The sequence below is a fragment of the Plesiomonas sp. ZOR0011 genome (assembly GCF_000800945.1).
Classification (GTDB): Bacteria; Pseudomonadota; Gammaproteobacteria; order Enterobacterales; family CAMTGL01; genus Plesiomonas; species Plesiomonas shigelloides.
In genome coordinates this window covers 1-57671 of sequence record NZ_JRKB01000069.1, presented here as the reverse complement: position 1 = coordinate 57671, position 57671 = coordinate 1, and the positions used below count along the sequence as shown (strand labels likewise).

The window sequence follows — 57671 nt, the reverse complement described above, 5'->3', positions numbered from 1 at the left end:
TCGTGCAGGCGTTTGCTGATCACCGCCAGCAACGGCCACAACAACACCAATACCCACGCATCACGCAGCAACGGATAAGCCGATAACAGCGCCGTGCCCAGCATCAGTAGCAGCAGACAGACTGCAATACCCAGCCAGAATCCTCGACGATCCAGTCGTCCCTGAAATGAAAACAACCACGTGCTTATCGGCATAACTCACCTTTGTATCCAGTCACTCTATCAGGCCGCACATTATCCTGCTTCCAACGGAACTTCCCAGCAGTAAAAGTGCAAGGCGTGCGAAAGTACACAACTTTAGCGCCTACCACGTGCCACATTCACGCCTCTGATAGCTCACGCGAAGCTACAAGGTCAACGCATACAGCAGGCGATTATCCAGAGGTTGGTAACCTAAAGACTGATACAGTTGCCGCGCCGGATGATTGGCAAACTCGGTGTCCAACACCAACGCGCCAGCGTTAGTGTATTCGGCAAACTCGCGCGCTTTTTCCATCAGCGCCCGCCCGACCCCTTGTTCGCGAAATGCGTCATCCACGTACAAATCGTTGACCAGCCACGTGCGCTGCACATCAATGGAAGAGAGCAGCGGATACAACTGCACAAAACCCAGCAGCTGCGACTCCTCTTGGACCGCGACAAAAATGATGCTCTCATCAAAGCGGATGCGATTTTTCAAAAAGACCTGCGAACGCTTCAGATCCGGCTTCCCGCCAAACAGCACTCGATAACGCTCAAACGCCTCGGCCAGTAGCTCCAAATTCCAGATTTCGGCTTTAAACAGACGCATGCCCTCTCCTTAGGCCTTTTCAATCCTCTGTTTCAACGTTAGCCTACTCGGGTTAAAAAATCGACAGCGTGCCGTGGCTTTGTCCCACTCTCGCCCAACTATTACGCATACTTGCAGTCAGGATCACCGCCAGCCAGCCTGAGTGGTGCGCAGCAAAAGCCTGATACGCGATTGCGTATGGTGCTGAGTTACTGGCTTTCGTAAATAGGCAACAAAAAATGCCGATGGAAGCACAAATCTATGATGATTCTCTGATAAATCGATTCAGATAACTGTTATATTTTTTCGGATATGTTTAACAGATCAGCGGCGGTAGCCCAGTGCGGCTATTCAGATCGCTCTATATTGACTGGAGAGTAAAGCATGCGTCGTCCATTAGTTATGGGTAACTGGAAGCTGAACGGCAACAAAGCCATGGTACAAGAGCTGATTGCTGGCCTGAAAGCCGAATTGAACGGTGTGGACGGTTGTAGCGTGGCGATTGCGCCACCAGTGATGTATCTGGCCGAAGCGCAAACTGCGCTGCAAGGCTCTGCCATTGCTCTGGGTAGCCAGAACGTTGACGTAAACCTGTCTGGCGCGTTCACCGGCGACATCTCTGCTGACATGCTGAAAGAGTTTGGTGCTGAGTACATCATCATCGGTCACTCCGAGCGTCGTACTTATCACAAAGAAAGCGATGCGTTCATTGCGCAAAAATTTGGCGTACTGAAAGCTGCCGGTCTGATCCCAGTACTGTGCATCGGTGAAACCGAAGCCGAAAACGAAGCTGGCCAAACTGAAGCGGTGTGCGCTAAGCAGCTGGACGCCGTACTGAACACCTTGGGCGCCGAAGCGTTCATGGGCGCAGTGATTGCCTACGAGCCAGTATGGGCAATCGGTACTGGCAAGTCTGCCACTCCAGCACAAGCGCAAGCCGTGCACGCGTTCATCCGTGGCCACGTGGCTAAGCATGACGCCAAAGTTGCTGAGCAAGTGATCATCCAGTACGGCGGCTCCGTAAACGCTGCTAACGCCGCTGAGCTGTTCACCCAGCCAGACATCGATGGCGCGCTGGTTGGCGGTGCTTCTCTGAAAGCGGATGCCTTTGCGGTGATCGTTAAAGCGGCAGCGCAAGCCAAAGCCTAATTTTCCGCGTCGCATTCACTGATGTCGCATTGATGTCACATTGATATCGATGCCACATTGATACGGCGACGCCAGCGAGCTCCTCGCAGCATTCAAAAATCCCGGCTCTCAAGACCGGGATTTTTTATATCCATACCGGCTCAGTATCGGCTACCGCACGCTTTTTTCCACACTACTCGCTCCACTTGCCTATCCACTGCCTACCCCACTTTGCCGTGTGCTAGCCACAGAATTCTGGCCATAAAAAAACGGCCACCGTAGTGACCGCTTTTTAAGATGCGCTTCGCCATACCGATAAGCTATGGGCAATACGCCTCAGAGCACGGGTTGCGTATCAGAACAGTTTTTTCGCTGTCGCCAGCCAATCGGCTTTGAATGGACGCTTCATGTTCTCGATAGCATCGATGATGTCATGATGCACCATCTTCTCGTTCTGAATACCGACACAGCGGCCACCGTAACCTTCCAGCAGCAGCTCAACTGCGTAAGCGCCCATACGGGAAGCCAGAATACGGTCATATGCTACCGGCGCACCGCCACGCTGAATGTGGCCCAAAATAGTAGCGCGGGTTTCACGACCGGTTTCTTTCTCGATGAACTTAGCCAGCTCGTTCACATCACAGATGTGCTCGGTGATCGCCACGATCGCGTGCTTCTTACCTTTGCTGATCCCGGCCATGATCTCTTCCACCAGCTCTTGGCGGTTGAATTCCACTTCCGGCAGCACGATAAACTCACAGCCACCGGCAATCGCTGCAGCCAGTGTCAGGTCACCACAGTGGCGGCCCATCACTTCTACGATAGAGATACGCTGGTGCGAAGATGAGGTATCACGCAGACGGTCAATCGCTTCCAGCACGGTTTCCAGTGCGGTGAAATAACCGATGGTGTAGTCAGTACCGGCCACATCATTATCAATCGTACCCGGCAGACCGATGCATGGGAAACCCATTTCCGTCAGCTTCTTAGCCCCCATGTAGGAGCCGTCACCGCCGATCACTACCAGAGCATCGATGTCATGACTGCGCAGATTGGCCACCGCCTGTTCCCGCACTTTTTCATCACGAAATTCTGGGAAACGCGCTGAACCGAGGAAAGTACCACCACGGTTGATGACATCGGACACGCTCTGACGATCCAGTTTACGGATACGGTTCTGGTGCAGACCCAGATAACCATCCATCACACCGTAAACTTCCAGCCCTTCACTCAATGCTGCCCGAACCACACCGCGAATGGCAGCGTTCATTCCCGGTGCGTCACCACCACTGGTCAATACGCCAATCTTTTTAATCATGACAACCCTCTGACTTTCGGAAGTTAGTTACTGCTCAGACTGCCCACCCGGATCCACATCCCCCAATGTTCTGATCCGAATGCCATTGCAGCTAAACTCCGGCATCTTACCCCAAGTTATGCGGACATAAGATGACAGGAAAAAATAAGTACGTGATGAGTATTACAATTTTGAAAAAAAACTAAATTGATACGCATCACAGTAACTCATCACACCCACTGCAAGGGCAAAATCGATCGGCTTACTCCTTTCAGCATGAAGGATTGTGATAAAAGTTTACGAGATTTGGCTCACAGCACTGTTTTTCATTTCCAATGGCACCGCCGATACCGGATCTTGGTGAATGATCACATCCGCCCCCGGGAACAACGCCATCAGATCGTGCTCTACCCCATCGGCAATCCGATGAGCATCGACCAACGGCAGGTTATCGTCTAATTCTAGATGCAGCTGGATAAAGCGGGTAGGCCCGGCGCGACGAGTACGCAGTTGATGCACACCACGCACGCCCGGCGTTGAGCGCACGCGCTCTAAAATCTGGGCGCGCTCTTCTTCCGGCAGCGCCTGATCCAGCAACGATTGCACCGCATGGTAGCCCATCACCACCGCACTGATCAGGATGTAGCAACCAATACCGACGGCAAACAGCGCATCCGCCATACCGATGCCCCACCAGCTCAGGCCGATGGCCAGCAAAATCGCCCCGTTCATCAGCAAGTCACTTTGATAGTGCAACATGTCGGCTTTGATGGCCTGACTGCCGGTACGGCGTACCACCTGACGTTGGAACGCCAGCAGCGCCAAAGTCACCAGCAGCGCAAACACGGTGACGCCCATTCCTAATCCAGGATCGGTCATCGGCTGCGGGTTAATCAAACGCTCGCCACCTTGCAGCAACAGGAAAAAGGCTGAGCCGGAGATAAACATGCTCTGAGCCAACGCCGCTAATGACTCGGCTTTGCCGTGACCGAAACGGTGCTCTTCATCCGCCGGTTGCAGTGAGTAGCGGATCACCAGCAAATTGGTTAGTGAGGCAGCAATATCCAGCAGCGAATCCACCACCGAAGCCAACAGACTGACAGCGCCGGTCTTCCACCAGGCCACGATTTTGACCAGTAGCAGCAAGGTCGCCACCGACGTTGAACACAACGCCGCCAGTTTGACCCAGTGCCCGTATTCCTTGTTCATTTGAATGTACTCCGCCTTCATTTGTATGGACGATTGGCACTGCTCAGTATACCGGTTTCAACGCCGCTCTGCGTCGCACAATGAAAAACCCCGGCCTGCACAGTAATGCAGACCGGGGTGAGACAGGCTATTTTGTTGTTATAAAATCAGTTGCTGGCGGGGGTCGCCGGAGCAACCGCTGGAGCTGGTGTCGCTACAGGCTGACGCGCCGCAAAACGCTGGTCAACTTTGGCTTTCTGCTCTGGTGTCAGCAGGTTGTACATTTGGTTGTGCACCTTGGCACGCTGTACTTGCTGCTCGATACGCTGAGTATTCATTTTTTCAAACATGGTGCGCGCCGCAGCTTCATCAAATTTTGGCGCGGTCATGATAGCGTGCATCTGGGTACGCATTTGCGCGTCCATCATTGGCTGGCGATCCAGCTGAGTGCACAGCTCGGTAAACTGTTTTTGTTGCGCTTCGGTCAGGTTCAGACCTTTAGTGGCGAAACCGGCACAACGCATGCCGCGGCCTTGACCGTTGTGATGCTTTTGCATCATGCCGCCGTCCATCATACCTTTGCCCATCATCATGGTGTCATTTTGACCACCTTGTGCAAATGCCATGGTGGAAGTCAGAGCCACAACAGATGCGATCATCACTTTGTTCAGTACACGCATGGTTATCTCCTCAAAAAAACAGTGCGATATATGTCGAGTGCAGCGCCAAGCGCGTTACTCTCTGGTGCAATGTGTCTATGGATTTAAGTGTACGCCGTCTCCTGCAAAGTGCTGTCAGTAGATGTAAAGCTGTGTAAAGGCTAATAGCCCTGCTGCGTGGGATCCCTTACCTTATAAAGCATAACTGATGGAGACTGTTCCCATGACCCGATTACTGTTGGTAGATGACGATCTGGAGCTCACTGATCTGTTGTCCGAATTGCTGGATATGGAAGGCTTTAGCGTCACGGTCGCCCATGATGGCGATCAGGCTCTGGCGATGCTCGATGCCTCTATCGATATGATTTTGCTGGATGTGATGATGCCCAAACGCAATGGGCTGGAAACCCTAAAAGCCTTGCGCCTAGAGCACAATACTCCGGTGTTGATGCTGACCGCGCGCGGCAGCGAGCTGGATCGCGTGCTGGGCCTCGAGCTTGGCGCCGATGACTATCTGCCCAAGCCGTTTAACGATCGCGAACTGGTAGCGCGCATTCGCGCTATCTTGCGCCGTACCAGCCGTCCGGTCGAAGAAAAGACCAGCGATACCCTCCACTTTGACCAATTGGAGCTTTATCCTGGGCGGCAAGAAGCGCGCTTTGCGGGCACCTTACTGGAGCTGACCGGCACCGAATTTAGCCTGCTACAACAACTGGTACAGCATCCGGGCGAGATCTTATCGCGCGAGAGCCTGAGCCTCGACATCCTCGGCAAACGCCTGTCACCGTTTGACCGCTCGATCGACATGCACATGTCTAATCTGCGCAAAAAGCTGCCCGACCGCCAAGACGGTCTGCCGTGGTTTAAGACCCTGCGCGGGCGCGGTTATCTGCTGGTGGCCGCCTCATGAATGCGCGTCGCCTGTGCGCCTCCACATTCGGGCTGTGTAACAGCTTGACCGCACGCATCTTCGCCATCTTCTGGTTTACACTGGCACTGGTGCTGTTGGTGGTGCTGATGTTGCCACGTTGGGACAGCCGTAACGCCTCGGCACTGTCAGAGCGCGAGCAGCTGAACTACCAGCGCTTTGTGACCCAAATTGCCGAGCGCCTGCAAGCGCTACCGAGCGACAGCCAAGATCAGCAGATTCGCCAAGCGCTACGCAACAGCGATCACAGCCGACTGCGCATCACCCTACAACGCGCCGATGGGCTACTGCTCAACACCAACCATATGGGCGTGCGCGAGATGAATAACTTCATCGCCCTGTCCGAAGAGCTGCAAGCGCCGCGCAAGAAACTGTATAACCAACGGATGGTGATTGGCCCGTTTCTGATCCAAGTCCACGGTGAGCCATTCCGGCTGTTTTTGTCTCACCCTGCCAGTAGCAAGGCCGGTTTTCTCAATTACCTGCTCGATCACCCGCTGACGTTGCTCGGGGTGACCATGCTGATCAGTACGCCATTTTTACTCTGGCTCGCTTGGAGTCTGGCTCGGCCAGCACGGCGTTTACAGCAAGCGGCCAACAAAGTGGCGCGCGGTGAGCTAACCCCTGACCCGCAGCTTGAGCGCGGCGCCAAAGAGTTTCGTGCTACTGGCCGCAGCTTCAATCAGATGATTTCGGCCTTGGAGCAGATGGTGGGTAATCAGCAACGTTTGCTATCGGATATCTCTCATGAGCTGCGCACGCCACTGACGCGCCTGCAATTGGCCACCGCGCTGGTGCGCCGTCGACAAGGGGAAAGTCACGAACTGGCGCGTATCGAAACCGAAGCCCAGCGCCTCGATGCCATGATTGGCGAGCTGTTGGCCTTATCGCGTTTGCAGCTCAATAGCCATTTGGAGCGCGAAACCGTGCCGGCCGATGAGCTGTGGCTGCCGGTGTTAGATGATGCCATTTTCGAAGCCGAACAAAGCGGTAAACAGCTGACCATCAGCGCCGCTCCGGGTCCTTGGCTGCTGTCTGGCAATCGTGCATTACTGGAAAGCGCGCTGGAAAACGTCATTCGTAATGCCCTGCGCTATGCGCACCATGACATCCATGTCAGCTTCTGCCGTACCGCCTTGCCCGACGGCGGCCATGAGCTCTGTATCACACTGGATGACGATGGCCCGGGCGTACCAGAAAGCGAGCGCGAGAAAATTTTCCGCCCGTTTTATCGCACCGATGAAGCGCGGGCGCGCACCTCCGGCGGTACCGGACTTGGCTTGGCGATTGTCGATAATGCCCTGCGTCAGCATCAAGGCCATATCGAAGCGGCCACCAGCCCGCTGGGCGGATTGCGTCTGATCCTGCGCTTGCCGCTGCTTGCCTAAACCGCCGCGCACATCTCGCGGCCCTCACACACCAAAGCGCTGACCGGGATACCGCCAGTCAGTGCTTATTTCCACCACAACGTAGCTTCACAACGCCGCCGGTTGTACCCCATCACCGCAATCGGGTATCCTGCTGCTCATTCGTTTATCCGCCGGCCTTCGCGCCCACGCTGACATACCACTATCATGCTGAATATTGTTCTGTACCAGCCGGAAATTCCGCCTAATACCGGCAACATCATCCGCCTGTGTGCCAACACCGGCTATCGCCTGCATCTGATTGAACCGCTCGGTTTTGTGTGGGATGACAAGCGCCTGCGCCGCGCCGGCTTGGATTATCACGAGTTCACCGAAATCCAGCGTCACCATGACTACGCCGCCTTTTTGGCCAGCGAACAACCGACGCGTCTGTTTGCCCTGACCACCAAAGGCACCCCTGCACACAGCGACATCCAGTACCAAGCCGGTGACTATCTGCTGTTCGGTCCCGAGACGCGCGGTCTACCGCCGGAAATTCTCGATGCAATGCCGCCCGAGCAGAAGATCCGCTTACCGATGTGTCCAGAAAGTCGCAGCATGAACCTGTCCAACACCGTTGCGGTGGTGGTGTTCGAGTCGTGGCGACAGCTTGGTTATCCCGGCGCCAAGCGATAAACAACAACGCCCTGCGGCCAACCGGCGACAGGGCGTTATCCAAAGGCAAGACGGAAGATCATTCAGCGCCGCATTTTGGCGGTGCGTGATGAGTGGGTTCGCGATGAGTCATTCGTGGTTTGTGATGAGAGACGCGCAGCTCAGATCCCATCTCCGTGGGTAAATTGCTGAATCAAGCCACTGAAGTCCTGATCCATCTCAAGCGATGGTTTGTCACAACACGGACGCCCCACCACCCGCGCCGGCACCCCAGCCACCGTGGTATGCGGCGGTACCGGTTGCAAGACCACTGAACCGGCACCAATTTTAGCGCCGCAGCCCACTTCAATATTGCCCAGCACTTTCGCGCCGGCGCCAATCATCACCCCTTCGCGGATCTTCGGATGGCGATCGCCAGACTCTTTACCGGTACCGCCGAGGGTAACGTTCTGCAAAATCGACACATCATTTTCCACCACCGCGGTTTCCCCGATCACAATGCCGGTGGCGTGGTCGAGCATGATGCCGTGGCCGATGCGCGCCGCCGGATGGATATCCACCGCAAAGGCGACCGAAATCTGGTTTTGCAGATACACCGCCAGTGACGTGCGCCCCTGACGCCACAACCAGTTGGCCACTCGATAGCCTTGCAGCGCATGCACCCCTTTGAGGTACAGTAATGGCGTGGTACAGCTGCCGACCGCGGGGTCACGATCACGTACTGCCTTGATATCCAGCGCCGCGCTAACAATCAGCTGCGGATCGCTTTCATGGGCTTCTTCAACAATTTCACGCACCGAAATCGCCGGTACGGTGGCGGTGGCTAACTTGTTGGCCAAAATATAGCTGAGCGCACTGCCAAGGTGGCGGTGCTTTAAGATGGTGGCATGGAAAAAACTGGCCAGCATCGGCTCGCCGTCAACCAGACGACGCGCCTCTTGTTGGATTTCTTGCCACACCAACTCCAGTTCCGGTTCAGACATGCAAACCGACTCCAATAGATGATGTCATTAACCTTTATTCGCTCTTACTGGCGCGCGCCAGCAGAGCCACAGCCGCTTCACGAGCATCTTTGCCGCAATACAGCACCTGATAAATCTGCTCGGTGATCGGCATTTCCACCCCCAGACGCTGGGCCAGCACGTACACCTCTTTGGTGTTGCGATAACCTTCCACCACCTGCCCGATACTGGCCTGCGCCTGCGCCACATCATGCCCTTGGCCGAGCATCATGCCGAACCGGCGGTTACGCGATTGGTTATCGGTACAGGTCAGCACCAAATCGCCCAAGCCGGCCATCCCCATAAAGGTGGCCGCTTCGGCGCCCAGCGCCACGCCCAAACGGGTCATCTCCGCCAGACCACGGGTGATCAGCGCAGTACGCGCATTGGCCCCGAAGCCCATGCCATCCGACATCCCCGCGCCAATGGCAATCACGTTTTTCACCGCGCCGCCCAGTTGGACGCCGATGAAATCCGGGCTGTTATAGACACGGAAACTCTTGCCGCAGTGAAACAGTTGCTGCAAATCAGCGGAAAATTGCGGGTCGGAGGCCGACACCGAAATCGCCGTCGGCATGCCCACCGCCATCTCTTTGGCAAAGGTGGGGCCGGACAATACTGCCAGCGGAATTGCGTCACCCAAGACTTCGCGCGCCACATCCTGCAACAGACGACCGGTCTCAGCTTCTAAGCCTTTGGTCGCCCACACCAGACGGCTGTCTGGGCGCAAATACGGACGCAGTTGTTGCAACACCTCGCCAAAAACATGACTCGGTACCACCACCAAAATATCGCGGCTGGCGGTCACGGCTTTGGCCAGATCTGCTTCAATGTGCAGATCCGGCGGAAACGGGATCCCCGGCAAAAAGGCCGCATTCTCCCGCTCCGCCGCCAGACGTGCCATATGCTGCGGATCATGGCCCCACAACACCACGGGGTGCTGATTACGCGCGAGCGTCAGGGCTAAAGCCGTCCCGTAAGAGCCGGCACCGATCACTGTCATGGCTACATCTGGTTTCATTGTCTTTACTCTTGGTCTGAATTATTCAGCCGCTACGCTCTGGTCTTGCTGCGCCTGCTCTTGCAGGTAGTTCATGAACAGCGCATCAAAGTTTACCGGAGCCAGATTCAGCTGCGGGAATGTACCGCGGGCAACCAGGCTGGTTACACACTCACGGGCATACGGGAACAGAATGTTCGGGCAGTATGCACCCAGACAGTGTGCCATTTGCGCACCATCAAGACCAGCCACGGAAAAAATACCCGCCTGCTGCACTTCACACAGGAACGCCACTTGATCGCCTACGTTAGCGGTCACGGTCAGACGCAGAACCACTTCAAAAGCGTTGTCACCCAGATCAGTTGACGCAGTGTCCAGATCCAGTTTCACTTCTGGCTGCCACTCTTTTTGGAAAATCACTGGTGAGTTCGGCGCTTCGAAAGACACATCTTTGGTGTAAATGCGCTGGATTTGGAACAGGGTTTCGTTTGGATTTTGTTCAGACATGACTCTTACCTTTTGGTTTCTGGTTCCTTGAAAACGGAATATTCTTCCTGAAAAGGCAACCCTCAGGATACCCGAGCGTTGCCATGCGAATGCGTCAGTGGCTAGCCACTCATCAATGACACCACTTAAATTACGCAGAGCGCAGTGACTCAGATTAGTAATCCCAATCCGTGCGCAGTGCGTCAAAGTCGCGTTAGCGGGCCAGCAGCGGATCCAGGTTACCGGCAGCGTCCAGTGCATGCAGGTCATCACACCCACCGACATGTTGGCCGTCGATAAAAATCTGTGGAACCGTCGTACGGCCACTGCGTTCAATCATCACTGCGCGCGCCTGTGCATCGTTATCGATAGCTATCTCGTCAAAGGCTGCGCCCTTGCGGGTCAGCAGCGCCTTGGCACGGATACAAAAAGGACAGGTCGCTTTGGTGTAAATTTCAATTTGGGCCATCACACACCCCACCGGATTCACTGTTGTCCCACATCTTAGTGCCGTTGCCACAAGGGGGTTATCCCGCCGAGTACCACCGCACCAAGACCGAATTATTTGCCCTGCACCAATGGCAGATGCGCGCCGCTCCAGCCCGCAATGCCTTCACGCAGTACGTGTACTTGGGCAAAGCCTTGCTTGCTCAGATCTTCTGCCACAGTACGCGCGGTCATACCGGTTGCGCACACCACCACCACAGGCTGGGTTTTGTGCTTTTCCAGCTCGCCCAGATTGTTGGCTTTAATCGCGGATGGCAGCAGATTCAGGCTGTCTACGATATGGCCTTTGCGGAACTCATCCGGCGAACGGATATCAACCAGCACACCGTTGGCCTGGTTGATCAGACGGGTCGCCTCGCCGTTATCAATGCTCTTCACCGCAGAAAAACGGCTCTTGAAGGTCATTACGATCACGGCTACAAACAGGGCAATCCACGCCATGCTCAAAATGGTGTGACTTTGAATAAAAAGCATCACTTGTTGCTGCATAGAATTTCGCCATCAAAAAATCGGTGAAAGAAAGGTGATTGAGTATACCTGCGTGCCACACCAATTACAGCTTTAAGCCCCGCCTATCACAGTAATATGTGGAGTAACGCAAGCGATGGGTTACTCTATGATCAGAGATTATTGCAGGTAAGCAGGCAACCAGGGTGCTGTGAGTCACACATTCTGGCGCAATCATTAGCTGACACGAGTCAGTAATGTAGTAAAATTCCTCAACACTGCACTATCAATACACAGCTATTCTTTTATTATCGACGAGAGGTCTTACATGACTACCGCGAAGAAACCGATGGTTCTGGTCATCCTTGATGGCTATGGCTACCGCGAAGATAAGCAGGACAACGCCATTTTAAATGCTAACACCCCGGTCATGGACAAGCTGTGGGCCGAGTGTCCGCACAGCCTGATTTCCGGCTCCGGCCTGGATGTCGGCCTGCCTGACGGTCAGATGGGTAACTCTGAAGTCGGCCACGTTAACTTAGGTGCCGGCCGTATCGTGTATCAGGATCTGACCCGTTTGGATAAAGAAATCAAAGATGGTGATTTCTTCCACAATACCGTGCTGACTGGCGCTGTCGACACCGCAGTCGCTGCCGGTAAAGCCGTACACATCATGGGTCTGCTGTCACCGGGTGGTGTACACAGCCATGAAGATCACATACTGGCGATGATCGATCTGGCCGCCCAACGTGGCGCCGACAAGATTTACCTGCACGCCTTCTTAGACGGTCGTGACACCCCACCACGCAGCGCCGAAGACTCTCTGGCACGCGTGGCGCACCACTTTGCCGAGCTGGGTAAAGGCCGCATCGCCTCGATGGTTGGCCGTTACTACGCCATGGACCGCGACAACCGTTGGGATCGCGTACAACTGGCCTACGATCTGCTGACCCAAGCCAAAGCGGAATTCCACGCCAGCAACGTGCTGGACGGTCTAAACGCCGCTTATGCGCGCGAAGAGAACGATGAGTTCGTCAAACCAACCGTAATTCGCGCTGAAGGCGAAGCTGATGCTGCGATGCAAGATGGCGACGCACTGATTTTCATGAACTTCCGTGCCGACCGTGCCCGTCAGCTGACGCGTACTTTCATCAACGCGGATTTCACCGGCTTTGCCCGTGAGAAAGTGGTTAAATTCAGCAACTTCGTAATGCTGACCGAATATGCCGCTGACATCAAAACCGCCTGCGCCTATCCGCCAGAGAATCTGGAAAACACCCTGGGTGAGTGGCTGTCTAAGCATGACAAAACCCAGCTGCGGATCTCGGAAACCGAGAAATATGCGCACGTAACCTTCTTCTACAACGGAGGTGTGGAAGAGCCGTTCCCAGGCGAAGACCGCATTCTGATCCAATCGCCACAAGTGGCGACCTATGATCTGCAGCCGGAAATGAGCTCTGCCGAGCTGACCGAGAAGCTGGTCGGTGCAATCGAAAGCGGTAAGTACGACACCATCATCTGTAACTACCCGAACGGCGACATGGTCGGCCACACTGGTGTGTTCGATGCTGCCGTGAAGGCCGTTGAAGCGCTGGATCACTGCATCGAGCAAGTGGTGGCCGCCGTACGTAAAGTGGATGGTCAGCTGCTGATCACCGCCGACCACGGTAACGCCGAGCTGATGAAAGACCAGACTACCGGTCAGCCATTCACCGCGCACACCAACCTGCCAGTGCCACTGATTTATGTTGGCAAACCGGCTGAAGTGGTCGCCGGTGGCAAGCTGTCTGACCTGGCACCAACCATGCTGACCTTGATGGGCATGGAAATTCCAGCAGAGATGACTGGCAAGCCGCTGTTTATCGTGAAATAATTTTCACATGCTAAATACATACGGCTCACGTATCAGTCAATGGTGTACCGGTGCTCTTTGCACCGGTATGCTGCTGTGCGCGCCGTATGCCCCTGCAGCGCCCCAATCGGCGCTGCAGGGCGTGCAACAAGAAATTGCCCAGCAGGCCAATAAAGTGGCCGCGCAACAAGATCAGCGCCAGCAACTGCAACAGGCGCTACGTAAGCAAGATCAGTCCATCAGCTCCGCCAGCAAAGCACTGCGCCAAACCGAGCAGCGGCTAACTCGCTTAACCCGCGATCTCAAACGCCTGACCACCTCAATCAGCGAGTTGGAAAAGCAGCAACAACAGCATCAACAGCGTTTAGCGGCCCAATTAGATGCCGCCTATCGACAAGGTAAACAAGGCCAATTGCAGGCCATGTTGTCCTCGGATGATCCGGCCCGCGCCGAACGCATGCTGCATTACTACCGTGCCATCAATGAAGAACGCCAAGCCGTGATGAACGAGATCAGCGTGAATCAGCACGAGTTGCAGCAGCAAAAAGATGAGCTACAAGCTAAACAAAAAGAACAAGCCACGTTGCTGGGAAGTCAAAAACAGCAACAGGATAAATTGCAGCAAGCGCGCACCGAGCGGAAGAAAACCTTGAGTGCCTTAGAAGCCGACCTGCAACAAAACCAGCAAAAGCTGGCACAACTCAAACAGAACGAACAACGCCTGCGCGATCAAATCGCGCGCGCTGAGCGTGAAGCCAAAGCGCGCGCCGAACGTGAAGCACGCGAGCTAGCACGCAAACAAGCCGCAGAAGAAAAACGTACCGGTAAACCGTATGTGCCTAACGATCGCGAGCGGGCCTTGATGGCACAAAGCGGCGGTCTTGGCCGGCCGGCAGGTCAACATATCTGGCCGGTACGCGGCAGTATCCTGCATCGTTTCGGCGATAGCCAAGAAGGCGAACTGCGCTGGAAAGGGATGGTGATCGCCGCGCCGGAAGGCAGTGAAGTGCGCGCCATTGCCGACGGCAAAGTGCTCTTGGCCGACTGGCTGCAAGGCTACGGTCTGGTGATGGTAGTCGAGCACGGTAAAGGCGACATGAGCCTGTACGGCTACAACCAAACCGTGTTATTCCAGCCGGGCGATAACGTCAAAGCCGGTCAGCCGATTGCCTTAGTCGGTGACAGTGGCGGTCAGGGCAGCGCCGGTCTGTACTTTGAAATTCGCCGTCAAGGGCAAGCGGTCAACCCGCGCCCATGGCTGGGTGGCTAAGCGGCGTGTCCAGCCCGTCCTTGCTGCTATCCCGTCTTTCACTGGCTGCCACGGCCGTTCTCTCGGCGGCCAGACGTGGTTTATCCACTCGCTCTTGTCTCTCCACTAGCAACAGACTGACCTTGCAACCGAGTCGTCTTTTACGCTTGAATCTCATTCGTTTGAGTCTCACGTTGCTGGTTGGCAGCACACTGACAGGCTATGCCCATGCCGGCAAACTGGCGATTGTGATTGATGATGTCGGCTACCGCCCTGCCGATCAGGCCGTGATGCGTTTGCCGTTGCCGGTGACGGTAGCAATTTTACCGGTCGCCCCGCATGCCGCCCGCATGGCCGAACAAGCGGCCAAGCAGCAGCGCGACGCGCTGATCCACATGCCGATGCAACCGCGTGGTAGTACGCGTGTTGAAGCCGGCGCCCTGCACACCGGAATGGATGCCGCCGCGGTACGTCGCACCCTAGAACAAGCCTTACAGGTGGTGCCGCACGCACGTGGGCTGAATAACCACATGGGCAGTGCCGCTACCGCCGATCCGGCCTTGATGCAGCTGTTGATGCAAGAGCTAAAAGCTCGCCATCTGTTGTTTCTCGATAGTCGCACCACTGCGGCGACTGTGGCCGAGTCCACCGCGCGTCGTCTCGGGGTGCCCACGCTGCGGCGCACGGTATTTTTGGATGACAACAACAGTTTGACCAAGGTGCAGGCCGAGTTCCAGCGCGCGGTGAGTATGGCGCGCCACAAAGGCTGGGCGGTCGCCATCGGCCATCCACGGCCCAATACCTTGAAAGTACTGCAAGACGGCCTCGCCCATCTGCCAGCTGATGTGCAATTGATCAGCTTACGCGCACTGATCGCCGATCTGCCGGCCGACGGTAAACCGCCTGCGGCTAGCACAGGCACAGGCACAGGCACAGGCACAGGCACAGGCACACATAATAACGCCCCGTCATCGGGTCTGCGCCAACCGGGGCCGATTATCGAGCCTGCACGCACGAGCGCACCTGCGACAACAGAGGCAAACTCGAATGCCGAGCCGTCAACCGCCCCTAACAAGCCAAACCTCACACCAAGTAACGAGACCGGCGTGGTCGGACTTGAGCAGCTGGACTTGCTGCCAGCTCCAACCTCGGTGCCTCCGTATCGCCATTTGCCACTGCTGCGCGGTCAACGCGAAGACTGACCGCTAGCCACACTGACACAGCGCTGAGATTAGCGCACCGGAATGCAGATGCTCACATCATAACTAGCCGCCTGTGGCCCGCTGTGATGATAGAGCTCAAAGCATGGGCGCTCATCCCACTGTAACCCCGCTTGCTCCAGCTCTTGCATCAACTGTTGCCATGCTGCGCCATACTGCTCTGGCGAGGCAATCTGGCAGCGCAAGGTGGCATAACGCCCGCCCGGTAAACTGATGCGGCTAATCGCCTCACTGGGCGCGACCGTCTCTGGCTCGGCCAGCGTAATACAGCAATCGGTACGACATTGCTCAGGTGCGGTGGTATTTGGGTCGTCATGATAGATAAAAATCACTTCGTGCGTTGCGACCCCATGCTGATGCACCCATTGCATCAGATGCTGCATGGCGGCCTCGTAACCTTGCCCATACGGCCCTGTCACGCGCACCCCAGCTAACTCACAGGCGGCCAAGTCTTGTAATTGCATAGATGGATTTGACACGATGCTTCCCTCTCAGCGGCTAGAGATGATCACGGCACGCCACCGTGACCGACTCAACCGGTATAGACCGCCGCTGACCAAGTCGCCACAACTGTATATAAAAACAGCGATCTCGCTAGAAAAAAATCGTGGTCGCCGGCGTTACTCGTGCAACTCGCGCTCGAGCTGCTCGCGGTAATGGGCACTGAGGCGTTCAATTCGCTCTTTACCCACCGGCGTCATCATCGGGCGCATCAGATTCAGCATGCTGAGCACGCCCTGATACACCACCTGACGGGTAATCAAGGTTTGCGGAGATTGGGTACTCTGGTAGGGGATCCAGCAGGTGACAATCAGCTTCATGGTATGCACGAACTCTGGCAACGCTTCCGCTGACATATCCAACAAACCGCTAGCATGCATGTTGCGCATGATGGCGATCAGCTTTTGGTCAAGATCTGCCTGCGCCGCCAAGTACTGCCGTTGCAGACGCTCATCGCGCCCTAACAAGTCAGCCAGATTGGCATAGAAGAAACGGTAGCGCCACATGGTGTAAAAGATGGCATCCAGATAGCCCATCAGCACATCCAGACTGAGCTCAGATTGCTGTTTAGGCTGGAAGGCCAGCGCCAAATGGTCTGCATACTCGCACAAAATGGCGTGTATAATGTCTTCTTTATTGCGAAAATGATAATACAGGTTGCCAGGGCTGATCCCCAGATGTGCAGCGATATGGTTGGTGGTTACGTTGCGCTCACCGCGTTGATTGAACAACTCCAGACTGGTCTGAATAATACGATCACGGGTTTTCATCTGCACAACGCTCCTCAACAAAGGCTCCAGCTTGAGCCGTTTGTTATGATAACGGACTCAGATCCAAGGGCAATCACTCTGTAGTGTAAACAAGAAGGATTCCATCCATGATTATCGTCACTGGCGGCGCCGGCATGATCGGCAGCAACATCATTAAAGCGTTGAACGACATGGGACGCAGCGACATTCTGGTGGTCGATAACCTGAAAGACGGCACTAAATTCGTCAATCTGGTTGATCTTGATATCGCTGATTATATGGATAAAGAGGACTTCATTACCCAGATTATGGCCGGCGATGACTTCGGCGATATCGATGCGGTATTCCACGAAGGCGCCTGCTCTGCCACCACGGAATGGGACGGCAAATATGTCATGCTCAACAACTATGAGTATTCCAAAGAGCTGCTGCATTACTGTCTGGATCGCCAGATCCCATTCCTGTATGCCTCTTCGGCAGCCACTTACGGCGGCCGTGACCACGACTTTATCGAAGAACGCCCTTATGAAGGCGCGCTGAACGTCTACGGCTACTCCAAGCAGCTGTTCGACAACTATGTGCGTCGTTTGTGGCAAGATGCCGAAGAACATGGCGAAACCCTGTCGCAAATCACCGGTTTCCGTTACTTCAACGTTTACGGCCCACGTGAAGGCCACAAAGGCAGCATGGCCAGCGTCGCGTTCCACCTCAACACCCAGATTAACAAGGGTGAAAATCCTAAGCTGTTCGCGGGTAGCGAAAACTTCAAGCGTGACTTCGTGTATGTCGGTGATGTCGCCGCCATGAACCTGTGGTTCTGGGAAGCCAGTGTGTCTGGCATTTTCAACTGCGGTACCGGTAATGCGGAATCTTTCCAAGCGGTCGCCGATGCAGTCACCGCCTATCATCAAAAAGGTCAGGTGGAATACATCCCATTCCCAGAACATTTAAAGGGCCGTTATCAAGCCTTTACCCAAGCCGACTTGACCAAAGTACGCGCGGCTGGCTATAACAAGCCATTCAAAACCGTGACCGAAGGGGTAGCGGAATATATGGAGTGGCTGAATAAGCGTTAATTGCAGCCTCACTTTGTACGACGGGCCGCTACGGCCCGTTTTTAATCTCATATCAAGAGCCAATTATTGACATGAATATTCTAATGGCGTTATCGCAATTAGAAGTGACGGGTGCTGAAGTGTATGCCACAACGGTGGGTAATGAACTGACACGCCGGGGTCACACCGTACACTATGTATCAGATACCTTAACCAAGCCGGCAATAGGGCATTTTTTCAAATTGCGGTTTAATAAGCGCAGCATCCCTCGCCGTTTTTGGCATGTTGCCTATCTGATTTATCTTATCCGCAAACACAAAATTCAGCTCGTGCATGCGCATTCACGCGCATCAAGCTGGAGTTGCCATATTGCCTGCAAGTTAACACGCACCCCGATGGTCACTACCGTACATGGACGCCAACCAGTACATGCTTCACGCAAAGCTTTCCTTGCGATGGGTAGTCACGCAATCGCTGTTTGTGAAGCCATCGCCGCTCAACTCACCGATGTCCTCGGCATGAGGCCGGAGGCAGTGAGCATTGGTCGCAATGGTATCGACACCCAACGTTATGCCAGAACGCCAGCACCACAAAATACTCGTCCCGTGATCAGTATCATCGGACGCCTTACTGGTCCGAAAGGCGATGTGTGCTATCGACTGCTCGATGAAGTCCTCGATCTCGAACAATGGCAAGTCAATATTTATACGGGTAGTAACATTCCTGAACGATTCCAACGTTTCACCGCACAAGCTAATTTTGCAGGCTATCGTGATGATATCGAAAAGGTGATGGCTGACAGCGATGTCGTGATCGGCGCAGGTCGCGTGGCGATCGAAGCCCTTTTGATGGGCCGCCCTACCGTTGCCATTGGCGAAGCCAATGCAATTGGTTTTATCACTGAAGATAATATTCAAACTGCCATGAGCAGTAATTTTGGTGATATTGGCCCGAAAGATTTAGATATTGATTTTAGCCAATTAACGCCTCAGATCATCGCAGCCATTCACGCCAAACAGTGTGCTGAATCTGTCAGTAATATTGTTGCGAAAAATTATAACATTGCCGCCGTGGTCGACCAGCTTGAATATCACTACCAAAGTGAATATGTCTATACACGTAAGCGGGAAATTCCTGTCATCATGTACCATCGCTTTATCACTAACGATAGCGAGAAAGGCGTACATGGTACCTATATGCAGGTTGATATGCTGGAAAAACATTTTAAGTTACTAAAAAAATTGGGGTATGAAACCTTGACCTTTAGTGACTTGAAAAAAAATGGCACTATCAGCCGCTTTGCGCCGGGCAAAAAGTATTGCATGATCACCGTTGATGATGGTTATCAAGATAATTTAACGCGCCTACTTCCTTTGCTACAAAAATATAATTTCAAAGCGACCGTATACGCAGTCACTGGCGAAACATTCAATCGTTGGGATGTCGAAAATAAAGATAATCCAGAAAGACCAGTATCTCTCATGACCGCAGATGCACTGCGAGCCATCACTGCATCAGGGCATGTAGAAATTGGTGGCCATACGCTGACACATCCTAAGCTTAATACCTTAGATGAAAGCACACAGCGACATGAAATTCACGAGAACAAACAACAATTAGAGTCGATTCTAAGTCAAAAGCTAACCTCATTTGCTTATCCGTATGGGCTCCATAATGATGACAGCAAACGAATTGCCAAAGAGTTAGGCTTTGATTTTGCCGTCGCCACCAATAGTGGTCCTCTGGCATTGCATGAAGACTTATACCAAATAAGACGAATTGCCATTTTCCCAAGAACAGATACATTTGGATTGTGGCGGAAAATTAAAGGGAATTATAACTTCAGGAAAAAATGATGCTGCAGTCCGCTAAACTTAAAATCCGTAATAAGGTCCGTATAAAGAAAGGTAATACTATACGCTTTCTCGGGAAAGCACATATCAGAAAGTGTGATATTAGTATCAGAGGCAATAACAACCAGCTTATCATTGGCAATAACGTCAATATAAAAGGCAGCACTATCGAGATAGATGGAGAGAATTGCACAATCTATATTAATGCAGATTGTGTAATTGGCGAGCGTTGCTATATATCATGTCGAGAACGGAACATAAATATAACAGTTGGCCACTCCTGCATGTTTTCGAGGAATGTAAAAATAATGACATCCGACGGCCATGATATATTATTAGGAAGCGAAAGAATAAATCCGGCAAAAAATATACATATCGGTAATAATGTATGGCTCGCGGATGACGTAATCATATTAAAAGGAGTTATCATTGATGATAATGCCATCGTCGGCATTCGGTCTCTAGTCACCAAGAATATTCCACAAAAAACCGTTTCAGCAGGAAATCCAGCCAAAGTAGTCAAAGAAAATATCACCTGGAGAAAAACCCTAACATATTAAAAAAGTTAAACTATAATTTAAAGGCCATTCATTTACAAACTTAAAAATTAAGAGAAGCAAGCCACGATGAAAATAACTGACACCAGTGTGATTAAGCTCAGTACATTCCTAGCTCTTGCATTGCTGCTCATGACAAAAAACGGAAGCGTACTCATTATCACATTATTAATGTTGTATTCCGTTCGACATTTATATATAAACAAAAACCAATCACGTCTAAATCGTTTTGATTTTATCGTTGTCGCGACACTAGCTACTTACTTTCTAGTTAATATTCCAGTGGCAATTTCAGATCACTCCACTCTACGTTATTTTCAAGGAGGCATACGACTCATCCTATGCATTCCTATTTACTTTTTTATTTATGCTACCATTATTAACCCAAAATCAATTCAAGACAAGCTGTCTCAGGGAGTAATCATAGGATCAGTTGGAGCATTTTTTGTTGCTATCTATCAGTTTTTTTTGTTAGGAATGCCTCGAGTTGATGGTTTTTTGTATAGTATAAATTTTGGCTATCTCTCCTGTGCTCTTGCATTTCTATCACTTTGTCTATCCACTGAAAGAGACAAGTATTTTCTACCATTAATTTTCGCAAGCATATTAAATACAATATCAATGTTTTTGACATTTACCCGAGGGGCCATATTAGCAGCACCTTTGCTTTTAATGCTATTCATAATCTTAAAATGGCGTGACTTTGGTGGAAAAAGAATTACATCCATTCTATCTATTTGTTTAACTTTAATATTCACTCTTTATGCCACCATTCCTGAAGTGAAAGAAAGGATTAATTACACGATCTCGGAGTTTAGTGACATTAAAAATGGAAATTATAACTCAGCCATATCCAGTGGAACGCGATTATATTTATGGAAGGCAGCTATTGAAGCCTATAAGCTAAGCCCCTTGATTGGCCTTCCTTACCATGATAGAGAAGTACTTAACAAACATCTTTATCAACAAGGGGAAATAAACATATACGCTCTCGATACCACTAGAGGCCATGCCCATAATCAATACTTCGAAATGCTTGCTAGCAACGGGTTTTGCGGTCTATTAGGAATTACACTCATGTTATTTATTCCTTTCATTGTCTTTCTAAAACACTATATATCAACAAAAAGCATCTGGGGATTTACTGGGACTATTTTTGTGGCAGGATTTATCATTTATGGACTAACAGAGGTACCTTTAGAGGCCAACCTTATTAGCACTTTTTATGGTTTTATGCTAGCGACAATTTTTGCTATGATTCGTATAGAAAAATATAATTAATCCATCAACATTATATAGGGATTAATAAAATTTAATGAAACTTTTGATTATTGGCCCGTCATGGGTAGGCGATATGGTAATGTCACAGAGCTTATACCAACGCCTAAAGCAGCTACACCCTAACGCACAGATTGATGTTTTAGCGCCAGCTTGGTGCAAGCCGATTTTAGAACGTATGCCTGAAGTCAATCAAGCAATTGAAATGACGATTGGCCATGGTGCATTCAATCTCCATGAGCGTAAGGCCATTGGTCATGAGCTACGAGACAAACACTACAATCAGGCTTATGTGCTGCCCAATTCAGCAAAATCTGCTCTGATTCCGGTATTCGCCAAAATCCCACGCCGTACTGGCTGGAAAGGTGAATTTCGTTATGGGCTGCTTAATGACTTACGTCCGGACAAACGTGTATTTCAATACATGGTTGAAAGGTACGTCGCATTGGCTCATCCCAAAGCGACAATGCGAGCAGACGTTTCATTGGAACACTGTCCAAGACCAAAACTCACCGTTGACCATAACGCGCAGCAGAAGGCGCGCCAGAGACTCGGCTTAGATTCGACGCGGCCGATTATTGGTCTTTGCCCAGGAGCAGAGTTTGGCCCTGCTAAACGCTGGCCCGATCACTACTACGCCGAAGTCGCTCGCTATGTGATTGAACAAGGCTTTCAGGTGTGGTTGTTTGGCTCAGCGAAAGATCATCCAGTCACAACCCAAATACAACAAGCATTAAGCTCAGAGCAACAAGCATACTGCGCCAATCTTGCTGGAGAAACCTCGTTAATTGAAGCGGTTGACTTACTTGCTGCTTGTCATACGGTGGTGAGCAATGACTCAGGATTAATGCATGTTTCTGCAGCTGTCGGGTGTAATATTGTCGCTATTTACGGCTCTAGCTCCCCCAAATACACGCCACCACTGACCGATAAACTGGCGATGGTGCATACAGATATTGAGTGTCGCCCTTGCTTTAAACGAGAATGCCCGCTAGGCCATATGGATTGCCTCAATTCTCTATTGCCTTCTCGTGTCATTGAAGCGCTAAACCTATTTATCGTGCCCGATGCGAAATCGGCACTCGCTAATGAGATATAAACACTTATGAACAACCCCGCTAAAGTGGCTGCTAACCGACTAATTCGTCTGACGGGTAACCTGTTTAAAATGCTCTCTTACCCGTTTCATTGGGTGTTTCCAAAGCTGCGTTTTACGATTCCCGCTTACTCACCAGCTAAGCTAAAAATGCGTGCCAATGCCACCATTCCGCGCACTATTTGGCAAACCAACTTCACCAATCAAGCTTCACTACCGGTTTACCTTAACTATCTGTTTAACCGCCTAATGTCGCTCAGCTGTGACTATCGCTATGTGAGTACCGAAGCACCTGGTGAGTTCTTAAAAGAACATGCTTCGCCGGAAGTTTATGACGCTTATTCACGCCTTACTAACGGCGCAGCCCAAGCTGATTTATGGCGTTTAGTGGTGCTTAATACCTATGGTGGAGTGTATATGGATATTGATGCCACGCTGGTATGGCCGCTCGATAAGCTGCTCGGCGACTCACAAGAGCTGTATATTCGCATTAAAAATAATACCGAGATCACTAACTACTTCATTGCAACTGCACCAAACAATCCAGATCTACAGGCCACAATTGAACAGGTGGTTTATAACGTGAATCACTACGAGCCTTCCATGGGGGTGTATCACTCCACAGGACCAACGGTACTCAATAACATCTTGTCAGCTAAAGCGGTGATTCACACTCAAGATCGTAAATACGTATGTATTCAGGGCACCTTTACCAATGAACACTTCCAGTACATCGATAAACCTCGTGGCAAGTGGACACACATCAACCCCGAAGATCTCGTGAAAAAATAATGCTACTCCGTACGCTTTATACGCTTTTACTCACTTTAGCTGCACCGTTTTTGCTGTGTGGTCTCTATCGCCGTAGACAGGGAAAACCCAGTGTCGGAAAACGTTGGAAAGAGCATTTCGGCATTACCCCTCCACTAAAAGCCGCAAAACCACCGATCTGGATCCACGCCGCATCGGTGGGTGAAACCTTAGCGGTAACGCCACTCATAAAACAAATTAAACAGCGTTCACCGAATACACCGATTCTGCTGACTACCACCACCCCGACGGGTGCAGAACAAGCGGAAAAATTGGCCGATTGGGTTGAGCATCGCTATACCCCGATTGATTTTTCGTTTGCCGTGAGAGGCTTTTTGCGTCGTGCCCGACCTTGCCAATTGATCATCGTGGAAACAGAGCTATGGCCAAATACTCTACATACTGTCGCCAAAGCGGGTTTACCCATCACACTCGTGAATGCACGACTTTCGGAAAAATCCTATCGCGGCTATCAACGAATTCGTCCGTTCTTTAACTGCATGGCGAAGCATCTCAGCCTAGTGTTGTGCCAATTCGCAGACGACGCGCAGCGTTTTATTCGGCTCGGTATAGATGAGAAAAAAGTCAAGATTACTGGATCGATTAAGTTTGATATCAACATCACCGATGAGGTAATTGCTCAAGGTGAAGCGCTCAGAACGGCTTTAGGAAACCATCGTCCAGTCTGGATAGCCGCAAGTACACATCAAGGCGAAGATGAAATCGTCTTAGCCGCACATCAAGCGATCCTCAAGCAACATCCTGATGCATTGTTGATTTTAGTGCCGCGCCATCCTGAACGTTTTGTGGCTGTTCATAAGCTCGCGGCCAGCCTCTTTTCAGTGCAAACTCGTAGCAGCCAACAAACCATAACCTCCGACACTCAAGTGTATCTCGGCGATACCATGGGCGAGATGCTGGTATTACTCGGCGCTTCTGATGTGTGTTTTATGGGTGGCAGTTTAGTGGGCAAAAAAGTCGGTGGGCATAATTTGCTTGAACCTGCCGCGCTGGCAAAACCCATCATTACAGGCCCTAGCTTTTACAACTTCACTGATATCACTCATGCACTCATCAACGCATATGCCTGTGTGATTGCTAACCAATCAGAAAGCATCACCAAGCAGGTGAATCATTGGTTTACTGATACTCAAGAACGGAAGCAATCCGGAAAAAATGCCTTAGCGATTGTGATGCAAAATCGTGGAGCTCTCGAAAACACCTTGATCGAATTAGGTTTTACTAAGGAATTCGCCCAATGAAAAAATTGATCGTCGACCTCGACGGCACTCTCACCCAAGCCAATACTTCCGATTATCGTAACGTACTACCTCGGCTTGATGTGATTGAGCAACTTCGCGAATATCACCAACAAGGGTTTGAGATTGTGATTTCGACGGCGCGTAATATGCGTACTTATGAGGGTAACGTCGGCAAAATCAATATCCACACGCTTCCTATCATTACTGAGTGGCTGGATAAACACCAAGTGCCTTATGATGAAATTTTAGTAGGAAAACCTTGGTGTGGGCACGATGGCTTTTACATTGATGATCGCGCCGTGCGTCCTTCCGAATTTGCCTCGATGAGTTTGGAAGAGATCCACCAACTCTTTGAGAAGGAAAAATCATGTTCTTAATTATGTCTGGTGCATATGTTGGCCAAGAGTTGGAATCTGAATTTGGGCGTATTCCTCCGAGTTTTCTGCCGTTAGGCAATCGTCGTCTTTTTCAGCATCAAGTTGCTTTAGCACCACAAGACGTAAAAGTTTATCTCTCTTTGCCTGAATCTTATGCTGTCTCAGAGATCGACCGCCAATGGCTTGAACAACATCAGGTGACAATTATCGCGACGCCGGATGGACTCAGCTTAGGGGCATCACTGGTGGCGGCACTCAATATTAGTGGGCACTCACTCAATGCACCACTGCACATCCTCTACGGTGATACGCTATTTAACCAACTGCCCGTTGGTGATGATATCGTCAGCGTTTCCACCGCAAAAGACAGCTATAACTGGGCCGTATTAACTAATGATGAAGTCGATTGGCTACAAGATGCCAATACGCCCATGAGTCACGAAAGTCAGCGAATTATCGATGGTTACTTCAAATTCAGCCGACCACGGGAACTGGTTCGTTGTATCACTCAGAGTGAATGGAAGTTTATTGCAGGCCTCAATCGCTATCATAAAAGCGTCGGCTTAAGTGCGGTCAATTCCATCGGTTGGCTCGATTTTGGCCATGTGAATACTTACTATCACTCCAAAGCCGAATTCACCACTCAGCGCGCCTTTAATGAACTGACCATCACCGCTAAATGGATTGAAAAATCGAGCATCAAAAACCAAAAAATCGCCGCTGAAGCTTACTGGTTTGACAATCTACCAATGGCGATGCGAGGCTTCATTCCACAATATTTAGGTAGCCAAAACAGCGAGGGGAAAATTTCCTATCGTTTAGAGTATCTCTACCTAACAGCACTGAACGAGTTATTCGTTTTTTCCAGATTACCGAGCCAAATCTGGCAAAAAATCTTAGCTAGCGCAGTGGAGTTTTTAAGCCTATGCCTTGAGCAATCGGTCGAGCCAAATGCTCCTATCAATACTCTCGACATACTGTTTGCCGATAAAACCGATCTACGCCTCAAAGAATTCTGTGCAGCGCGACACATCACTTTAGAAGATCAATGGCAGTACGCTGGACAACATGTTTCGCTAGCGCAAATTCTACGTGATAGCCAAAAACATTTGCCTAATGGGGAACCCTTGTTAGGGGTCTTACACGGTGATTTTTGCTTTAGCAACATTTTGTATGACTTCCGAGCCAATAAGATTAAGACGATTGATCCTAGAGGGATGACCCCTGATGGGCAGAAAACACTGTATGGTGATATCCGCTACGATCTCGCTAAGCTGAGTCATTCGATTCTTGGCTTGTATGACTGGATTATTGCTGGTTACTACCATGTTGAAATTGCCGATAACGCGATCGAATTAAAGATTGCCGAGCAGAGCCATCATAAAGAGACGCAACAAGGTTTTATCGAACTGATTGAACAGACCTTCGGTCTCACGGCGAAAAATCTCTACGCGATGCAAATTCAACTATTCCTATCCATGTTGCCTTTGCACGCCGATGATCGCCACCGCCAAGATGCCTTGTTTGCGAATGCGTTTCGTCTCCACCAAATTTTATTGAGGCTTGATCAATGATTGTGATCCCAATGGCGGGAATGAGTTCTCGCTTCTTTAAAGCTGGTTATACACAGCCTAAATATATGCTTGAAGCCCATGGTCAAACTCTGTTTGAACACTCAGTCAACAGCTTTACCGCCTATTTTGCTAGCACTCCGTTTCTGTTTATTGTGCGCAATGTTTACGACACTGCGGCCTTTGTGCGCGAAAAAGCGACTCAGCTTGGAATTAAACAGTTTTATATTGCTGAATTGCATACCGAAACTCGCGGCCAAGCAGAAACGGTGACCTTGGGGTTAGAGGAATTAGCAAAGCAAGGCGTGGACTATCAAGGCTCGATCACAGTGTTTAACATCGATACATTCCGTCCGAATTTTGTATTCCCTGACATTAGCCAACACAGCGATGGCTACCTAGAAGTGTTTCAGGGCAGCGGTGACAACTGGTCTTTCGCCAAACCAGAGCATACTGGCAGCACTAAAGTGATTCAGACAGCCGAGAAAAATCCGATTTCCAATCTCTGTAGCACCGGGCTTTATCACTTCAATCGTAAAGAGGATTACTTGGAGGCGTATCGCGAATACATTGCCAGACCTAGCCAAGAATGGGAGCGAGGCGAGCTATACATTGCGCCACTCTACAATTTGCTCATTCAAAAAGGGTTGAATATTCACTACCACCTGATCGCGCGTCATGAGGTCATTTTTTGTGGCGTGCCAGATGAGTACACTGACTTTTTGAGGCAGCCACAACCATGATCAAGATTGATGATGAAGCGATCACTTTTGTTGTACAGGGGCCGGTACAAGCCAGCGCCAGTCGTCAGCAAATCGCGGGTATCACAGAGCAGTGTTTGAACTCCATACGGCGCTTTTTTCCTAAATCGACCATCATTCTGTCGACTTGGAAAGGGCAGCCGTTGGATGGGCTCGATTACGACCAAGTGTTGGAATTGGATGATCCCGGCGCAAATACCGTTTTTCATGATGGCAAGCCACTCAAACTCAATAATAACCGTCAGATGTACAGCACCCATATGGGGCTGAAAGCGGTGAAAACGCCTTATGCGGTTAAGTTACGTACCGATAACCTACTGACGGGACGCCAATTTGTTGAGCTGTATGAACGATATGCCGATCTCCCTAGAGCGCAGAATTATCAATTTTTGACTCAGCGAGTGCTCACCAGCAGCACGTTTTTTATTTCAAGCCACTACGGGCATCCGGTTCATTTTCATAAAAGCGATCTGTTTGACTTTGGCCTGACCCAAGATCTCCTGACCATTTGGTCTGATCGCTGGATACCGGAATTACGCTTCACGCTTAAGCCGGGCTACAAAGCACGCCACCCGGCAACAGAGCAAGTTTTATGTCTGAACTGGATCTCTGCTCTACTTGGTGAAGAGCACCATATCGAGAGTAAAACCTGCGATCACGCAGGCTTAGGTGAAAACTTTTGGCCACAGTTTATGGCCAATAACTTACTCATGGATTGTCCAGAAAATATTGGATTGGATGTCACTGAGCGCTTCTATAAACGAGGTAATCTGGCGCTTGAATATGACCTTAAGGATTGGCTGTATCTTAACGGTTTGATCTCTAAAAATACTCTAATCGATAAAAAGCGTATTTATAGAGCATATAAAAAATGGACAGGGTTGATGATTAAGAAAATCCATCCAACTCGAGTGACAAAATAAGAGTTTCCAATTGATAGCAAAGCGAGTGAACAAGATTAATTGACTATGAAAACCCAAAAACGCTTTTTAACTGTTAATGAGCTTATTCAGTTAAAAAAGTCCCATATCACGCTCAAAAAGTGGTTTAAGAAAGCCTATAAGATCGCTGAGCCACTCGCGATTGAGCCACACACACACTTTAGTATCTCAAGAAATCATTTGTGGCAAATGGGGGCATTTTCATACTCCCATTCTGCACTGCCAGTAGATTCAATCGTTGGCCGATACTGCTCGATCTCTGGCGGTTTAAAAATAATCGGTACTGAGCATCCTCTCCACACCTTTACAACATCGCCATTAACTTATGAGTATGATTTTCTGGGTGGTGAACGCCAACCATTCGCACTAAAACCGCTCAAACCGATAGAAAGATTAGTCATAGGTAATGATGTATGGATTGGCCAAAATGTATCTTTAAAAGCAGGGATAAAGATTGCTGATGGTGCTGTTATCGCTGCAAATGCCGTCGTCACCAAAGATGTCCCACCATACGCAGTGATGGGAGGTATTCCGGCAAAGGTAATCAAATATCGATTCACTGCAAGTGAAATTGCATCATTATTAGAAATTAAATGGTGGGATTATCACTATAAAGATTTCTCAGGCATGGATTTAAATTTTTCCGGAACACAAATGTGTGCATATTTTAAACGTCAACTACCAAAAATAGAACCATACTCACCAGAGAAAATTTATCTAAGCTAACCAACCAGTGTATTGTAACTTACAATATACGCAAATTTAATTGTTATCATTAAGCTATATCATAGTTATGGTGTAATTAAATAAGAACAACGCAGCATTTAACTACGTGCGTTGTTCTTAACGATATCAGCCACTAAAAATAAAGAACCATACCGGATTAGGTATTACGTGGTTCAGCTGCATAACTTAACTATCACCTGAAACCTTCATTTATTTATTTCTAACCAATGCAAGGCTAACACCCTCCCTCCTTCATAGTTAAGATGATTATTATCGAAATATAAAGGTGTATTATTTAACTGACTCTTACAACTAGTTTCATCGCAAAGAAGTGAGACAACCGGGATGACTTTAACTTGTGGATATTTTTTTGCAATATCATATATAATGGTATTAGCAGCCTCCTGACGTTCAAGCATTACGTTTAAAGGCAAATCACATGATATACCTTTCATCCAAGCATACGTGCTTTTCTTAATTAGGCAGTTGCTCGGATTGAAGCTATAAGCTGGTGCTTGCTCAAACAAAATAGGCTTGATACCTGCCCCAATTAGATGGCTAATTGTCTGTTCTAAACCTTCTTTTAAAGCTCTACGACTATTATCAATCGACTCACTATAGTCCGTTTTATCACCTAAATAGACACGACTACCTTTTTCGCCTATAGCACGTGTTGTTTCTGTGTACATGGCCCAACGCCCAGCTAAAAACACCATGCTTGGTTTTAATTCAGTGAGTTTGAGAGCAATTTCATTATTTCGTTGAGAACACTCTTTCTCAGGCTGACCATATTTAATTAGGTCATGGCCTAGAATAGGAGGGCACCCACCCAAACCACCATATAATGCTGAAAAACCTTGTTTTTTTCCCAACACGTCGACAAAACTTCGAAAATGTCCGGCATGAGAATCACCCCAAACATAAGCTGTGATCGGTTTTTTAATATTTCCGATCACTGTTGACTCAAAAGGGTATGAGTCAACAACTTGAGGTCGACGTTTCTTATCGTCATCGAATGTATAGGATGATTGGCGAAATATTTCTTGGACTGAATTGCTGAATCGGTCAGGATACCCGTCTTGTGAAACGATCGTTTTCGCTATCATAACTATCCCACCTATTGGCAAGATTAAATAAAACAAATAAACCCATAGATTGCCAATCTTCGAATTTCGCAAAGGGGTTTCGAACCACCGCCAAGAGACAAAGGAGAGCACAACCGTGATCACGCCACAAATGATGGCATCAACAATCGTAAAGCTAATGAAATAGTAACGATAAAATGCTAAGACCGGCCAATGCCATAGATACAATGAATAAGACAAGCGACCTATGAACGCCATAGGGCGCAAACTCAATATATAAGAAACGATACTTGTTTTTGACACACCAGATAAGATGACTAAAGCCGAAGCTATAGTCACAACGAGCGCATGAAGCCCAGGGAAAATATCATTTTCATTCAAATAAAAGGAAAGGAATGCAAGGCTTACCATCCCGGCAATGCCAGTGAACTGCCAAAATCCCATCGGTAAATCCATACTGATTTTTTTTTTGCAAACCATTATGGCTAAAAATGCGCCAATCAAGAACTCAAAAGCCCTACTTTGAATTAAGTAATAACTAGAACTACCGCTTAACCTTGCCATGTACTCAGAGTAAGCAATTAACCCTACTAAACTCGAAGAAATAACGAACCAAAAGCAACGTAGCGTTAAGCTACGTGTAATTAAAATTAAGGCCATAGGCCAAATAAAGTAAAATTGCTCCTCTAACGATAATGACCACGTATGAAGCAATGGGAGCGTTTCAGAGGCTGGGGCAAAATAGCCAGAATGCTTTTCAAAATAAACATTACTAATAAATGAGCTTGCATAACGCAAACTATCTGCAAAACCAACAAAATCATTTGGCGTGAAAAAAAAATACGCAAAAAAAAGACTTGTCATCACCACCAGATAAAACAATGGCAGAATTCTCTTTATTCGCCTCACATAGAAATGATTAAAAGAAAACTCATCATTTAAAATCCTAGGGTAAATTGCTGATGTTATGATATAGCCAGATATAACAAAGAAAACATCAACACCTATAAAACCTCCAGGGATCCAATCGGCGTTCATATGAAATAAAATAACCATCAAAACGGCGACAGCTCTCAAGCCATCGATGTCTGGTCTATACTTAATATCACTCATTAAAATCTACTTATTTTTTACTAGCAGTTGCTCCCACTGCTCGTTTGACCAATATATATTACGCTTGACAAATTCCTTTTCAAACGAACGTTTTAATCTATTTAAATTTTCTTGTTTCCAAACTTCACCCTGCTGTACAAAACATTTATCAAAATCAATAATCCATACTTTCTCTTGTTCATCAATCAAAATGTTATGAATATTAAGATCTGTGTGGTTGACTTGCGCATCGTGCATTTTGCGGATCTCACGACCGATTTTACGATAGAGTTCATTACTGATCGGGCTTTCTTGTAAAATGCTCACCAGATCGCGGGCATTCGGCACTTTTTCACTTAAGAGATCGGCTTTATACAACAGTCCATGTTTTTGTACGCGAGCGGCTATTGGGCGCGGTACGTTAACACCAGCGTCACGTAAGTGATTGAGCAACATAAACTCTTGATAACTGCGGCTCTTTTCCCAGCCCGCGAACCAGTAAGAATCGGCCACCAGCTTGCCAAACAAACCACCGCGGCGATAATGACGCAACGCACCTTGAGTCTGTTGCAACTGCACAAACCACGTGGTGCCTCGCCCTGATGCACTACCGATCAGCTTATTGTTTTGCTGCCAAAACTCAGGGTTACAGCATTGACTTGGATCTTCATGCAAAAGCGCGTCGTCAAACCAAATTTTCTGCTGAGCGTCGTTGAACGTCTGTATCAAGGGGCGATTCCTATCATTATCTTGTAGTTTTGCAATACTACCCTTCATGTTGTCTACGACATTTTACATTTTCTCATCAGCTCTGCATAATTCTGACTCCATTCTCGAATAGATCTGGTTATGGCATTGTTTCAATCAGCCCCACACTCCATCTGCATTCTTCGCCTATCCGCTATCGGCGATGTTTGTAACGCAATAGCTTCTGTACAAGCCATCCAGCGTGAGTGGCCACTCACTCATATTACTTGGGTTGTTGGTAAAGCAGAGTCAGCATTGCTACAAGCAGTCGACAATATTGAAGTGATTCCCGTCGATAAAAAGCAAGGTTGGCGTGGATATCTACAACTCTACAGAACACTACGCGGTAGAAAGTTTGATGCATTGCTGCATATGCAAACAGCATTTCGCGCAAGTCTAGCCAGCTTGTTGATTAAAGCGCCCTTGCGACTCGGATTTGACTCCACGCGTACTGGCGATAACCAGCATTGGTTTATCAACACACCAGTGCCTTCACCAACATCCACTCATGTCCTTGATGGTTTTATGCAATTTGCTGCAGCACTCGGCGTAAAGAATCTGCAGCCAACGTGGACGCTGACGATCCCAGCGCAAGATATTGCGTGGGCTACACCTTACAAAACCGATAAACCGCTATTAATTATCGCTCCCGCTAGCAGCAAAGCGTATAAGAATTGGACTGTTGCTGGATATGCTGCACTAGCCCGTCATGCAGCCGCAAGAAATGTCGATGTTATTCTAACGGGAGGGCCAGCGCCCGCTGAAGAGCAACTCTCATCCAAAATTTGTCAATTAGCGGAAGATGCTATCACTCACAACCTGACTGGCAAAACATCGTTGCTGCAAATGCTAGCATTATTACAGCAAGCAGATATTGTCTGCAGTCCAGACAGCGGGCCCGCGCATATGGCAGCAGCGCTAGGTCGCCCCGTATTGGGTATTTATGCGCACCATAATCCACAACGAACAGGCCCCTATGGATGGCAGCAGTATATTGTGAGCAACTACGCACAGAATATTACAGCTCAAACAGGAAAGACTATTGAGCAGTTGCCGTGGCGCTCACGCGTCAAAGATCCACTTGCCATGCAGCAGATTGATGCATCTGAAGTACTACACAATTTTGATCGTATGTTGACCGACTGTGGAATAACAAAATGACCACTATGCCCCGCCAATCAACGCTGAGCGTTGTTCTTATCGTTAAAAATGAAGCTGAAAACCTCAGACTTTGTCTCGAAAGTGTGCGCTCACTTGCTGATGAAATCATCGTAGTTGATAGTGGCAGTAGCGATCAAACTGAACAAGTCGCTCGCCAATTTACATCACAGTTCATCGTGCACGATGACTGGCCAGGGTTTGGTCGTCAAAGACAAATAGCACAATCATACGCAAGCTGTGATTACATTTTATGGTTAGATGCTGACGAGCGCATTAGCCCTGAATTGCACGCGAGTCTAGAAAGCGTATTAGCGCAGCCCGTTGATACTCATGCTCTCTATCAAATCTCTCGTCTTAGCTGGGTATTTGGTCGCTTTATTCGCCATTGCGGCTGGTATCCTGATAGAGTGGCTCGTCTCTATGCACGCCAACTTACCACGTACAATGATGCATTAGTGCATGAAAAAGTGATCATTCCCCCTAAAGCAAAAATCCAAACTCTTGAAGGTGACCTTCTACATTACACTTACCGAGATCTGGAACACTATCTTGTTAAGTCTGCTGGTTATGCCGCTGCGTGGGCGACTCAACGGCAAAAGATAGGCAAGAAAAGCAGCATTAGCAGTGGAATATTGCATGCCATCGGCTGCTTTCTAAAGATGTACATTGTCAAAGCTGGATTTTTAGATGGTAAGCAAGGTTTTTTACTCTCAGTGCTATCGGCACATTCCACCTTCGTCAAATATGCCGATTTATGGATTAAAAACCTAGACCACTCAACCAAGAACTAGCGCTTTGGGCGGCAACACGCGGATCAATCAGCTGCATATTTTCCTGCGTTTCCTCTCCTGCGGGAGGACAAAAAGCAAGATGCCGCCCCTGGCGATTCAATGGCTGCCAACGTAACGGTGTTGCAGAGCGTCGACTAGGAAAAAAGCCAATAGTCGGAATATCCAAAGCTCCGGCAATATGCAAAGGACCTGTTGAACCTGCAACAAACAAATCCGCGCAGCTTAAAATGTGAACAAACTGCGTTAGCGTCGCATCACTGCCCAACAAAACGACATCACCACCATCACGAGCAATGAGCTGTTCCAGCTCTTTAGCATAAGCTTGCTCTGTTGGACCGGCAGTCAACACCCACTGGATCTTATGCTGGTTTTGTAGCTCAAAGGCAAAATCCGCATATTGCTGTAAATTCAAATTACGTGCCGATCCGCCACTTCCCGCATGAATAAAGCCCCATTTGAGTGCCGGGTTCAAACCATAATGTTGAATCAAGTACTCTCGTTGCTTAGCAATATCTTCGATAGCAAAAGACAAATAGGGCGCATGTGGTTCCACGATATTGATTTGCAAGGAATTTAAAAAATGCCGGATTAAATCTAAGTTATATTCTGACTCTGGTTTTTGCGATCGTGAGCGGCGCTGAGCTAAACGATGGTTGAACAAAATCTGCGCCCACTTGGTAGCAGGAGCTAATCGATATGGGATATGTGCACGCCATAACATCCAAGCAATACGGCTCGTTGAAAATAGACAAATCGCGGCATCAAAACCTAACCCACGTAATGTTCGCTGCAACTGCTGCTGCACATCTTTTGATGCATGTTCACCCGGATCAATCACAACCTCATCAATCCATGGACACATTTCAGCTAATGCAGCCGTATAGTGTGGGACAAGAGCATAAATCCGAGCTTGTGGCATAGATGCCTTAAGCATCGCAAAACTTGGCCATGCCAACATAAAATCACCGATTTTGTCATTCCGCACAACCAGAATGCGTTTCATTTCACTCTCTCATTTGCCTACAATAGAACAAATAATACAAAAAACTGCGCCTGTATGTCCCATGCATTCCACATTTAAAGACATACAATCCCAACACCACTACAGCGTGTGATGAATCAATTACAGGAGTCGCCCACGTATGGCTCGTCGTTTAATTTACCCTGGGACATTTGATCCTATTACTCTTGGTCACCTTGATGTGATTACGCGCTCGCTCCGCTTGTTTGATGAATTAATTATTGCTGTTGCAGCCAACCCAACCAAAAAAACCATGTTTACACTGGAAGAACGGGTACAGCTAGTGCAGCAAAGTACATCTCATCTCAGCGGTGTCCAAGTCATCGGATTTACTGGACTGCTTGCCGATCTCGCCAAAGAATACCAAGCCAATGGGCTACTACGTGGCGTACGCGGCACCACCGACTTCGATTATGAATTTCAGCTTGCCGCAATTAATCGCCGCCTCAATCCAGGGCTAGAAACCGTCTTTCTAACCCCAACAGAGGAGTGGAGTGCCTTATCCTCAACAATCGTGCGTGAAGTTGCAGTACATGGTGGTGATATCAGTGGTTTTGTATCGCCCCCCGTGCACCAAGCCCTACAAAATAAACTGGGACTTTAAGCGTCTTTCCGCAATGGCTGACAATGTGGGCAATAAAAACTATTGCGCTGGCCAATCCGCATGCTTTCAATCGGGGTACCACACACGCGGCAAGGTTCACCCGCTCGGCCATACACTTGCAAGGTTTGCGCAAAGTAACCAGGGCGACCATCGGGCTGAGTAAAATCACGCAGCGTTGTGCCGCCTTGCTCAATCGATCGTGTCAGCACTGACTTGATGACTGAGACCAATTGGTCACATTGTGCTGTAGTCAGTGCATGTGCAGGTAACATTGGGTGCAGCCGACATTGAAACAGCGCTTCATTGGCATAAATATTTCCCACCCCTACCACTACCTGATTGTCCATCAACCACGCTTTTAACGCAGTGCGTCGTTTACGACTACTCTGATACAGATACGTGGCATTAAACTCTGAGTTCAATGGCTCTGGCCCCAGTTTAGCCAATAATACATGCGAGAGCGGCGTCTCACTCCACAACCAACACCCAAAACGGCGCGGATCGTTATAACGCAGCACTTGCCCATTGCCCAGCTGCATATCCACATGATCATGTAACGCTGGCGGTGTCCCCGTTGGCACAACACGCAAACTTCCCGACATGCCCAGATGGATGATGATCCATCCGATAACTTTGTTGATTACAGGCTGACTGATTTGCAACAGCAGATATTTGGCGCGCCGCTCTACCGCCGTCACACGCATACCGTGCAACCCCATGATTTCAGAGGCTACCGGCCAGCGTAATTTCGACTGCCGAACCACCAGCTGCACAATGGTTTGCTGTAAAACATACGGCAAAATGCCGCGTCGGCTGGTTTCTACTTCCGGTAACTCAGGCATACGAAAACCTTAGCGGTAAATGAAATTATCAGGAATAAATATCGTTACGCTTCTTTACATTGAGAGACTCATGTATGGATAAAAATCCATAAAATGTTATCCATAGCTTAGGGTGAGATAAGGTCGATTACACCCCAATACAAGCCTGAAAGATATCCACCATCACAGGAACCATGCATCAGCACGTTTCTGACATTTTAACATGGCACTTTCAAGATAAAATCAACACTCAATTTCTGAAAGATTACCTGCCATCGTGGTAGGTATGTAAACAAGGTTAGCACTGTGATATCGATTGTTATTCCAGCAAAAAATGAACAAGGCAATATCGGGCCATTGATGCAAGAAATTCATCAGGCTCTGCATAACGTGACACCATTTGAAATTGTCGTCGTCGATGATGGCAGCAATGATGCTACATACCACGAAATTCTCGCTACAGCCACAACCTTGGGCTGTAATGCACAAGCTATCCGCCACCAATACAGCACGGGCCAAAGTACTGCGGTACACACCGGAGTACAACATGCCCAAGGCGATTGGATTGTGACACTCGATGCTGATGGACAAAATGACCCCGCAGACATACCAGCATTACTGGCTAAAGCTAGCGCAGTAACCGTGAGCGATTTTTGTATCGCGGGCTACCGTAAACATCGCAAAGATACGGCTTGGAAGCGCACCCAGTCCCGTATTGCCAATAACATTCGGCAGGCCTTGCTACATGATGGTGTGCCAGACACCGGATGTGGACTAAAGCTTTTCCCGCGCGCAACCTTTTTGCAACTACCGTACTTTGATCACATGCATCGCTATATTCCCGCTTTAATCCGCCGCATTGGAGGGGAAATCCACGTACAAGAAGTAAATCACCGAGATCGTACCGTTGGTGAATCTAAATACAATGCATGGAATCGCGCGTGGGTAGGTATTGTCGATATGCTGGGCGTGATGTGGCTACAAAAGCGCTCACGTCCCGTCCTCATTGAAAAAACAGAAAAAACGGCCTGATATGCGCATACTCAAAGTGTGTTTTACCAGCATGCTGTTATTTGGACTAGGAATACTAGTTCATTATGATGCATTTGCTCACTTTACTGATAGCCACTGGGTTGCCCAGTATCTACAGGAGCAAGGAAACATCGCACTCTGCGTTTTAATCGGTTTTGGTGCATTGTTTACCGCCGTGGGAGGACCGCGGCAGGTCATCTCATTTATCTTCGGCTATTCCTTAGGGGCTCCCTTCGGCATTATTCTGAGTTTATTTTCATGCCTACTGGGTAGTTTATTTGCCTTCTACATGGCTCGATTCACTCTCCACCACTGGTTACATCATCGTTTCCAGCACCGTATCACTAAACTTGATCGAGCATTCAGTAAGCAAGCATGGGCAAAAATACTCATGATCCGCCTATTTCCTGTCGGTAATAATTTACTGACCAATTTATTGGCTGGAGCATCACATATTAAGCTCAATGGTTTTTTGGGTGGTACGCTACTCGGTTATTTGCCACAAACCATTATTTTTGCTTATGCCGGCTCAGGAATCGGTCTGGACAAATCAGAAAACCTCATCATTAGTGGTGTGCTATTTTTTATATCCAGCCTGATTGGTATTTATTTATACCGACAACACAGAGCTATAGCACTTCCTAAAAATGCGTCCGCACATCATACAAATCAACAAGGATGACTATGCATTTCGCATCTGAACTCTATAAACGCACATTGGACAGCGACAATTACGGAAAAGTACTCACCCTACTCCTCCTATTTGCCACCATCATTATTTTTACTGGCATTGGGTTACGTTCACCATGGCCTGCGGATGAACCGCGATTTGCTGAAGTAGCACGCGAGATGGTAAGTACGGGTAACTGGTTAATTCCGATGCGAGGAGGTGAGGCGTACCCCGATAAACCGCCTGTTTTTATGTGGGCAATTGCGCTATTTTATTGGCTCAGCGGAAACCTAAAAATCGCATTTTTACTTCCCAATGCCTTGTGCTCACTTCTCACCCTATTTCTAGTTTTTGATCTTGGTACAAGATTATGGAATATAAAAACCGCACGTAACGCAGCATTACTGCTTCTCCTGTTTCCTCAGTTCATTATCCAAGCAAAAGTTGCTCAAATTGATGCTATGGTGACAGCTTGGATAACTCTTGGCTGCTATGGATTACTGCGTCACTTCTTACTTGGACCAAACTGGAAATGGTATTTTATTGCCTGGGGCATGATGGGGTTAGGCATTATTACTAAAGGAGTTGGCTTTCTGCCTGTTTTCTTATTGCTTCCCATCGCAGCATACCAACTAGCAGGTAAGAAAATAAGTGAGAATACCTTCACTCGCAAAGGTTTATATGGTCCAGCTGTAATGTTGGGTGTTATTGCCTTATGGCTAGTACCTATGTTGCTTTATGTTTGGATTAATGGCAGTCAAGAGCTTATACAATATCGTAATAACATCCTATTCAAGCAAACAGGGGAGCGCTATGTGAATGCATGGCACCATATTGAACCTTGGTATTACTACTTATTGGATGTCATTCCTGGACTGTGGTTTCCAGCTCTACTATTGATAGTGGCGTATGCTAAAAAAATCGTTTCGGCGATTCGAATGCAACCACAAATTGCTATTTTATTTTGCTGGGTAATTTGTGTCCTTGCTTTTTTTAGCTTAAGCCCAGGAAAACGTGGAGTTTATATTTTACCGGCACTACCAATGTTTAGTTTAGCCCTTGCCGCCTCTATCACCCCATTTACGCAAGTTCGCTGGTTTGAACGCCTGCTCAGCGTAATTCTATGGGGGCTGGGTGGTGCTATGGTACTTACCGGAATACTTGCTTTAGCGCGTTTACCTGTATTAACCAAAGCTATTACCACAAACCTGAATGCCATTGCTCTACTTGTTATTCTGATTGGTGCTCTCTGGCTTACCATCCAGTACTTGTTACGCAAAAAATCCAGCATGCTGCGTATGGGGGCCTCTATGAGTATGACTTGGCTACTCATCAGCCTATTCGGATATCCATTGTTGGAGCCGATGCGAACGCCCGAAATCATTTTAAAAAATGCGGAAAAAATTACGGGTCCAGGGGGTGAATTAGGTCTAATTAATTTTAAAGAACAATTTATTTTATTCTCTCCACTAAATATTACCCATTTTAGCTATCTGGCTCCGGTGGAACAGCAAGAGCGTAACGGCTGGCAATGGATGCAAGAAGGCGAACATCGCTACCTAATTGTACGGCAAAACCAGCCATTATCTTGTATCAATACCGCACAAGGTCAAATGCTGGGTAAAGCTCATGGTGATGAATGGGTGTTAATCTCAAAGCAAGATCTTACGCCAGACTGTGAAAAACCCACACACCGTGAGCTGTTTTTTACGCCAAAACCTGCTGCATGGCTGAACCTCTAGCTCACCATGCCGACCCTCTGATGTGGATATGTGATTTTCCCCAGATCCACATCTCCCCTATGCCAGATGGTATTTAGACATAAAAAAACCCAGCCGAAGCTGGGTTTTTGACAAGTCAGAGAAGAAAAATTATTTAATTTTTGCTTCTTTGTACACTACGTGCTGACGAACAACTGGATCGAACTTTTTCAGTTCCAGTTTTTCAGGCATAGTGCGCTTGTTTTTAGTAGTGGTGTAATAGTGACCAGTGTTGGCAGAAGACACCAACTTGATCTTTTCACGAATACCTTTAGCCATGAGTCAGCTCCTTACACTTTCTCACCGCGGGCACGCAGTTCAGCAAGAACAGCTTCAATACCCTTTTTGTCGATGATACGCATACCCTTGGTGGAAACACGCAGGGATACGAAACGTTTCTCGCTTTCTACCCAAAAGCGATGAGTGTGCAGGTTCGGCAGGAAGCGACGACGAGTCGCATTCATCGCGTGAGAGCGGTTATTACCGACTGCCGGACGCTTGCCAGTTACTTGGCATACTCGGGACATGTCAATTCTCCAAAAATCAAATCAGCTCGAGCGTCGTTAGGTTAAGGCTACCTCGTCAGGCAACGTGCCTTACCCGTGATTCTCAAAGGTCGGGGATTGTACAAGATATCTTGCCATTGCTCAAGAGGCAGTCACCCTCAGGATCAAGAAAGGATCTGCCGTTAACGGGCAAGATACCCCGACAAGTATCTAAACCACCAAAGAGGCTTTCCATATCATGGTGTACACAATACGGGATGGCGTTACTGGTGCTGGGCGTAAGGATACCTCGTTCAGCGAACAAGTAAAAATTAAACTGATGAGTTTGTCGATAAATCAGCCTAAATCCACCCCCGCTCCGCAAACGAAACGGTTTCACCGGTGCCAACCACCACATGATCGAGCACCCGGATCTCCACCAATGCACAGGCATCTTGAATCTGACGCGTAATTTGCCGATCAGCTCGACTGGGCTCAGCAACGCCAGAGGGATGGTTATGCGCCAAAATCAGCGCCGCCGCATTACATGCCAGTGCCGCTTTGATTATTTCACGGGGATGCACGGTGGCGCTATTAAATGTTCCGGCAAATAACTCCTCTTTTTTGATCACCCGATGCTGATTATCCAAAAACAGGACTAAAAAAATTTCGCGTTCGCGGCTGCTTAAGCAACTTTGCAGATACTGCTGAGTGTCTTGCGGGCTACTCAAGGCACTGTCGCGCTGCAACTTCTCGGCCAAATAGCGGCGTGACATTTCGATGCTAGCCTGCAGCTGCACATATTTGGCTTCACCTAAGCCGTGCTGGCGACAAAACGTCAGCTGGTCTGCCGCCAGTAAAGCGCGCAGCGAACCAAAATCGCGTAGCAGACGCCGCGCCAGTTCGACCGCGTTACAACCTTGAATACCAGTGCGCAGGAAAATAGCCAAGAGCTCGGCATCGCTCAGCGCACCGACCCCCTGTTGTAATAATTTCTCCCGTGGTCGCTCGGCCATCGGCAATGCTTTTAATGGAACATGCGTCATCTGTGGCATTCCCTGCATCGATGAAAATACGCGTCTTGACGATATACGGTTAATACTGGCCGTAATCGGTCGCTGATAGGTTGTAGAAGATCTCGACTGCGTGTGCGATCGCCGCGGCAAAAAGCTGCGAGACTGACCGCAACTTGCGCCCAGAGAGCGGCCCGCGTACGCGGCTTCACGGCGCAAGCCCAGTGGGCGAAGCGCAAACACCGACGGATGTGGTAAAGTGTGCCGCATTGAGTCAACGTGATGTAGCCAATTTGCCAGAGGCGGAAATCGGCCATGAGTGCATTAACCAATAAACGAGTCCTGCTCGGGATCAGCGGCGGGATTGCGGCGTACAAATGTGTGGAGCTGGTACGCCGTCTGCGTGAGCAACGCGCAGAAGTGCGGGTGGTGATGACCGCCGCCGCCAAAGCTTTTATTACCCCACTGACCTTACAAGCCGTCAGCGGACACCCTGTGGCTGATGATCTGTTAGATCCGGCTGCCGAGTCCTCCATGGGGCATATCCAGCTGGCCAAATGGGCTGATCTGGTGTTGCTGGCACCGGCCACCGCCGATCTGATGGCGCGCATGGCGGCGGGTATGGGAAATGACCTGCTAACGACCTTGTGTCTGGCCACCAACGCGCCACTGGCGATTGCACCGGCCATGAATCAGCAGATGTATCAAGCGCAGGTCACCCAAGAAAATATCGCCAAACTGGCCGCTCGTGGTGCGCTGATTTGGGGGCCAGCCGAAGGGGCGCAAGCCTGTGGCGATGTCGGCCCAGGCCGCATGTTAGAGCCGGCCGAGCTGTGCCAACGCGTCAGCCAGCACTTTGCCCAGCAGCAAGATTTAGCCGGCATCGCGGTGCTGATCACCGCTGGCCCAACTCGCGAAGCGCTCGACCCGGTGCGTTTTATCAGCAATCACAGCTCTGGCAAGATGGGCTATGCGATTGCCGCCGCCGCTGCCGCACGTGGCGCGACGGTCACTTTGGTCAGTGGACCGGTCAATTTGCCAACCCCTGCCGGGGTTAAGCGCATTGATGTGGAAAGCGCGTTGCAAATGCAAAGCGCGGTGATGACCGAAGTCACACATCACCAGATTTTTATTGCCTGCGCTGCCGTGGCCGATTATCGTGCCGCCTGCGTCGCGCCGGAAAAGATCAAAAAAGCCGGTGACGAAATCAGCCTGACGCTGGTCAAAAATCCTGACATTGTGGCCGGCGTTGGTGCAATGACCACCCAGCGCCCCTTTGTGGTGGGGTTTGCGGCTGAAACCCAGAATGTGGAACAATATGCGCGCGGCAAGCTCGCCCGCAAGAATCTGGATCTGATCTGTGCCAATGACGTGTCCCTACCGGGACAAGGCTTTAACGCCGATCAGAACGCCCTGCATCTATTCTGGAAAGACGGGCAACACTCACTGGCGCTGGACAGCAAGGCCGCTCTCGGCCAGCAACTGATGGACAACATCGTCCGGCTCTACCGGCATACAGCAAACAATACGCTCTCATGAAAAAAATAGACCTGAAAATTCTCGACTCTCGCATCGGTGATCAATTTCCGCTGCCGTCTTACGCCACTGAAGGCTCTGCGGGTCTGGACCTGCGTGCCTGTCTGGATGATGCCATTACGCTGGAGCCGGGCAACACCGTGCTGGTGCCCACCGGTCTGGCGATTCACATCGGTGACCCGTCATTAGCCGCCGTGATCCTGCCGCGCTCTGGCCTTGGCCATAAGCATGGTGTGGTGCTCGGCAATCTGGTCGGTCTGATTGACTCCGATTACCAAGGGCAGCTGATGGTATCGGTGTGGAACCGTGGCCAGCAGACCTTTGTGATTGAACCGGGTGAACGTCTGGCACAGCTGGTGTTCGTGCCGGTGGTGCAGGCCGAATTCAATTTGGTCACCGATTTTGCCGAGAGTGAACGTGGTGCGGGTGGCTTTGGCCATACCGGTCGTCAGTAACTCTGACACCACCGTACCCGGCCTTACCCTGGTGCTTTGATTTTCAGCCATCTGAGACCCATCAGATGGCTTTTGGTCTTAAGGGAACCGCGATTAATGGCAGGAAATAATAAGAAAAACCGTCGAGAAGAGATCCTTCAGGCGCTGGCCCAAATGCTGGAGTCCAGTGAAGGGTCACAACGGATCACCACCGCGCGCCTTGCAGCCACGGTCGGGGTTTCGGAAGCGGCGCTTTACCGGCATTTTCCGAGTAAAGCCCGGATGTTTGAGGGGCTGATCGAGTTTATTGAAGAGAGCCTGATGTCGCGGATCAACCTGATCCTGACAGATGAAAAAGACACCCTGCTGCGCCTGCGCTTAATCGTTCAGCTGCTGCTAGGCTTTGCCGAGAAAAACCCGGGGCTGACCCGTATTTTGACCGGTCACGCCCTCATGTTTGAACAAGACCGGCTGCAAAACCGGATCAATCAACTGTTTGAGCGCATTGAAACTCAGCTACGTCAGGTGATGCGCGAGCGTAAACTGCGCGAGGGCAAAGGCTTTGCTCAAGACGAAGGTCTGCTGGCTAGCCAGTTACTGGCGTTTTGTGAAGGTCTGATGTCACGCTTTGTTCGCTCCGAGTTTCGCTATCTGCCCACGCAAGATTTCGATATTCGCTGGCAACTGCTGACCGCGGAGCTCGGCTAAGTCCACGCTACGTGCCTGCGCGAACCTCTGCACCGGCGGACTCCCGCCGGTCACGTCTCCCTGCGAGATACGTGCACACCTTACAGCCTCCCTGTCTACCGCACCCGACGCTCTACCACTACTGTTGGTGTCTTATCCTCAACTGGCGCGCTATTTTCCCCCACATCCATGCTTAGGCTCTCAATTTTGCGCACAAGGTTTGCCGCACGTTGTATTTGATTACTAATTTTAATAAACGGATACAGGTTTCACGTCGCTATCGCCGCCGCCACACCAAATAATACTCAGATTATTCTTGGGCATCTGTGTCAGCGGTCTGTACATGCTGTTTCTCGCCTGTATGCCATCACTTCGAGGAGCATTTCGTGACTGCATTCGACATGATGTGGGTCGGCTTAGGCGGCGGCCTCGGCGCGTTATTGCGCTACGTGTTTAGCGTGCAAATTAAACGCCGCTACCAGGGGATCTTTCCGCTGGCCACTTTCACCATCAATATTTTTGGTGCCTTTGTGATTGGGTTTCTCAGCGTGTTATTTGGCGTTGATTGGGCGTCGCGTATTGGTACGCCAGTGAATGCCGCCATCATTACCGGTTTTTTGGGCGGTTACACCACCTTCAGCAGTATGCAGTTGGAAGCCTCACACCTGATTCAAAATAACAAAACGCTGCTGGCATTGACCTATTTAACGGCTTCCACCGCACTGGGCATGGCTGCCGCCGCGCTGGGTGCTTGGCTGGCGATGCCATAAGAAGGAAACGCAACCATGATTAATCTGGTGATCCTGATTTTTGTCGGTGGCGCGTTCGGTGCCATGTGCCGCGAATTTTTTATGCTAGGGTTTCCGACCCACGCCGGTGATTTCCCACTGGCGATTTTCCTTGCCAATGTGCTGGCCTCGTTCTTACTCGGTTTGTCCACCGGCAGTCGTCAGCGCCTGCGGATCCACGAACATGTGCACCTGCTGGTCGGAACCGGCATCATGGGCGGGATGTCGACCTTCTCCAGCTTTGTCTATGCCGCGGTGACCTTGGTGCAAAACCCGGCCACTTTTCGCACGGCCCTGTGCTATATCGCTGCCAGTTTGCTGGCCGGATTAGCTGCCGCCGGCATTGGTACCCTACTCGGACAACGGCTCACTCAAGGCGACGAGCAAGAGCCGTAACATCACCGTGATCGACAGTTATGGTGGCGCAAAGCTGGTCTTTGCGCCTTTTTTTGGTCAACACCCAACATGTGAGCATCATGTTCAATCAGTTTCTTCGTACCCTACTGCGCGGTGCTGGACAGGTCTTTTTTGCCGGCAACGCCATCACTGGCGCCTTTTTCTTACTCGCCATTGCCTTTGCGGCGCTGCAAAACGGCACCCCGTATACTCTCCTTGGCGCGATCGTTGGCCTCACGGTATCTACCTTGATGGCTACCCGTTTGCACTTGGACGATAACGACATCGCGCAAGGGTTGCACGGCTTTAACGGTATCTTGGTTGGGATCACGGTGACCACCTTTTTCATCCCGTCACCACTCATGTGGGTGCTGCTGATCTCCGGCGCGATGCTGTGCCCGATTGCCGAATGTGCAATTAAACAATCGGTCACCCGCAGCTGGGGCGTGCCCGGCTCTACCTTGCCGTTTGTGCTGATCAGCTGGATGCTGTTGCTGGCCGGTTATAACCTCTCGGGGGTGCATCTGCATGTGTTATCCGCCGCGGTGCAACATCCCGATGAAAGCCACGTCACTCTGTTGATGCTGTTTCAAGCCAGTATCCGCAACATTGCCCAAGTCTTTTTGCTCAACAATACTGTCAGTGGTGTGCTGATTTTAATTGGCTTGGCGTGGCGCTCATGGGCGATGGCACTAACGACACTGGGCGGGGCGATTTTGGCCACCACCGTGGCGCGCCTATTTGGTGCCGATACCTATTCGATTTTGACCGGCCTGTACGGCTTTTCGCCGGTACTGAGTGCGCTGGCCATTGGCCGCGTCTTTTATCTGCGTTCGCCAGTGCGCTTATGGTTAGCCATCTTCGCCACCTTAGTGACGGTACTGGTGCAAGCGGCGCTCAATCGCCTGTTCACCCCATTAGGGCTGCCCACCTTCACCGCGGCTTATCTGCTGACCTTGGCGATTTTTATGTTGGCGCGCCCCGCCCTGCAACCGCCATCAACCGTGGCGAATACCTCTGACTAATGCATCAAAATAAGGCACTAGCATCAACGGTATTGCGCGAAGGCTTCGCCTAAACCATGGCGTACCCGCCTTCACGCCAGCCGTAACAAAAAAGGCAGCCCATCGGCTGCCTTTTTTATTTTACATATGCGAGTTACACACCATATTCTGCGCGATAAGCCCGCACCGCATCCAGATGGGGGGCTAACTCTGGCTGGCTGGCCACTTGCTCTTCGAGGTAGCTAATCAGATCGTTTAAGGTAATGATGGCGATCACCTGACAGCCATAATCACGCTCCACTTCCTGAATCGCTGACAACTCGCCTTGGCCGCGCTCCATACGGTTGAGGGCGATCATCACCCCAGCCAGCGATGCCTGATTCGCGGCAATGATTTCCATCGACTCACGGATCGCGGTACCGGCGGTGATCACATCATCCACCAGCATGACGCGACCTTGCAGCGCACTACCGACCAGATTGCCGCCTTCGCCGTGGGTTTTGGCCTCTTTGCGGTTAAAGCAATACGGCACATCGCGATCGTAGTGATCGGCCAGCGCCACGGCGGTGGTGGTGGCAATCGGAATACCCTTGTACGCTGGGCCAAACAGCAAATCAAACTCGACGCCTGATTCATTCAGAGCTGCTGCATAAAAGCGCCCCAGCTGCGCTAAATCACGACCGGTGTTAAACAGCCCAGCGTTGAAGAAGTACGGGCTCTTGCGACCGGACTTGAGGGTAAACTCACCAAAACGCAGTACCTGCTTGCGCAGGGCAAATTCAATAAACTCACGCTGATAGGCTTTCATGCTCTTTCCTTGTTACCGGTTACGATGTTGATGTGATGCTCGGCCACAGCCGCCTGTCGGCGCTGCGCCTGAATAATTCATTACAAAAGCAATAGTTCATTTCAAAAACAGCTGTCGCGCTGTTTGCTAGCTCTAACGCGGCACATCGGCAATGATCCCGACTTATCCGGCCGCTATTTATCAGACATAGCAACAGGCGAAAAAAAAGCGGCTATCAAGCCGCTTTTCTTATTATTCGCTGAGCGCCGCTTTCTGCGCGGCGATAATGTCGGCAATGCCGGCCTTGGCCAGCGCCAGCAAGCTGAGCAACTCCTCATGGGAGAATGGCTCGCCCTCGGCGGTGCCTTGTACTTCAATCATGCGGCCATCTTCCATCATCACCACATTCATATCGGTTTCGGCGGCAGAGTCTTCCACGTACTCCAGATCGCACAGCGCTTCGCCATCCACGATGCCCACTGACACCGCAGCCACCATCCCTTTCATTGGATTGGCTTTCAGCGCGCCTTTGGCCACCAGCGCGTTCAACGCATCGGCCAGGGCCACACAAGCGCCGGAGATCGAGGCGGTACGGGTGCCGCCGTCAGCTTGGATCACATCGCAATCCAAAGTGATGGTGTATTCACCGAGCGCGGCCAGGTCTACCGCCGCACGCAACGCGCGCGCAATCAGACGCTGAATTTCCATGGTACGGCCGCTTTGCTTGCCTTTGGCCGCTTCACGCTGGTTACGGGTGTGGGTCGAGCGTGGCAGCATGCCGTACTCGGCAGTAACCCAGCCCTGTCCTTTGCCTTTGAGGAAACGAGGGACGCCTTCTTCCACGGTCGCGGTGCACAGCACTTTCGTTTCACCGAACTCCACCAGCACCGAACCTTCGGCATGTTTGGTGAAATTGCGGGTCAGGGTAATCGGTCGAACCTGCGAAGCCAGTCGGTTTGCCGGGCGCATCGCGTCCTCCTTAATCGGGAATCAGGTATCAGGGGAAATCGTTTGACCGCGCATTATACGGATTTGTGGCGCCGATGCCTAATCCCGCGCGGAGATTGGCACTGACGCCTTAGAGCCACTGGGTTATAATCGCCTGACATTCATTTTGATGACGAGATACACGCGCATGATCCGTAGTATGACAGCCTTCGCTCGCAACGAAGTTAAAGGCGACTGGGGCACCGCCGCCTGGGAGATCCGTTCCGTAAACCAGCGCTATCTGGAAACTTACCTGCGCCTGCCGGAGCAGTTTCGTTCTCTGGAGCCGGTACTGCGTGAGCGTATCCGTCAGCGTTTGACCCGCGGGAAAGTAGAGTGCGCGTTGCGCTTTGATGCCAACCCGGCCGCGCAAAGCACCCTGACCATTAATGAAGAGCTGGCACGTCAGCTGATGGCCGCCGCAAAGTGGGTACAGCAAACCAGCGGGGAAGGCACCATCAATCCTCTGGAAGTGCTGCGCTGGCCGGGCGTTATGGCCGCCGCCGAACAAGATCTGGATGCGATTTCTGCCGCGCTGATGGCTGGCTTTGAACAAGCGATGGATGAGTTCGTAGCCGCCCGTGAACGTGAAGGTAGCGCACTCAAAGCACTGATTGAGCAGCGTCTGGATGGCGTCAGCGCCCAAGTGGCGATCGTGCGTAGTCATATGCCGGATGTGCTGCAGTGGCAGCGTGAGCGTCTGCAAAGCAAGATGGAAGACGCACAAGTGCAGGCCGACAACAACCGTCTGGAGCAAGAGCTGGTACTGCTAGCCCAGCGTCTGGATGTAGCCGAAGAACTCGACCGGCTCGAAGCGCACGTGAAAGAAACCCGCGCGATTTTGAAAAAGAACGAAGCCGTGGGCCGTCGTCTGGACTTCATGATGCAAGAGTTCAACCGCGAAGCGAACACCTTGGGTTCAAAATCCATCAATGCTGAAATCACCGGTTGCAGCGTCGAGCTGAAAGTGCTGATTGAGCAGATGCGTGAGCAAATTCAGAACATCGAGTAAGAAAACATCGCGTAACACCCAATAACGCGCCCACCCGCAAAGCCCCGCCAGACGGGGTTTTTTTGTATCTACCTGTACCATACGGCACCACCGCATTGCATAATCCGCCTGTAGACAAGCGTGTACACATGAAGAATTTGAGACACGGACTTGTGTACACGACACCAGGAGGCGGACATGGGCAAGCTTACGGATGTACAGATCAAAGCATGGATAAGAGCCGGCGAGCGATTCGATGGACGTAGCGACAGCGACGGACTGACGCTGCGCTTTCGCGCATGTGACCGCGTACCGACATGGCACCTTAGATACCGGTTCGCGGGACGGCAGCGCACGGTGCAACTTGGCAGCTACGGGGAGCTGTCACTTGCCAAGGCACGAGAACTGGCGCGCACCCTGTCTGCCCGCGTCGCCCTGGGGCATGACGTGGCCGGCGAGAAGCAGGCACGCAAGCAGGCCGCGCTCGATGCTGTGGACGCCATGACCGTGCTGGAACTCGCCAACGAGTACTACACCCGCCAGATCCTTGGCCGCTGGAAGCACCCCGACATTTTCCGCCGCCGCATCGACAAGGACATTGCGCCCCACCTTGGCAAGCTACGCGTCGAGGACGTGAAGCCGCGACACATCGACGCCATGTTGCAGGCCATCGTTGCACGCGACGCGCCGACCATTGCCAACGACGTACTGCGCTGGACGCGCCGCATGTTTGACTTCGCGATCAAGCGCCACATCATCGAGGTTAATCCGGCGTCCACCTTCGACCTGAACGACGCAGGCGGCAAAGAGGTATCGCGCGAGCGCAGCTTGAGCCGTGACGAGGTGGCGCACCTGTTCGCCGCCATGAAAAAGGCCAAGGGCTTTTCTCGGGAAAACGAACTGGCCATCAAGCTGCTGCTTACGCTTGGCTGCCGAAAGATGGAACTGTGCGCAGCCCGATGGGAAGAATTCGACCTTGGCGAAGATCCTGTATGGCACCTACCCGCCGAGCGCACCAAGACCGGCGCAGGCATCGCGATCCCGCTGCCGCCGTTCGCTGTCGAGTGTCTGCTTGAGCTACGCGCCCTGGCAGGCATAAGCGATTGGGTGCTGCCGGCGCGCAAGATGCAGCACCGCATGCTGCCGCACATCGGCGAATCAACGCTAAACGTCGCACTCGCCAAGGTTCGCCACCAAATGCCGGACGTTGAAGCATTCACGGTGCACGACTTGCGCCGCACGGCTAGAACGCTGCTGGCTTCGCTTGGCGTGCCGCACGACGTGGCCGAGGCGTGCTTGAACCACAAGCTGCAAGGCGTGGCCGGCATCTACGACCGGCACGACCGGTTCGCCGAACGCAAGGACGCACTATTGAGGCTGTCCAACCTGCTGGAGTCTTTGGAACTAGGAGAGCCGACCAACGTTGTCGGCTTTGCACGCAAGACGGGGTGATTTTTTAGGTTCTTCGCGGATTCAGGGGGAGGCGTAAGTTGACAGACAGGGAAGCAGGTAAATTGGCAGTCGCCAAACACACCCTTCACCTGCCCCTGCTGTCACCGTGCATCCTATTGATCTTGCCGCTTTTTGGCCAGGCTACGAAGTCGTAACCTCTCGCTCCGTTGCTGAAAACACCCTGCTGATTGAACTGGAACCCCAAGCCGCGCGGGTCCCTCGATGCGGGCGCTGCCTGCAGCCCAGCCCACTGATCCACGAGCGACGGCTGCGCCAAGTACGTGACCGTGACCTGCTGGATCAGCCAATGCCGCGAAATTAAGCAATTCCGTCAACGGATCAATCACTTGTACGCGCGGTGCGGATGAGGCTTCTTTCGATCCGGCTTGCGTGGCGAGCCACGTCGGCCAAGTCGGCGACGGGTGATCTTCTTAGCGATGCCCTCCAGCAGAAGCTCGCATAGCGCAGCACACTGGTCGGGGTTGGCCAACAAGCTTGGGAGGTGAAGGTGAATCAGATGGCTTGCGTGCGTCAGGTTGGCGCCGAAGGCCAGTGCGTCTGGCTCTCCGCGCTGCGACAGGGCATCCATGGCGGCCAGTGTCGCCAGGTTGTGCAGCAGGATGGCTGCATGGAATTCCTGCTGTATGGCCAGTGGGGTTTCGCCGCCAAACTGTTCCAGCTTCAGGTGGGACTTGAGGTGGCGGAAGGCTTCCTCGATGCGCCAGCGCCGATGGTACAGCGCGGCGAAGTCGGCAGCAGGAAAGGCCGCCTCGTCCAGCAAGTTGGTGGCCAGCACTTCGATCTGACCGCTTGGGAGCAGGACACGGACCAGTCGCAACGAGAAGGCGTTAACCGGAATCTCGCGTCGCTTGAAAGCCTGATGCTGCACCTGGTCTGGGTTGATCGTCATGATCGTGGACGTGTGCTCGCCAACGACGCGTTCGAAGGTAAAGAGGCTACGGCGGGTAAAGTCGACCGCCTTACGGCGATGACGATGAATGAAGTCATCAGAAGAGATGACTTGAGTGATTTTATAGATCGATTTGAAATATAGGGGCCGATTCGGTCATCACGTTTAGTTCTTAAACCATTGAATCAATGTCGTATTTTACCGAAAAATCAGCCGGCCAAGGCTTAATTTCGCGGCATTGCGGGCTCGGGCTCGGGCTCGATGCTAAATTCCCTTGCGTGCCTTCTATCTATCCAGTGGTCTCGTGTATAATTTGTCCCTGTTTTTATCAGAATTCAAGGACAAGCCAGTGCCATATATTCGTGAACATTGGAATTACTTAACAGAGCCGGGTGTTTTCCCTGGGGTAGATTTGTTAAGAGCTATAGCTGTTAGCTTGGTGCTCTTGTATCACTTTAAGTTGCTTCCTGTGGGGTGGGTAGGCGTTGACCTGTTCTTCGTTATAAGCGGCTTTCTGATCGGTGGCATAATCATCGATAAAATGGCAGTCGGAAAGTTTAAGATGGGTGAGTTTTACTGGCGGCGTGCGCTAAGAATACTGCCGGTGTACTACTTTATTATTCTGTTGTGCGCATTGTTTAAAGCGCCAGGCCCGTTTGACTGGGTTGCACTGAAGAGTGTTCTATCAGGCATGCTGTTTCTTCAGACCACTGGTCCGTATTTTTTTCCAGAATTCTTCCAAATAAATCAGGCGTACACGGCTGCAGGTTCTTGGAGTCTTGTAATTGAAGAGATGTTTTATCTTGTTGCGCCGGTCACGCTGCTGGTTTTCATGAGGCTTAGCAAGAACAATTTGAAGATTGTTGCCTCTCTTGTCGGGCTGGTTGTCTTATCTGGAATTTTTACTCGCATTGTAATGACGGCTGACTTTGCTCCGAATGACGGTGACTGGCATTTTGCGAGCTTCATACAGTTCCATTCGAGATATGACGAGTTGGCTGCTGGTGTTTTAGCGGCTTGCGTTGTTCGGCTAGTGAGCGGCTTACGCTCACAGTGGGTCTTCTGGCTGGCTGCAGGTCTGCTGCTTTTTGCAGGTTTTCTGATGTACATGATCCAGCATCCAGAGTATCTGGCGAAGCCTTGGACATTTGCTCGTGAGACCATCTGGCTGCCTACCCTTCTCGCAGCTTTCAGCACAGCCTTACTTTTGGGTATTTACTGGTGGCCTGTGCGATCTTTGCCGATCATTTTCCTTGCCCGTATTTCATATCCGCTTTATCTGGTGCACCTGCTCTTGCTGGAGTTAACTAACCCATACGGTAATGTCGGTATTCTTCTTTGGTTGACGGAAACTATCACATTTTATGGGCGGCTCTTTGTGCTGATCCTGCTCACTATTTTCATATCCTATCTGGTTTCTCTGATAGTGGAGTATCCGTTTGTACGGATGTACAAGGTGCGGAAAGAAAGTACCACCGAATTAGATGCGTCTTTTTCGCCTGCCAGATGAAGTGACTGTAGCGCTCATAGAGTGCTATTGAGTTGAAACTAAGCCCGCCGAGTGCGGGCTTTTTTGTGCCCGGAGGGGCCCATGCATATTACCGAGCAGCAGTTGCTGCAGATCCTCCCGAACGCCCGCGCCAAAGCGGGCGTTTTTGTTTCTCATCTCAATCAGGCCATGGCGGAGTTCCAGATCAACACGCCGCGCCGGGTGTCTGCCTTCCTCGCACAGATCGGCACGCTCGACAAACGCCGTCTGGAGACAGAGGTCGGCGCCTTTGAGCCGGGAGACGTGCGCCGTCTGGTGATGGATGAGTTTGCCCTGCACAAAGGCCATCGTTACGCCACGGTGGACGCCGAACGAACGCGGGTGCTGTGGGTGGGGCATGGCAACAGTCGTGAGGCCATCCGTCCGTTCTTTGAATTGCTCGGTGAGCGCTGCCTGCACATCGAAGCGGTCGCCATGGACATGAACACCGCGTTCGACCGGGAAGTGAAGCAGCACTGCCCTCAAACCGAAGTGGTGTACGACCTGTTTCATGTGGTGGCGCGCTACGGGCGTGAGGTGATCGATCGCATCCGCGTCGATCAGGCCAATCGCCTGCGGGACGACAAACCGGCTCGCAAGCTAGTCAAGCGCAGTCGCTGGTTGCTGCTACGCAACCCTGAGAATCTCAAGGACGGCCAAGCTGTGCAGTTGCAGGAGCTACTCGCCGCCAACCAGCCCTTGGCCACGGTTTATGTGCTCAAGGACGCACTGAAGGAAGTCTGGTACGCCCCGAGCGTGTGGGAGGGCTGGCAGCGCTGGCGAGCTTGGCAGCGACAAGCTCGGGATAGTGGTTTGGCACCGTTACAGCGCTTCGCCAAAAACCTCAGACGCTATATCCGCGGCATTCTCGCCAGTGCCCGTTTCCCGATGCATACCAGCTTGCTGGAGGGCGTGAACAACCGTATCAAGGTGATCAAGCGTATGGCCTATGGCTTCCGGGACTCTGACTACTTCTTCCTGAAAGTCGAGGCAGCCTTCCCCGGGAAAGCGCGATGAACCTTTTTTTAGGCTTGTATTTAGAACACAACACTTTAGGCGGCACCCCGACCGGTTTTTTTCACCGAATGGGAGGGCGCACGAAAAAAAATGCGCACACCAACAAAGCAAATTGCATGCGCCATTCCGTGCCATTTGTTTTCCAACAAAAGCCCTTCGCCTGTTCATGGGGGGGCACAGTTTGGTCACAGGCCGTCGGGCGGGGAAAAGCGTGCGTGTCAATGATGCGTGCGCGGGGCACAGTCCGTACAATCTCGTTTGCCGGTGATACATACAGGCACAAAAAAGGCCGCCCAGTTGGGCAGCCATTTCATAGCGCAATACTCTGCTTGCAACAGAGGACGGCGCAGTAACCAGCCAAAGGCCAGCAACACATTCCTTGGGAAGGGAATACCCGACAGGCGTCGAGTTACGGGATGTTACAACTAGTTAGGTGCAGTTGCATAGCCCCGTTTCGCGCCGTCTGCCGCCGTTCGCTGCCGCCTTGGTTCACCAGTGAGAACCACAGATTGAAATCGACAGACCCAAAGTTCATCCGCCCCGCCCAAGTGGCTGGACACTACAACGTGTCGCGTATGACCATTTACCGGTGGCTTGCCACTGATCCCGAGTTCCCGAAGCCGCGCAAGTTTGGCGCCGCGACGCTGTTCAGCATCGCCGAGCTTGAAGTCTGGGAAGCATCCCGCCCTCAATTCGCCGCAACTTGAGGACACCAACCATGTGTATGCGATTCGCTTCGCAGGGTTCGGCGTGTCTGCGCGCCGCGCTGGATCTGCTGGCTGGCCTCGTTGTGGCCAGCAACTTGGGCGCCGGCCTTGTGCTGGCCGCCATGCTGTTTTTGGAATGGGGGGGCGAGTGAGGGATTACCTAGAAATTTGCCGCGATAGGGCTGAACAAGAAAAAACGCGCTGGCAGGTCGGACAACCTGAGCAGCGCGCATATCAATCAATCGCGCTTGAATTTTAGCACGGTGGCAAGCCATGCCGCAGGCAATTGGCTGTCGATCCTGATGCAATCCGGCATCGCTGCCGACTACCTGACCCGCAAGCACGGCGCATGCCCTGGCTGCGGTGGCAGGGATCGCTTCCGCTTCGACGACAAGGACGGACGCGGCACGTTCGTCTGTGGCGGTGGCGGTGATCCGCTGGCCGGCGACGGCTTCGCGCTGCTGGCGCACGTCCACGGCTGGCACCCATCCGAGGCGCTGCGCTTTGCCGCTGGCGTGCTTGGTCTGCAATCCGGCGTAGAAGCGCCAGCAAGGCGCGTACAGCCGCCCAAAGCCGTGCAGGCACCCGTCGACCATTCCGAGGCCGTGCGTCGCGTCTGGCACGCAGCAAAGCCGCTTGCAGGCGATTGCGCTGGATCGCGTTACCTTGCTGGCCGAGGGTTGGCGCTGACCAATTACCCACTGACGTTGCGCACGCACTCTGCCCTGCCGTACCGCCATCATGGCGAGGTGATCCACACCAGCGCCGCGCTGGTCGGCATTGCGCAGGACGTGCACGGCACCGCTGCCGGCCTCCAGCGCATTTGGCTGGATGGCAACGGCGGCAAAGCCATCATCGAGCACGACGGCGAGCAACTAGCCTGCAAGAAGATGCTGAGCCGCCACGACGGTGCAATGGCTGGCGCTGCTGTCCGTCTGGGCGAACCGACCGAAGGCCGCCTGCTGGTGTGCGAAGGCATCGAAACCGGCTTGGCCTGCCGCGGGCTGTGGCCGGCGTGGCCGGTATGGTGCGCGCTGTCCACGTCTGGCATGAAGGCGTTGCTGTTGCCCGAGAGCGTGCGCGAAGTAGTGATCGCCGCCGACCACGACGCCAACCAAGCTGGCGAACTGGCTGCCAAGGCGCTGGCCGACCGGCTGACCGCTGCCGGCGTCGTGGCGAAGATCGCGCTACCGCCGATGGTGGGCGACTGGCTGGATGTGCTGAACGGGAAGGGGGCTAGCCATGAAGCCGCTTGAGCCTATTGACCTGAACGCCCTGCCGGTACATGAGCTGGACGACAGCAATATCGCGCTGCCAACGCTGCGCACCGCAGGCTTGCAGGGCTGGATTGGTGAGCTAGCACGCCATGCCGCTGACGGCACCGAAGTACACCCCGCCGCCGCCGCGCTGAACGCCCTTGGCTACGCCGCCGCTTGCCTATGCGCTGGCGTGTACTTGATGATCGGCGACGACCGTCACCGGCCAATCCTGAACCTTGTGCACGTCGGGCGCACTGCACTGGGCGGCAAGGGCATGTCTGCCGGCCTGGTGTACCGCGTGCATGAGGCGCTATCCTGCGGCACCCCACACTTGCCGCGCCTCGTTGCAGTGGCGACCTGTCGAGCGGCGAGGGCTTGGCATTCCAGATGCGCGATCCGGAGGGCGATGATCCAGGTGTGGAGGACAAACGGCTATGGGCAGCCAGTGGCGAAATGGCCGCGATGCTGTCGGCCTTCGAGCGCAACGGCAACACGCTGAGTTCGGACATCCGCAACGCTTGGGACGGGCGCACGCTTGGCAAGCTGACCAAGGCCAACCGAGTAACGGCCAGCCACCCAAGCGTGTGCATCGTCACCGCGATTACGCCGACCGAGCTTGCCGCCAAGGTGCGCAGGGTTGATGCCGAGAACGGCACCATGAACCGCTTTTTGTTCGTATGGGCGGAGCGCCGAGGCATCGAACCGTTCCCGATGCCGACAGATCCCGCCATCGTCGAGCAACTGGCGGAAAGGCTGGCAAGGGCTGTGCATGTCGTGCACCGGCAGCACCCCGTCGAGTGCAGCCTGTCGAGCGAGGCGCGCGAGATGTACGCCGCTTTCTACGCAAAGTGGAGGCGTACGGCCAAGCTACTACCGGCACTGGTGGCGAGCCTGACCGAGCGTGTCCCGCCCTACGTCCAGCGCATCGCGATGATCTTTGCGCTACTGGACTGCCGCACGACCATCAACGCCGATGATCTTCGCGCAGGCGTTGCCTGGGCTGACTACGCGGTGGACAGCTTGCGCTACATCATCAACGACCGCGCCGGCGCCGAACAGGCCGAGCGCACGGCGCAGATTGGCGAGCAGATCATGGTGCTATTTGCTGGCGACGCTACGGAGCTGACCAAATCGGAAATTACCAAGGCAATCAGAAAGGCACCTGCTGCCGCACTGGATGATGCGCTTGCCGAGTTGATCCGCGATGGGCGGATTGAAATGCGCGAAGAGCCACGCACTGGCGCCAACGCGAACCGCACCAAGAAGGTTTATCGCCGAAACGACGCGGGGAAGTCTGGAATGTCGGGAAGTTCCTTGCCTAGTAAGGCTTCCAGAGCTTCCGAAAGTTCGGGAATGTCGGAAATGTCACTACCAGACGCCCACGACATTGCGAACGACTTTCCTGACTTTTCCCACATTGCGGAACCTCGCAAACCCTCGCCAAATAAGGAACTTCCCGACATTCCCGACATTCCGGCGTCTGTTCTCGATGGCGGCGAAATAGACAACGTGGAGTTCTTCTGATGGGCGCCGCGCTGGACTTCTTGCAGGAGGCCGGCGTGGTTCTCACGCTGGCTGCCCCTGACCGGCTGGCCGCATCTGGTCGCTTGACCGATGA

At 51.4% G+C, this 57671-nt stretch carries 60 protein-coding genes and 1 pseudogene (1 of these 61 running past the window's edge); 39 read left to right on the top strand and 22 right to left on the bottom strand.

The features are described from left to right. Positions 1–194 carry the 5' portion of a DUF805 domain-containing protein gene (locus L975_RS12710; protein WP_010864881.1) on the bottom strand. Its footprint begins 220 nt before the window's first position, so the window shows 194 of its 414 coding nt (coding positions 1–194); it begins with the start codon at positions 192–194; its stop codon lies off the left edge, out of view. A 151-nt stretch (positions 195–345) separates the two neighbouring features. Beyond that, entirely contained in the window at positions 346–789 is a 444-nt protein-coding gene (locus tag L975_RS12705; RefSeq protein ID WP_010864882.1) for a GNAT family N-acetyltransferase, read from the bottom strand. 363 nt (positions 790–1152) lie between these two features. On the opposite strand from L975_RS12705, the gene tpiA reads away from it, so the two are divergent. Beyond that, entirely contained in the window at positions 1153–1917 is a 765-nt protein-coding gene (gene tpiA / locus L975_RS12700) for a triose-phosphate isomerase (protein ID WP_047708942.1), read from the top strand. A 334-nt stretch (positions 1918–2251) separates the two neighbouring features. On the opposite strand, the gene pfkA is transcribed toward tpiA, so the two are convergent. From pfkA to L975_RS12685, 3 genes are all read right to left on the bottom strand, one after another. Beyond that, complete coding sequence (gene pfkA / locus L975_RS12695) at positions 2252–3214, bottom strand: 6-phosphofructokinase (protein ID WP_010864884.1); 963 nt, start codon at positions 3212–3214, stop codon at positions 2252–2254. Positions 3215–3490: 276 nt separating this feature from the next. Continuing rightward, positions 3491–4402, bottom strand: a complete 912-nt coding sequence (gene fieF / locus L975_RS12690) for a CDF family cation-efflux transporter FieF (RefSeq protein ID WP_010864885.1) — start codon at positions 4400–4402, stop codon at positions 3491–3493. 146 nt (positions 4403–4548) lie between these two features. Beyond that, positions 4549–5061: a Spy/CpxP family protein refolding chaperone gene (locus tag L975_RS12685; RefSeq protein WP_047708941.1), complete on the bottom strand. Its 513-nt coding sequence runs from the start codon at positions 5059–5061 to the stop codon at positions 4549–4551. A gap of 202 nt (positions 5062–5263) precedes the next feature. Here L975_RS12685 and cpxR point away from each other — a divergent pair, with 202 nt between their 5' ends. The 3 genes from cpxR to trmL all read left to right on the top strand — a co-directional run bounded on the left by cpxR (position 5264) and on the right by trmL (position 8010). Continuing rightward, positions 5264–5950, top strand: coding sequence for an envelope stress response regulator transcription factor CpxR (gene cpxR, locus L975_RS12680; protein WP_010864887.1), 687 nt, complete (start codon positions 5264–5266; stop codon positions 5948–5950). Positions 5951–5982: 32 nt separating this feature from the next. Further along, entirely contained in the window at positions 5983–7356 is a 1374-nt protein-coding gene (gene cpxA / locus L975_RS12675) for an envelope stress sensor histidine kinase CpxA (RefSeq protein WP_036770677.1), read from the top strand. Between the two features lie 186 nt (positions 7357–7542). Further along, positions 7543–8010: a tRNA (uridine(34)/cytosine(34)/5-carboxymethylaminomethyluridine(34)-2'-O)-methyltransferase TrmL gene (gene trmL, locus L975_RS12670; RefSeq protein WP_010864889.1), complete on the top strand. Its 468-nt coding sequence runs from the start codon at positions 7543–7545 to the stop codon at positions 8008–8010. A gap of 140 nt (positions 8011–8150) precedes the next feature. Here trmL and cysE read toward each other — a convergent pair whose 3' ends face one another. The 5 genes from cysE to L975_RS12645 form a co-directional block, all read right to left on the bottom strand. Next, positions 8151–8972, bottom strand: a complete 822-nt coding sequence (gene cysE, locus L975_RS12665) for a serine O-acetyltransferase (protein ID WP_010864890.1) — start codon at positions 8970–8972, stop codon at positions 8151–8153. Positions 8973–9006: 34 nt separating this feature from the next. After that, on the bottom strand, positions 9007–10011 hold the full coding sequence (gpsA, locus tag L975_RS12660; RefSeq protein WP_010864891.1) for an NAD(P)H-dependent glycerol-3-phosphate dehydrogenase: 1005 nt from the start codon (positions 10009–10011) through the stop codon (positions 9007–9009). 21 nt (positions 10012–10032) lie between these two features. Beyond that, positions 10033–10497 (bottom strand): protein-export chaperone SecB, encoded by a 465-nt coding sequence (gene secB / locus L975_RS12655; RefSeq protein ID WP_010864892.1) that lies wholly within the window; start codon positions 10495–10497, stop codon positions 10033–10035. A 193-nt stretch (positions 10498–10690) separates the two neighbouring features. Continuing rightward, positions 10691–10945, bottom strand: a complete 255-nt coding sequence (gene grxC, locus L975_RS12650; protein WP_047708939.1) for a glutaredoxin 3 — start codon at positions 10943–10945, stop codon at positions 10691–10693. 92 nt (positions 10946–11037) lie between these two features. Then, entirely contained in the window at positions 11038–11472 is a 435-nt protein-coding gene (locus tag L975_RS12645; protein WP_010864894.1) for a rhodanese-like domain-containing protein, read from the bottom strand. A 286-nt stretch (positions 11473–11758) separates the two neighbouring features. Between L975_RS12645 and gpmM the strand changes: the two genes are divergently transcribed. From gpmM to L975_RS12630, 3 genes are all read left to right on the top strand, one after another. Continuing rightward, positions 11759–13303, top strand: a complete 1545-nt coding sequence (gene gpmM, locus L975_RS12640) for a 2,3-bisphosphoglycerate-independent phosphoglycerate mutase (RefSeq protein ID WP_039046068.1) — start codon at positions 11759–11761, stop codon at positions 13301–13303. A 7-nt stretch (positions 13304–13310) separates the two neighbouring features. Then, the gene (gene envC, locus L975_RS12635; RefSeq protein WP_052181463.1) at positions 13311–14552 is read left to right on the top strand and encodes a murein hydrolase activator EnvC; all 1242 of its coding nucleotides are present in this window, start codon (positions 13311–13313) and stop codon (positions 14550–14552) included. Positions 14553–14698: 146 nt separating this feature from the next. After that, positions 14699–15733, top strand: coding sequence for a divergent polysaccharide deacetylase family protein (locus L975_RS12630; RefSeq protein ID WP_177326645.1), 1035 nt, complete (start codon positions 14699–14701; stop codon positions 15731–15733). Positions 15734–15762: 29 nt separating this feature from the next. Here L975_RS12630 and L975_RS12625 read toward each other — a convergent pair whose 3' ends face one another. Further along, positions 15763–16230 (bottom strand): GyrI-like domain-containing protein, encoded by a 468-nt coding sequence (locus L975_RS12625; protein WP_156121215.1) that lies wholly within the window; start codon positions 16228–16230, stop codon positions 15763–15765. A 141-nt stretch (positions 16231–16371) separates the two neighbouring features. Beyond that, positions 16372–17022, bottom strand: coding sequence for a TetR/AcrR family transcriptional regulator (locus L975_RS12620; RefSeq protein ID WP_010864900.1), 651 nt, complete (start codon positions 17020–17022; stop codon positions 16372–16374). A gap of 107 nt (positions 17023–17129) precedes the next feature. Here L975_RS12620 and rfaD point away from each other — a divergent pair, with 107 nt between their 5' ends. The 12 genes from rfaD to L975_RS18685 all read left to right on the top strand — a co-directional run bounded on the left by rfaD (position 17130) and on the right by L975_RS18685 (position 29288). Then, positions 17130–18077: an ADP-glyceromanno-heptose 6-epimerase gene (gene rfaD, locus L975_RS12615; RefSeq protein WP_047708935.1), complete on the top strand. Its 948-nt coding sequence runs from the start codon at positions 17130–17132 to the stop codon at positions 18075–18077. Positions 18078–18148: 71 nt separating this feature from the next. Continuing rightward, complete coding sequence (locus L975_RS12610; protein ID WP_047708934.1) at positions 18149–19912, top strand: polysaccharide deacetylase family protein; 1764 nt, start codon at positions 18149–18151, stop codon at positions 19910–19912. Between the two features lie 305 nt (positions 19913–20217). Next, complete coding sequence (locus L975_RS18460) at positions 20218–20469, top strand: hypothetical protein (RefSeq protein WP_218185599.1); 252 nt, start codon at positions 20218–20220, stop codon at positions 20467–20469. 66 nt (positions 20470–20535) lie between these two features. After that, positions 20536–21747 carry an O-antigen ligase gene (locus L975_RS12600; protein WP_047708932.1) on the top strand — a complete coding sequence of 404 codons (1212 nt, stop codon included), beginning with the start codon at positions 20536–20538 and terminating at the stop codon, positions 21745–21747. Positions 21748–21781: 34 nt separating this feature from the next. Continuing rightward, complete coding sequence (gene waaF, locus L975_RS12595) at positions 21782–22843, top strand: lipopolysaccharide heptosyltransferase II (RefSeq protein WP_039046073.1); 1062 nt, start codon at positions 21782–21784, stop codon at positions 22841–22843. A gap of 6 nt (positions 22844–22849) precedes the next feature. Beyond that, positions 22850–23632: a glycosyltransferase family 32 protein gene (locus L975_RS12590; protein ID WP_047708931.1), complete on the top strand. Its 783-nt coding sequence runs from the start codon at positions 22850–22852 to the stop codon at positions 23630–23632. After that, positions 23632–24912 carry a lipid IV(A) 3-deoxy-D-manno-octulosonic acid transferase gene (gene waaA / locus L975_RS12585; RefSeq protein ID WP_047708930.1) on the top strand — a complete coding sequence of 427 codons (1281 nt, stop codon included), beginning with the start codon at positions 23632–23634 and terminating at the stop codon, positions 24910–24912. The genes L975_RS12590 and waaA overlap by 1 nt, the downstream gene beginning before the upstream one ends. After that, positions 24909–25289 (top strand): HAD-IIIC family phosphatase, encoded by a 381-nt coding sequence (locus L975_RS12580; protein ID WP_000734013.1) that lies wholly within the window; start codon positions 24909–24911, stop codon positions 25287–25289. The genes waaA and L975_RS12580 overlap by 4 nt, the downstream gene beginning before the upstream one ends. Further along, positions 25280–26863: a capsular biosynthesis protein gene (locus L975_RS12575; RefSeq protein WP_047708928.1), complete on the top strand. Its 1584-nt coding sequence runs from the start codon at positions 25280–25282 to the stop codon at positions 26861–26863. Before L975_RS12580 ends, L975_RS12575 begins: the two co-directional genes overlap by 10 nt. Next, positions 26860–27603 carry a glycosyltransferase family 2 protein gene (locus L975_RS12570; RefSeq protein ID WP_047708926.1) on the top strand — a complete coding sequence of 248 codons (744 nt, stop codon included), beginning with the start codon at positions 26860–26862 and terminating at the stop codon, positions 27601–27603. Before L975_RS12575 ends, L975_RS12570 begins: the two co-directional genes overlap by 4 nt. After that, positions 27600–28544: a WavE lipopolysaccharide synthesis family protein gene (locus L975_RS12565; RefSeq protein ID WP_047708924.1), complete on the top strand. Its 945-nt coding sequence runs from the start codon at positions 27600–27602 to the stop codon at positions 28542–28544. Before L975_RS12570 ends, L975_RS12565 begins: the two co-directional genes overlap by 4 nt. 45 nt (positions 28545–28589) lie before the next feature. Beyond that, positions 28590–29288, top strand: coding sequence for a CatB-related O-acetyltransferase (locus tag L975_RS18685; RefSeq protein ID WP_039046079.1), 699 nt, complete (start codon positions 28590–28592; stop codon positions 29286–29288). A 206-nt stretch (positions 29289–29494) separates the two neighbouring features. Here the strand turns inward: L975_RS18685 and L975_RS12555 are convergent, their stop codons facing one another. Beyond that, positions 29495–31486 (bottom strand): acyltransferase family protein, encoded by a 1992-nt coding sequence (locus L975_RS12555; RefSeq protein ID WP_047708922.1) that lies wholly within the window; start codon positions 31484–31486, stop codon positions 29495–29497. Between the two features lie 6 nt (positions 31487–31492). Further along, positions 31493–32242, bottom strand: coding sequence for a 3-deoxy-D-manno-octulosonic acid kinase (locus L975_RS12550; RefSeq protein WP_072033073.1), 750 nt, complete (start codon positions 32240–32242; stop codon positions 31493–31495). A gap of 72 nt (positions 32243–32314) precedes the next feature. Here L975_RS12550 and L975_RS12545 point away from each other — a divergent pair, with 72 nt between their 5' ends. Together L975_RS12545 and L975_RS12540 are read left to right on the top strand one after the other, a co-directional pair. After that, positions 32315–33373, top strand: coding sequence for a glycosyltransferase family 9 protein (locus tag L975_RS12545; RefSeq protein ID WP_039046082.1), 1059 nt, complete (start codon positions 32315–32317; stop codon positions 33371–33373). Positions 33374–33378: 5 nt separating this feature from the next. Then, a complete protein-coding gene (locus L975_RS12540; RefSeq protein WP_039046116.1) occupies positions 33379–34164 on the top strand; it encodes a glycosyltransferase family 2 protein in 786 nt (261 codons plus the stop codon). On the opposite strand, the gene L975_RS12535 is transcribed toward L975_RS12540, so the two are convergent. Next, on the bottom strand, positions 34133–35167 hold the full coding sequence (locus L975_RS12535; protein ID WP_039046083.1) for a glycosyltransferase family 9 protein: 1035 nt from the start codon (positions 35165–35167) through the stop codon (positions 34133–34135). The two genes, L975_RS12540 and L975_RS12535, sit on opposite strands and share 32 nt — an antisense overlap. A 139-nt stretch (positions 35168–35306) precedes the next feature. On the opposite strand from L975_RS12535, the gene coaD reads away from it, so the two are divergent. After that, positions 35307–35789: a pantetheine-phosphate adenylyltransferase gene (gene coaD, locus L975_RS12530; protein ID WP_047708921.1), complete on the top strand. Its 483-nt coding sequence runs from the start codon at positions 35307–35309 to the stop codon at positions 35787–35789. On the opposite strand, the gene mutM is transcribed toward coaD, so the two are convergent. Beyond that, positions 35786–36631, bottom strand: a complete 846-nt coding sequence (gene mutM, locus L975_RS12525) for a bifunctional DNA-formamidopyrimidine glycosylase/DNA-(apurinic or apyrimidinic site) lyase (protein WP_039046085.1) — start codon at positions 36629–36631, stop codon at positions 35786–35788. The genes coaD and mutM overlap by 4 nt on opposite strands. Positions 36632–36916: 285 nt before the next feature. Here mutM and L975_RS12520 point away from each other — a divergent pair, with 285 nt between their 5' ends. The 3 genes from L975_RS12520 to L975_RS12510 are packed head-to-tail and all read left to right on the top strand — an operon-like array spanning position 36917 to position 40054. Next, positions 36917–37642 (top strand): glycosyltransferase family 2 protein, encoded by a 726-nt coding sequence (locus L975_RS12520; protein WP_039046086.1) that lies wholly within the window; start codon positions 36917–36919, stop codon positions 37640–37642. Between the two features lie 31 nt (positions 37643–37673). Further along, positions 37674–38324 (top strand): TVP38/TMEM64 family protein, encoded by a 651-nt coding sequence (locus tag L975_RS12515; protein ID WP_177326644.1) that lies wholly within the window; start codon positions 37674–37676, stop codon positions 38322–38324. Positions 38325–38326: 2 nt separating this feature from the next. Then, positions 38327–40054 carry a glycosyltransferase family 39 protein gene (locus tag L975_RS12510; RefSeq protein ID WP_177326643.1) on the top strand — a complete coding sequence of 576 codons (1728 nt, stop codon included), beginning with the start codon at positions 38327–38329 and terminating at the stop codon, positions 40052–40054. Between the two features lie 129 nt (positions 40055–40183). On the opposite strand, the gene rpmG is transcribed toward L975_RS12510, so the two are convergent. The 3 genes from rpmG to radC form a co-directional block, all read right to left on the bottom strand. Next, complete coding sequence (gene rpmG / locus L975_RS12505; protein ID WP_010864916.1) at positions 40184–40351, bottom strand: 50S ribosomal protein L33; 168 nt, start codon at positions 40349–40351, stop codon at positions 40184–40186. A gap of 11 nt (positions 40352–40362) precedes the next feature. Further along, positions 40363–40599: a 50S ribosomal protein L28 gene (gene rpmB / locus L975_RS12500; protein ID WP_010864917.1), complete on the bottom strand. Its 237-nt coding sequence runs from the start codon at positions 40597–40599 to the stop codon at positions 40363–40365. A 320-nt stretch (positions 40600–40919) separates the two neighbouring features. Next, on the bottom strand, positions 40920–41603 hold the full coding sequence (gene radC, locus L975_RS12495; RefSeq protein ID WP_010864919.1) for a DNA repair protein RadC: 684 nt from the start codon (positions 41601–41603) through the stop codon (positions 40920–40922). Positions 41604–41885: 282 nt separating this feature from the next. Between radC and coaBC the strand changes: the two genes are divergently transcribed. From coaBC to L975_RS12465, 6 genes are all read left to right on the top strand, one after another. After that, positions 41886–43109, top strand: a complete 1224-nt coding sequence (gene coaBC, locus L975_RS12490) for a bifunctional phosphopantothenoylcysteine decarboxylase/phosphopantothenate--cysteine ligase CoaBC (RefSeq protein WP_047708919.1) — start codon at positions 41886–41888, stop codon at positions 43107–43109. Then, positions 43106–43561, top strand: a complete 456-nt coding sequence (dut, locus tag L975_RS12485; RefSeq protein ID WP_010864921.1) for a dUTP diphosphatase — start codon at positions 43106–43108, stop codon at positions 43559–43561. Before coaBC ends, dut begins: the two co-directional genes overlap by 4 nt. A 96-nt stretch (positions 43562–43657) precedes the next feature. Next, a complete protein-coding gene (gene slmA / locus L975_RS12480; protein WP_010864922.1) occupies positions 43658–44248 on the top strand; it encodes a nucleoid occlusion factor SlmA in 591 nt (196 codons plus the stop codon). Between the two features lie 365 nt (positions 44249–44613). Further along, entirely contained in the window at positions 44614–44997 is a 384-nt protein-coding gene (gene crcB, locus L975_RS12475; protein WP_039046088.1) for a fluoride efflux transporter CrcB, read from the top strand. A 15-nt stretch (positions 44998–45012) separates the two neighbouring features. Further along, the gene (locus L975_RS12470) at positions 45013–45411 is read left to right on the top strand and encodes a CrcB family protein (RefSeq protein WP_010864924.1); all 399 of its coding nucleotides are present in this window, start codon (positions 45013–45015) and stop codon (positions 45409–45411) included. An 80-nt stretch (positions 45412–45491) separates the two neighbouring features. After that, the gene (locus L975_RS12465) at positions 45492–46436 is read left to right on the top strand and encodes an urea transporter (protein WP_039046119.1); all 945 of its coding nucleotides are present in this window, start codon (positions 45492–45494) and stop codon (positions 46434–46436) included. A gap of 133 nt (positions 46437–46569) precedes the next feature. Here the strand turns inward: L975_RS12465 and pyrE are convergent, their stop codons facing one another. Next, complete coding sequence (gene pyrE / locus L975_RS12460) at positions 46570–47223, bottom strand: orotate phosphoribosyltransferase (RefSeq protein WP_047708917.1); 654 nt, start codon at positions 47221–47223, stop codon at positions 46570–46572. Positions 47224–47454: 231 nt separating this feature from the next. Beyond that, positions 47455–48171, bottom strand: coding sequence for a ribonuclease PH (rph, locus tag L975_RS12455; RefSeq protein ID WP_047708915.1), 717 nt, complete (start codon positions 48169–48171; stop codon positions 47455–47457). Positions 48172–48337: 166 nt separating this feature from the next. Between rph and L975_RS12450 the strand changes: the two genes are divergently transcribed. Both L975_RS12450 and L975_RS12445 read left to right on the top strand, forming a co-directional pair. Next, complete coding sequence (locus tag L975_RS12450; RefSeq protein WP_010864928.1) at positions 48338–49201, top strand: YicC/YloC family endoribonuclease; 864 nt, start codon at positions 48338–48340, stop codon at positions 49199–49201. A gap of 177 nt (positions 49202–49378) precedes the next feature. Next, positions 49379–50632 carry a site-specific integrase gene (locus L975_RS12445; protein ID WP_047708914.1) on the top strand — a complete coding sequence of 418 codons (1254 nt, stop codon included), beginning with the start codon at positions 49379–49381 and terminating at the stop codon, positions 50630–50632. A gap of 343 nt (positions 50633–50975) precedes the next feature. Here the strand turns inward: L975_RS12445 and L975_RS12435 are convergent, their stop codons facing one another. Beyond that, a complete protein-coding gene (locus L975_RS12435) occupies positions 50976–51542 on the bottom strand; it encodes a transposase (RefSeq protein WP_052181457.1) in 567 nt (188 codons plus the stop codon). A gap of 349 nt (positions 51543–51891) precedes the next feature. On the opposite strand from L975_RS12435, the gene L975_RS12430 reads away from it, so the two are divergent. The 6 genes and pseudogenes from L975_RS12430 to L975_RS12410 all read left to right on the top strand — a co-directional run bounded on the left by L975_RS12430 (position 51892) and on the right by L975_RS12410 (position 57577). Beyond that, positions 51892–53052: an acyltransferase gene (locus tag L975_RS12430; RefSeq protein WP_047708910.1), complete on the top strand. Its 1161-nt coding sequence runs from the start codon at positions 51892–51894 to the stop codon at positions 53050–53052. A gap of 222 nt (positions 53053–53274) precedes the next feature. Next, positions 53275–54087: pseudogene (locus L975_RS12425) on the top strand (ISL3 family transposase); the annotation flags it as partial. 416 nt (positions 54088–54503) lie between these two features. Further along, positions 54504–54794, top strand: a complete 291-nt coding sequence (locus L975_RS18650) for an AlpA family transcriptional regulator (protein WP_081995687.1) — start codon at positions 54504–54506, stop codon at positions 54792–54794. Positions 54795–54805: 11 nt separating this feature from the next. Continuing rightward, positions 54806–54946, top strand: a complete 141-nt coding sequence (locus tag L975_RS18205; RefSeq protein ID WP_156121213.1) for a hypothetical protein — start codon at positions 54806–54808, stop codon at positions 54944–54946. Between the two features lie 111 nt (positions 54947–55057). Then, positions 55058–56050, top strand: coding sequence for a toprim domain-containing protein (locus L975_RS12420; protein WP_047708944.1), 993 nt, complete (start codon positions 55058–55060; stop codon positions 56048–56050). A gap of 390 nt (positions 56051–56440) precedes the next feature. After that, positions 56441–57577, top strand: a complete 1137-nt coding sequence (locus L975_RS12410) for a DUF3987 domain-containing protein (protein ID WP_081995686.1) — start codon at positions 56441–56443, stop codon at positions 57575–57577. The last annotated feature ends 94 nt before the right edge of the window (positions 57578–57671 follow it).

Excerpts from the sequence above, each read along its gene's own strand:
- gpmM (WP_039046068.1), top strand. The coding sequence starts at position 11,759 with ATGACTACCGCGAAGAAACCGATGGTTCTGGTCATCCTTGATGGCTAT.
- L975_RS12550 (WP_072033073.1), bottom strand. The coding sequence starts at position 32,242 with ATGAAGGGTAGTATTGCAAAACTACAAGATAATGATAGGAATCGCCCC.
- L975_RS12580 (WP_000734013.1), top strand. The coding sequence starts at position 24,909 with ATGAAAAAATTGATCGTCGACCTCGACGGCACTCTCACCCAAGCCAAT.
- waaA (WP_047708930.1), top strand. The coding sequence starts at position 23,632 with ATGCTACTCCGTACGCTTTATACGCTTTTACTCACTTTAGCTGCACCG.
- pfkA (WP_010864884.1), bottom strand. The coding sequence starts at position 3,214 with ATGATTAAAAAGATTGGCGTATTGACCAGTGGTGGTGACGCACCGGGA.
- L975_RS12705 (WP_010864882.1), bottom strand. The coding sequence starts at position 789 with ATGCGTCTGTTTAAAGCCGAAATCTGGAATTTGGAGCTACTGGCCGAG.
- slmA (WP_010864922.1), top strand. The coding sequence starts at position 43,658 with ATGGCAGGAAATAATAAGAAAAACCGTCGAGAAGAGATCCTTCAGGCG.
- L975_RS18685 (WP_039046079.1), top strand. The coding sequence starts at position 28,590 with ATGAAAACCCAAAAACGCTTTTTAACTGTTAATGAGCTTATTCAGTTA.
- L975_RS12620 (WP_010864900.1), bottom strand. The coding sequence starts at position 17,022 with ATGAAAACCCGTGATCGTATTATTCAGACCAGTCTGGAGTTGTTCAAT.
- L975_RS18205 (WP_156121213.1), top strand. The coding sequence starts at position 54,806 with ATGTGTATGCGATTCGCTTCGCAGGGTTCGGCGTGTCTGCGCGCCGCG.
- secB (WP_010864892.1), bottom strand. The coding sequence starts at position 10,497 with ATGTCTGAACAAAATCCAAACGAAACCCTGTTCCAAATCCAGCGCATT.
- rph (WP_047708915.1), bottom strand. The coding sequence starts at position 48,171 with ATGCGCCCGGCAAACCGACTGGCTTCGCAGGTTCGACCGATTACCCTG.
- L975_RS12570 (WP_047708926.1), top strand. The coding sequence starts at position 26,860 with ATGATTGTGATCCCAATGGCGGGAATGAGTTCTCGCTTCTTTAAAGCT.
- rfaD (WP_047708935.1), top strand. The coding sequence starts at position 17,130 with ATGATTATCGTCACTGGCGGCGCCGGCATGATCGGCAGCAACATCATT.
- L975_RS12545 (WP_039046082.1), top strand. The coding sequence starts at position 32,315 with ATGGCATTGTTTCAATCAGCCCCACACTCCATCTGCATTCTTCGCCTA.
- dut (WP_010864921.1), top strand. The coding sequence starts at position 43,106 with ATGAAAAAAATAGACCTGAAAATTCTCGACTCTCGCATCGGTGATCAA.
- pyrE (WP_047708917.1), bottom strand. The coding sequence starts at position 47,223 with ATGAAAGCCTATCAGCGTGAGTTTATTGAATTTGCCCTGCGCAAGCAG.
- gpsA (WP_010864891.1), bottom strand. The coding sequence starts at position 10,011 with ATGAAACCAGATGTAGCCATGACAGTGATCGGTGCCGGCTCTTACGGG.
- L975_RS12565 (WP_047708924.1), top strand. The coding sequence starts at position 27,600 with ATGATCAAGATTGATGATGAAGCGATCACTTTTGTTGTACAGGGGCCG.
- L975_RS12410 (WP_081995686.1), top strand. The coding sequence starts at position 56,441 with ATGCGCGATCCGGAGGGCGATGATCCAGGTGTGGAGGACAAACGGCTA.
- grxC (WP_047708939.1), bottom strand. The coding sequence starts at position 10,945 with ATGGCCCAAATTGAAATTTACACCAAAGCGACCTGTCCTTTTTGTATC.
- L975_RS12610 (WP_047708934.1), top strand. The coding sequence starts at position 18,149 with ATGAATATTCTAATGGCGTTATCGCAATTAGAAGTGACGGGTGCTGAA.
- trmL (WP_010864889.1), top strand. The coding sequence starts at position 7,543 with ATGCTGAATATTGTTCTGTACCAGCCGGAAATTCCGCCTAATACCGGC.
- L975_RS12575 (WP_047708928.1), top strand. The coding sequence starts at position 25,280 with ATGTTCTTAATTATGTCTGGTGCATATGTTGGCCAAGAGTTGGAATCT.
- L975_RS12450 (WP_010864928.1), top strand. The coding sequence starts at position 48,338 with ATGATCCGTAGTATGACAGCCTTCGCTCGCAACGAAGTTAAAGGCGAC.
- coaD (WP_047708921.1), top strand. The coding sequence starts at position 35,307 with ATGGCTCGTCGTTTAATTTACCCTGGGACATTTGATCCTATTACTCTT.
- L975_RS12555 (WP_047708922.1), bottom strand. The coding sequence starts at position 31,486 with ATGAGTGATATTAAGTATAGACCAGACATCGATGGCTTGAGAGCTGTC.
- waaF (WP_039046073.1), top strand. The coding sequence starts at position 21,782 with ATGAAACTTTTGATTATTGGCCCGTCATGGGTAGGCGATATGGTAATG.
- coaBC (WP_047708919.1), top strand. The coding sequence starts at position 41,886 with ATGAGTGCATTAACCAATAAACGAGTCCTGCTCGGGATCAGCGGCGGG.
- L975_RS18460 (WP_218185599.1), top strand. The coding sequence starts at position 20,218 with ATGACATCCGACGGCCATGATATATTATTAGGAAGCGAAAGAATAAAT.
- L975_RS12435 (WP_052181457.1), bottom strand. The coding sequence starts at position 51,542 with ATGACGATCAACCCAGACCAGGTGCAGCATCAGGCTTTCAAGCGACGC.
- L975_RS12590 (WP_047708931.1), top strand. The coding sequence starts at position 22,850 with ATGAACAACCCCGCTAAAGTGGCTGCTAACCGACTAATTCGTCTGACG.
- tpiA (WP_047708942.1), top strand. The coding sequence starts at position 1,153 with ATGCGTCGTCCATTAGTTATGGGTAACTGGAAGCTGAACGGCAACAAA.
- L975_RS12510 (WP_177326643.1), top strand. The coding sequence starts at position 38,327 with ATGCATTTCGCATCTGAACTCTATAAACGCACATTGGACAGCGACAAT.
- L975_RS12685 (WP_047708941.1), bottom strand. The coding sequence starts at position 5,061 with ATGCGTGTACTGAACAAAGTGATGATCGCATCTGTTGTGGCTCTGACT.
- fieF (WP_010864885.1), bottom strand. The coding sequence starts at position 4,402 with ATGAACAAGGAATACGGGCACTGGGTCAAACTGGCGGCGTTGTGTTCA.
- mutM (WP_039046085.1), bottom strand. The coding sequence starts at position 36,631 with ATGCCTGAGTTACCGGAAGTAGAAACCAGCCGACGCGGCATTTTGCCG.
- rpmG (WP_010864916.1), bottom strand. The coding sequence starts at position 40,351 with ATGGCTAAAGGTATTCGTGAAAAGATCAAGTTGGTGTCTTCTGCCAAC.
- cpxR (WP_010864887.1), top strand. The coding sequence starts at position 5,264 with ATGACCCGATTACTGTTGGTAGATGACGATCTGGAGCTCACTGATCTG.
- cysE (WP_010864890.1), bottom strand. The coding sequence starts at position 8,972 with ATGTCTGAACCGGAACTGGAGTTGGTGTGGCAAGAAATCCAACAAGAG.
- radC (WP_010864919.1), bottom strand. The coding sequence starts at position 41,603 with ATGACGCATGTTCCATTAAAAGCATTGCCGATGGCCGAGCGACCACGG.
- L975_RS12540 (WP_039046116.1), top strand. The coding sequence starts at position 33,379 with ATGCCCCGCCAATCAACGCTGAGCGTTGTTCTTATCGTTAAAAATGAA.
- L975_RS12465 (WP_039046119.1), top strand. The coding sequence starts at position 45,492 with ATGTTCAATCAGTTTCTTCGTACCCTACTGCGCGGTGCTGGACAGGTC.
- L975_RS12445 (WP_047708914.1), top strand. The coding sequence starts at position 49,379 with ATGGGCAAGCTTACGGATGTACAGATCAAAGCATGGATAAGAGCCGGC.
- L975_RS12600 (WP_047708932.1), top strand. The coding sequence starts at position 20,536 with ATGAAAATAACTGACACCAGTGTGATTAAGCTCAGTACATTCCTAGCT.
- envC (WP_052181463.1), top strand. The coding sequence starts at position 13,311 with ATGCTAAATACATACGGCTCACGTATCAGTCAATGGTGTACCGGTGCT.
- rpmB (WP_010864917.1), bottom strand. The coding sequence starts at position 40,599 with ATGTCCCGAGTATGCCAAGTAACTGGCAAGCGTCCGGCAGTCGGTAAT.
- L975_RS12470 (WP_010864924.1), top strand. The coding sequence starts at position 45,013 with ATGATTAATCTGGTGATCCTGATTTTTGTCGGTGGCGCGTTCGGTGCC.
- L975_RS12535 (WP_039046083.1), bottom strand. The coding sequence starts at position 35,167 with ATGAAACGCATTCTGGTTGTGCGGAATGACAAAATCGGTGATTTTATG.
- L975_RS12515 (WP_177326644.1), top strand. The coding sequence starts at position 37,674 with ATGCTGTTATTTGGACTAGGAATACTAGTTCATTATGATGCATTTGCT.
- L975_RS12645 (WP_010864894.1), bottom strand. The coding sequence starts at position 11,472 with ATGCAGCAACAAGTGATGCTTTTTATTCAAAGTCACACCATTTTGAGC.
- L975_RS18650 (WP_081995687.1), top strand. The coding sequence starts at position 54,504 with ATGTTACAACTAGTTAGGTGCAGTTGCATAGCCCCGTTTCGCGCCGTC.